This is a genomic window from Mesorhizobium robiniae (assembly GCF_040545535.1).
GTDB classification, from domain to species: Bacteria; Pseudomonadota; Alphaproteobacteria; order Rhizobiales; family Rhizobiaceae; genus Mesorhizobium; species Mesorhizobium robiniae.
In genome coordinates this window covers 513403-569486 of record NZ_JBEPMC010000002.1, presented here as the reverse complement: position 1 = coordinate 569486, position 56084 = coordinate 513403, and the positions used below count along the sequence as shown (strand labels likewise).

The window sequence follows — 56084 nt, the reverse complement described above, 5'->3', positions numbered from 1 at the left end:
TGCATCACCGGTTCGCCGAAGGTTTCCGGCGGCAACTCGGCCCGGAACGGCTCCAGCAGGGCCAATTCCTCGGGCGAGGGCGGCCCCTCGGCCTTGTAGTCCGACCGCTCGAAGTTCGATTGCGAGCGCTCGTAAGCGCCGTAAAATAGAACCCGCTTGGTCCATTCGAAATCGAAGCAATTGGCGATCGCCCGTCTGACCCGCACATCGCGGAATTGCGGGCGACGCTGGTTCAGCGCAACAGCCTGCATGGACGGCGTTTTCTCGCCGGGAAATTCGCGTTTGACGACCTTGCCGTCCTTCAGCGCCGGAAAGTCGTAGCCGGTTGCCCATACCCGGGCGGTGAATTCTTCGCGAAAATGCGTGTCGCCCTTTTTCAGGGCTTCAAACGCTGCCTGACGATCGAGATAAAAGTCGATACGGATGCGATCGAAATTATAGAGGCCGCGGTTCACAGCCAGATCCCTGCCCCAATAGTCGGCGACGCGTTCATATTCGACAGTCTGCCCGGCAACCACGCGCCCTATTTTGTATGGGCCGGAACTGAGCGGCGGTGTCATCGTCGAGGCATCGAATTCGTTGACCGTATAAAAGGCCTTGGACACGATCGGCATTGCGACGATCGCGAGGATATTCTGCGCCGACTGTTTGCCGTTGAAGGTGAGGTCGACGCTAACCGGATCGACCGCGACCGCTTCCGTCATATGCCGGAGCGCTTGGGAAAGGTTGGGATGGCCCTTGTCCTTGTAGAGCGTCAATGCGAAGGCCACGTCCTCGGCGGTTAGCGGTGAGCCGTCATGGAAGCGCGCTTGCGGACGCAGGCTGAAGCGAAAGCCGTTGCGGTCCGGCGTCAAGGTAACGGACTCTGCAAGCAGGCCATAGACCGCATCCGGCTCATCGAGTGCGTTTGTCATCAGCGAATCGAAACAGAGTTCGGTGCGTGGCGGCGAATCCCCCCTCAACACCAGGGAATTCAGCGTGTTGAAGGTCAGGAAACTCTGGTTGAGGGTGGAGTTTGGCGGCGCGAAATTCATCTGGCCGCCCTTGGGGGCGTCCGGATTGACGTAGTCGAAATGCGTGAAGCCTGGGGAATATTTGAGGTCGCCGAAGGCCGACAGGCCGTGCAGCTTTACGCCTGTCGGGATGGCGGCGAAGGCCCGGCCGGGCATCAGTGCTGCCGCCGCGGCAGCAGCGCCCAGTGCCAGAAAGTCGCGGCGGGCCAATGAGTTGCGGCGGGTGAGCGCCGCCATCAATTGCCACTCTTGTATTTTGCCGCCAGCGCCTTTTCCTTGTCCGCATCGATCCACCAGGAATCGATGTCGGCGCCGACATAGGCGGGTTGCTTGTCAGGAATGCCGAACTTATTCCAGTAGGCCAGCCAGACCACCGGTCTATGCCATTGCGGCACGACATAGTAGCTCCACAACAGCACCCGGTCGAGCGCGTGGGTGGCAGCAACCAGATCGTCTCGATCGGTGGCGAAGATAACGCGGTCGACCAGCGCGTCGACGACCGGGTCCTTGATGCCCATCAGATTGCGGGAGCCAGGTGCATCGGCCGCCTTTGAGCTCCAGAAATCGCGCTGCTCATTGCCGGGGGAGTCCGACTGTCCGAACATCCCCGTCACCACGTCGAAGTCGAAGCTGCGGGTGCGGTTCACATATTGGCTAGGGTCGACAATGCGAAGCGCGGCATCAATGCCGATCTTGCGCAAACTGCCGACGTAGGGATTGGCGATCACCTCGTCGCTCGGGTCCCGTCCGAGGATTTCGAGTTTGAACTGTTGGCCGGTCTTGGCGTTGACCATCTTGCCGGCCTTGATGACCCAGCCTGCCTGAGCGAAGAGATCTACCGCAGCCTTCAAATATCTGCGCTCGGCCTGCGGGGAATCGTAAACCGGGAGCTTAAACTCCTTTGTGAACAGCTCCGGCGGCAGCTTGTCTCGATACTGTTCGAGGATTTCCAGCTCCTTGCCCTGTGGCAGGCCGCTCGATGCCAATTCCGTGCCTTGGAAATAGCTTGATGTACGGGTGTTGAGACCGAAGAACAGCGTACGGTTCATGCTTTCGAAATCGAGCACATTGGTCAGCGCCTCGCGTATGCGTCGATCCTGAAACTGCGGGCGCCGCAGATTGAGCACGAAACCCTGCATCGGTTCGGGCGCTTTGGTCTTGAACTCCTTTTTGATGACGTCGCCTGCCTTGATCGCGGGGAAGTCATAGGCCGTCGACCAGCGTCTGGAACTGTTTTCCGCGTTAATGTCCTCGAGCCCACCCTTGGTGAATGCCTGCCAAGCCGCGTTCTCATCGAGGATGTAGGTGAAACGCTGGGTATCGAAATTTTCGCGGCCGATCTTCACCGGCAGCTTGGCGGCCCAGTAGTCGGGCACGCGCTGCCAGACGATTTCCGAACCCGGTTTGAAACTGGCGATCTTATAGGCGGCGGACCCCAGTGGCGGCTCCTGCGTCGGCTTGGTGACGTCGCGCTTCTTGCCCTTGGCGTCAGTGCCTTCCCACCAGTGCTTCGGCAGCACGACGAGGTCGCCAAGGATTTTCGGCAGCTCCCGGTTGCCCTTCTGGTCGAAACGGAATTCGACTTCGCGGTCCGAGGTCGCGACGGCATCGGTGACGTTCTCGAAATAGCGGCTGTACATCGGGCTGTTGGCCTTCAGTACGTTGAACGACCAGATCACGTCGTCGGTGGTGATCGGCTTGCCGTCATGCCACTTGGCCCGCCGGTCGAGACGGTAGGTCACCGAGGAATAGTCGTCTGGATATTTGTACGCGTCGGCGATCAGCGGATGGCTGGTGCTGCCCTCGTCGGTCGCCTGCTCCATCAGCGTGTCGTAGAGCAGCCCGCCGCCAAACGGAACGAAGCCGGCAGCGAACGAACCCTGGACGATATAGGGATTGAAGCTGTCGAACGTGCCGGGCGCCACCGAATTCAGCGTGCCGCCCTTCGGCGCATCCGGATTGACGTAGTCGTAGCGCTGGAAGTTGTTGCCGTATTTGGATTCGCCGATCAGCGACGAGGTGGTGCGCCATTCGTCCGCGAAGGCTGCCTGCAGGCCGCCGGCAAAAGTCGCCACAACCAGCATCGATCTGAGAAACGTTCGGCCAACCGTCATGCCTTCTCCTCTTTGCGATACCTGTCAGCGGACAATCTAGATCATTTGACGCCTATGAAAACCGCGACAAGCCGGCTTTGTCGCCGCACATGCGTTTTTCCTAACAAAAAAGCCGGGCTGAACCCGGCTTTTCTAGGACGTTGCCATGACAATTGCGTTATTGCGCCGGAGCCGGTGCGGGAGCAGCAGGGGCTGGCGCGGGAGCGGCAGGTGCTTCACCTTCCGCGGGCTTGGCCGGTGCTTCACCTTCGGCCGGTTTGGCCTCACCCCCGGCGGGCGCAGCCGCATCGGCTGAAGCGCCAGGCGCAGGCAGCGGCTTCGGGCTGTCCGATAGCGTGCGCAGATAGGCGATGACGTTGGCGCGGTCCTCATCCTTCGGCAGGCCGGCGAAGCCCATCGCCGTGCCCTTCACGAGCTTCTTCGGCGACAGGAGGAAGTGGTTGAGATTGTCGTAGGTCCACTTCTCGGCGCCGTCCTTGGAAAACTCCTTCATGCCGGCCGAATAGGCAAAGCCCTCATGCTCGGCGACGGGACGGTCAATGAGATCCCAGAGATCGGGACCGACCTTGTTCGGCCCGCCCTTTTCGCCGGAGTGGCAGGCCTGGCACTTCTTGAACACGGCGGCCCCTGCCTCGACATTGGCGGTGGCCAGGAGGTCGGCGATCGGCTTGGCTTCTGCCGCAGGGGCTGCCGGGCCGCCTTCGGCAGGTTCCTCGGTCGCCTCGATGGCGAAGCCGGGTTTTTCCGGGGCGGGGGAGGCGAACAGCGCATCGGACACGATGCCGACCGAGAACACGACGAACACGGTTCCGAGCAGCCCGCCGATCAGCTTGTTGATTTCGAAAGAGTCCATACGCCCCAGGCTCCCTTTTCCGGCGGACCGATCCGTCCACTCCGTCCGTCGGTAATCGTGAACCACCCCGCGAGGCGGTCAAATCGGGCGGAAACTAGGTCTTTTGCTCTGGCGTTGCAACACCTATAAGGGCGCTTCCAGTGAGACCTTTTGCCACTTTTCCAATCCTCTTTTTCGAACGCTTCATCACCCGATGTCCACGCTCATCCTCATCCCGGCCCGCATGGCCTCGACCCGCCTGCCGGGCAAGCCGCTGGCCGATATCGCCGGCGCTCCGATGATCGTCCATGTCGCGCGCCGCGCCGCCGAGGCCGGGCTTGGCCGGGTGGTGGTCGCCACCGATACGCAAAGCGTGGCCGAAGCGGTGCGCGCGCATGGTTTCGAGGCTGTCATGACGCGGATGGATCATGAATCGGGCTCCGACCGCATCTTCGAGGCGCTGGCGACGTTGGATCCCCGGCACAAGGTCGAAACGGTCGTCAATGTGCAAGGCGACCTGCCGACCATAGACCCCGAGATTATCAATGCCGCGCTGAAGCCGTTCGAGGATGCCGCGGTCGACATCGCCACGCTCGGCATCGAGATCGTGCGCGACGAGGAAAAGGCCAATCCGAATGTCGTCAAGATCGTCGGCTCGCCGCTGTCGGAGACACGGCTGCGGGCGCTCTATTTCACCCGCGCCACGGCACCCTGGGGTGAGGGGCCGCTCTATCATCACATTGGCCTCTACGCCTATCGCCGCTCAGCACTCGAACGCTTCGTCGCGCTGAAGCCGTCGCCGCTGGAACGGCGCGAGAAGCTCGAGCAATTGCGGGCGCTGGAGGCCGGCATGCGCATCGACGCCGAGATCGTGCAGTCAGCGCCGTTCGGCGTCGATACGCCGGACGACCTCGAACGCGCCAGAACCATCCTTTCAACCCGAGATATTTGATCGACCCCGATATCTGATCAAACGAGACATTTGGCATGCCTGAAAAAACCAACAGAATATCCTTCCAGGGCGAGCCGGGCGCCAATTCGGACACCGCTTGCCGCAACATGTTCCCTGATATGGAGCGGTTGCCGTGCCCGACCTTCGAGGACGCCTTCAATGCGGTCGAGACCGGCAAGGCCGACCTCGCCATGATCCCGATCGAGAACACGATCGCCGGCCGCGTTGCCGACATCCACCATCTCCTGCCGGAATCGAAGCTGCACATCGTCGGCGAATATTTCCTGCCGATCCATTTCCAGCTGATGGTCTTGCCGGGCGTCAGGCGCGACGAGATCAAGACCGTGCACAGCCATATCCATGCGCTCGGCCAGTGCCGCAAATACATCCGCAAGAACGGCTGGAAGCCGGTGGTCGCCGGCGACACGGCGGGTTCGGCCAAGCTGGTCGGCGAGGTGAAGGATCGCACCATGGCGGCGTTGGCGCCGGCGCTGGCCGCGACGCTCTATGGGCTCGACATCATCGAGGAGAATGTCGAGGACACCGACAGCAACGTCACCCGCTTCGTCGTGCTGACCAAGAACAAGCAATGGGCCGAACGTCCTTCCGCCGCCGCCAGGATGATGACGACGTTCATCTTCCGCGTCCGCAACGTGCCGGCCGCGCTCTATAAGGCGATGGGCGGCTTTGCCACCAACGGCATCAACATGACCAAGCTGGAGAGCTACCAGCTCGGCGCCTTCACGGCGACGTTGTTCTACGCCGATATCGAGGGTCATCCCGACGATCCGCTGGTGAAGCTGGCGCTTGACGAGCTGCGCTTCTTCTCGCGCGAAATGCGGATCCTGGGTGTCTATCCCGCCAGCGAATCGCGCGAGCAATGGAAGGTGGCGGATTAGTTCCCTTGTTTGAGCGCTCTATCTCTTGTTTTTGCGCTGCTCATACTGTTCGGGATGCCCTATGTCCTGCGTGCCTTGATCCCTCCCTGCGCCTCAGTATACGTTCCCATCATGATGTTCATGTCCACATTCTTCCCCCTGATCTGAGCGGTCCAAGTGGTTCCGGCGCATCCGCGCCAATCAGATCAAGCGGCTGTGCTGACGCGGCGGCCGCGAACGGAGAATGTGTAATGCCCAAAACCGAGCACATCGGTCTGACCTCGCATCAGGTCCAGAACTTCATCGACGACGGTTTCGTCAAAATCGAAAATGCCTTCAGCACCCACCTTGCAAAGCAATGCAGGGACGAGCTGTGGGCGGATATTGGTCTGTCGCCAGACGAACCCGAAAACTGGATTCAGCCAGTTGTTCGGGTGGGGTTCAAGGCTTCGCCCCCATTTGTTGAAGCCGCCAACACGCCGATCCTGCACAAGGCCTATGATCAACTCGTCGGTGATCGCGGCTGGCTTGCGCCCAAAGGCGTCGGAACCTTTCCGATCCGCTTTCCCTCACCGGAATCTCCTGGTGATGATGGCTGGCACGTGGACATGAGTTTTGGCGACGACAATCCGGATTTCATGGAGTGGCGTGCCAATGTGAAGAGCAGCGGACGGGCATTGCTGATGCTCTTCCTGTTTTCGGATGTTGGCCCTGACGATGCGCCCACGAAGATACGGAAAGGTTCCCATGCCACCATTGCGCGGGAGTTACTGCCCTATGGCGACGCCGGCGCGACGCTCAGGCAGATCTCTGCCAATGGTTATGCTTCGACAGAAGATTGCGAGGTTGGACTGGCAACCGGTGCGGCAGGCACCGTCTATCTGTGCCACCCATTCCTCGTTCATGCCGCGCAACCTCACCGAGGGAAGCAGCCGCGCTTCATGGCACAACCACCGCTGCTGCCGAGAGGTGAGTTCGACCCGCTGTTGGCTCCGTCGCCGGTTCAGGTCGCCATCCGTCGGGCTTGTGGGTTAACGCCATAGTCAGACAACGCCCGGGACCGTCGAACGGTCCCGGGTGCTCCAAAGACCACGGACTCGGAGCCGTCATCCGACGCTTTGGTCGGGTCCTGAACCTATAGCATTCATCGAGAGCTCTGCGGTGCCCTGACCTGGCGCCTTGCCAAGTAGCGAGCGCCAGGCGACATTCCTGCGATGTGGCTCCTGAAACTGGCGCTCGCAGCCGCTGGATTGTATGCGGTCGTTGTCGCTGTCGCGTATGTGCTTCAGTCCCGGCTGATCTTTCCGGCCGGCCTTGCGGGTTTTGGACCCGATCCGCCGGCCGGGGCCCGCCATGTCGAACTGGCGACGCAGGATGGCGAGCGCGTCGTTCTGGTGCGCCTGCCGGCAAGGCAGGCAGTGTCGGAGCCACGCCCGCTCCTGCTGGGATTCGCCGGCAATGCCTGGAACGCCGACGCACTTGCCCTCATGCTGCAGCAGCTATTTCCCGAACATGAGGTCGCTGCGCTGCACTACCGCGGATATGGGCCGAGCAGTGGAAGCCCGTCGGCCGCCGCCCTGTTCGAAGACGCCCGACGCGCCTATGACCACCTGGCCACCGATGCCCAAGCCGGCATCGTCGCCATCGGCCTTAGCATCGGCGCCGTGGTTGCGGTCGATCTGGCGACGGCCCGGCCCTTGCGCGGCATCGTCATGGTGACGCCTTTCGATTCGCTGAAGGAACTTGCCGCTCACCACTATCCCTGGCTGCCGGTGCGCCTCCTGCTGCGGCACCGCATGGAAGCGGCAGAATCTCTGCGCGACCTCGATATGCCCGCGGCCGTCATCATAGCCGAGAACGACACCATCGTTCCTGCGGCACGCTCGGCAGCTCTGCGCGAGGCCGCCCGTGATCTGCGCAGCCACATCGCGATAGCGGCTGGCCATAACGACCTCTATGGGCATCCCGACTTTGCCGAGGCGCTACGCGCCTCCGTTGCCGCAGTCACCCGCGATTGACGAGCAGTTCCCAGATGTCGGAATTCCGGTTCGACATTCGTCCTTTGCTTGCCACAACCGAAAAAGGGACGCGACCAGATGAGGAAACTGATCTCAATCGACGACGTCATGCATGATGGCGTCATGCAATCATCCGGAGCCTGCCGATGACCCCCACCATCACCGCCTTTGAACAGTCGCCCGATCGCGGAAGGGGACTGGCGCGTGACATGCGCGTTCGCTGGGCGCTGGAAGAAGTCGGCCGGCCCTACAAGGTTCGTCCTGTTTCGTTCAAGGCGATGAACGAACCCGCGCATCGAGCACTTCATCCTTTCGGGCAGATTCCGACCTATGAGGAGGGCGATCTCGCCCTGTTCGAGTCTGGGGCGATCGTGTTCCATATCGCTGAGCGCCATGCGGGCCTGTTGCCGGATGATGGGAATGCCCGGGCGCGCGCGATCTCATGGATGTTTGCCGCGCTCAACACGGTGGAGCCGCCGATCCTTGAGCGCCAAACCGCCGTGCTCCTGGAGCGCGACGAGACCTGGCACGAACAGCGCCTGCCTGTTGTCGAGGATCGCGTCCGTGACCGGCTGGGTGAACTTTCCGGTCGTGTCGGCGATGCCGACTGGCTCGACGGTGCGTTCAGCGCGGGCGACCTGATGATGGTGCACGTGCTGCTAAGGTTGAAAACATCGGGTATGCTGGACGAATATCCGAACCTCTCCGCCTATGTCGCCCGCGGCGAAGCCCGACCGGCCTATAAGCGTGCTTTTGCCGCTCAACTGGCGGTTTTCACCGGCAAGTCATCGGCCGGCTGATAAAGGTCCCCAGTGGGGCCGAACTTGCTCGTCCGGAATGTTTGAACTGTGATCCTACCCCAGCGGCTCGTAGTCGATCTCGAGAAACGCCTCGACCTCGGGGATCCAGCGGTCGCGAACGAAGGCGACGTGCTCGGGATAGTCGTTGTAGCGGGAATAGGCGGCCTGGTCGGCGAACTCCATCGAGAAGCCGAAGCGATAGTCGTTTTTCGGGCTGACCTGCCGCAGCTGCTCGAACTTTTCGACGCCCGGTATCGCCACGAGAATTCTTTTCGCATCAGCGAGGAATTTTGCTTCCTCGGCCGAGCTGTCTTTGTGCTTCAACCTGAACACCACAGTGTGACGGATCATTTTTGCTCCCCTATGAATTTTGCGCGCTGTCGGCCCAGGCGCGGATGAGGTTATAGGCGATCGCCCCCTTCGGCGGCGTGACCAGGCCACCCGGATGCTCGCGGGCCAACATCGAGAGCACCTCGTCGCGAAAGAACCAGCGGCAGTCTTCCAGCTCGTTGAGGTCGGCCTGGATGTCGTCGTTGAGCGGCTCGCCGAAGCAGCCGATCATCAGCGAATAGGGAAACGGCCAGGGCTGGCTGGCATGATAGACGACCCGGCCAAGCCTGATGCCGGCCTCCTCCAGCGTTTCGCGGCGCACCGCCGCCTCGATCGTCTCGCCCGGTTCGATGAAGCCGGCAAGTGCTGAATACATGCCCGGCGCGAAATGCCGGCCACGGCCAAGCAGGCATTTTTCGCGCGTCGCCGTCAGCATGATCGCCACCGGATCGGTGCGCGGGAAATGCTCGGTGGCGCAGGCCGGGCAAAGCCGCTTGTAACCGCCGGCCCGCATCTCGGCTTCGCTGCCGCATTTGCTGCAGAAGCGATGGCTCGCATGCCAGGCGAGCAGCGCGGCTCCTTGCGCCATGGCGCCGGCCGCGGCTTCGTCGATCAGCCCCTGCATGTAGACCGAGCGATAATCGATGGCCTTGATCGTCTCCGGCAATTGTTCGGGACCGATGCCGGCCGGTACGGCGAGCACCGGACCGCTGTCGGAAAAACCGAGCAGGACGCCGTGGTAGAGCGACGCCTGGAGCGGCTGGCTTTCCTCGGCGCCGAACCAGGGATCGAAGCCGTCACCGATGGGCTTCAGATAGAGGCGTCCTCCATGCATCAGCAAAAGCCGGGCTGAGGGGTCGGCGAGCGCCTTTTCGACGGAATCGTCGGCGCGGTTTTCGGATTGCCGATCGATCACATTGCCGGCGAAGCCGACGAACTGGCTCGGCTCGCGCAAAGGCGCGTCAAACAGGCGGAAGCTCATGGGAGACTCTGGATTTCAGGATGGACACGGGACAGGCTTATAGCGCCGCCTTTATCTGTTGCGCAAACCGGCGCAGATCCGGGCGCTGGTAGGGCTCGCGCATGCCATGCCCCCACACGGGGCCCGGCCAGCCGGGATCGCCTTCCGAGCGCGCGATGACATGGACATGCAATTGGCGCACGATGTTGCCGAGCGCGCCGGTGTTGATCTTGGTGCAGCCGGTCACCCTTTTCAGTGCCTGCGCCACCATGTTGGTCTCGAAGGTCAGCATCGCCTGGTCGAGTGGCGTCATGTCGTGGATTTCCTCTACGCCCGGCCGCTGCGGCACTAGAAGCAGCCACGGCCAGCGGCGGTCGTTCATCACCCGCAACTCGCATAGGCCGAGCCACATCAACTGTTCGCTGTCCGTCTCCAGACGAGCATCCAGCGTGAATCCGGCCTTGAGGCCCGGCAACATCGGCGTTTCCTTCACTTTTGTTGTATTTTTAGACCAGTGAACGCTAGAGCGGCTGCCGGGGGGCCGCAAGAGGCGGCAAGCGAATCATTGCTTTGTGACGGCAGTTATGCTATTGATTTGCCCATGGTGCTGATTTGCGCCAGCGATCCGCCCAAATCATCCGCCCCAAATCATCCGCGATGACGACCCGCCCCCGAGGCGGGTTTATTATGTCGGCTTTCGGCGCCATCCCGGCTGATTGATCCTGCGCCCTTGCATTTCATCGCCGAATTGCCGATATGGAACGCGGGAGGTTGGTGGTGGACGGTCCACTCGCCAACCGGGTCAGGTCCGGAAGGAAGCAGCCCTAACGAGCCCGGAACGGGTCATTGTTCCAGCCTCCCGCCTTCGCCTTTCTCCCGCGACCCGCCTTTCTCTGGCGACCCCGCCTTTTTTGGCGACCCCGCCTTTTTTCGGCGACATTGACGGCGCCAAGCCCGGCGGGCGAAACTATGCGCAGGAATCGGCCGCCTGCAGGCGCGGCCCTTGGAGCTTTACGGGCGAATGAGCGAAGCCGGAAATTCGGGAACGGAAAAGGCGGTTGCCTATCGTGTTCTGGCGCGCAAATACCGTCCTGCGAATTTCTCCGAATTGATCGGCCAGGAGCCGATGGTTCGCACCCTTACCAACGCCTTCGCCACCGGCCGCATCGCCCAAGCCTGGATGCTGACCGGCGTGCGCGGCGTCGGCAAGACGACGACGGCGCGCATACTGGCGCGGGCCCTGAACTACAAAACATCGACCGTTGACCAGCCTTCGGTCGACCTTGCGGTTCCGGGTGAGCACTGCCAGGCGATCATGGAAGGCCGCCATGTCGACGTCATCGAGATGGACGCCGCCTCCCATACCGGCATCGACGACATCAGAGACATCATCGAGCGCGTGCGTTATGCGCCGGTGTCGGCGCGCTACAAGGTCTACATTATCGACGAAGTGCACATGCTCTCCACCCAAGCCTTCAACGGCCTGCTGAAGACGCTGGAAGAGCCGCCGCCGCACGTCAAATTCATCTTCGCAACCACCGAAATCAGAAAAGTTCCGATCACCGTCTTGTCGCGCTGCCAGCGCTTCGATCTCAGGCGTATCGATGCCGGCGCGCTGGTTGCGCATCTCTCCTCGATCGCCGGCAAAGAAGGCATTGCGGTCGACGACGACGCGCTGGCGATGATCGCCCGCGCGGCCGAAGGCTCAGCGCGCGATTCGCTGTCCATTCTCGACCAGGCGATCGCCCATGGCAGCGGCTCGGTCAGTGCCGAAGCGGTGCGCGCCATGCTCGGGCTGGCCGACCGCGCCCGCATCGTCGACCTGTTCGAACATGTGATGAAGGGCGACGTGGCGGCAGCCCTGGCCGAATTCCGCAACCAATATGATACCGGCGCCGATCCGGCCGCGGTGCTGACCGATCTTGCCGAATTCAACCATCTTGTCACGCGGCTGCGCTTCGTGCCGACGGCCCTCGACGACGCCTCGCTGTCCGAGGACGAGCGCCGGCGCGGCGCCGACTTCGCCAAGGCGCTGTCGGTCAGGGTGCTGTCGCGGACCTGGCAGATGCTGTTGAAAGGCATTCCCGAGGTGCAGTCTTCCAATCGGCCGGTCAGCGCCGCCGAAATGGTGCTGATCCGGCTGGCCCATGCCGCCGACCTGCCGACATTGGACGAGGCATTGAAATCGCTGGAGGGCGCAGCATTGGTGCCGAATGGCGCGCCACGCTCGAATGGTGCGCCCGCAAGCTCTGGCCCGGCAAATGCTGGCCCCGCAAATACTGGCCCCGCAGGTCCGAGCAACGGCGGCGGCGGCGCCAGCGCCGTGGCGCAGACGCGGATGCCGGCGGCCAATGGCGGCACGCAGACCATGCGGCTGGTCGAACCCGAGCCGATGCCTGCAGCCTTCGTTCCGGCGCCGGAGCCGGTTGCGGATGCGCCGCCGGTGCCGGTGAAATCGCTGGCCGACATCGTCGCCCTTGCCGATGCCCAGCGCGACATGGCCTTCAAGGTGCTGGTGAAGCGCTGCGTACGCCTGGTGCGCATCGAGCCGGGCCGCATCGACGTCAGCCTGACCGACGACGCGCCGAAGATGCTGCTCAACGACCTGACCGCCAAATTGCGCGCCTGGACCGGCCGCAACTGGCTGGTGTCGCTGTCGAAGGAAGAGGGCGGCCAGACGCTGGCCGAGATGGAATCGACCAAACGCGAAAACGCCCTCCTCGATGCCAAGAGCGACCCGACCGTCGCCGCTATCCTGGCGCGTTTTCCAGGCGCCAAGATCATCGATGTGCGCATTCCCGACGCGCCGGAAGCCGATGCGGTCGAGGCCGAGGTTCCGGTTGAGCCGGCGGCGGACGACGACGAAACCTGATATTAATTTGTAGAGGACCCCACGATGAAAGATCTTCTCGGCCTGATGGGCAAGGCGAAGGAAATGCAGGCCAAGTTCCAGGCCATGCAGGACGAGATCGCCACGCTGGAAGCCACCGGACAGGCCGGCGGCGGATTGGTCAGCGTGACGCTGACCGGCAAATTCGAGATGAAGGCGCTGAAGATCGATCCGTCGCTGTTCAAAGAGGACGAGGTCGAGATCCTGGAGGATCTGCTTCTCGCCGCCCACAATGATGCCAGGGCCAAGGTCGAGCAGATCATGCAGGAAAAGACCCAGGCGCTGACCGCAGGGCTGCCGATACCGCCGGGAATGAAGCTGCCATTCTAGATCTGAACTTTAGCGTTTCAGCGGCGCCATGAGCAAAGAGCCATCAGCCAGGTTGATAGAGCAGCGCCTCCGAAACCGGATCTATGAGATCCTGGAAATCCTGGCCGACTGCGATGCCGGCGTGAATCTCGTTGGAATCAATGGCTATTTCAATCTCTTCGACGATTTCCTCCATCGCCCGTCCGTCGAACCCTGCATGTCGGTCCTGTCGAAGGACGAACGCGCGATCGTGCTGGAACTGGCCGATTTGCTGGAGGCTGCCTGCGCGGCAATCCCTGACTTCACCAAAGCCGAGTTCATCGAGAGCGGCTGGCCTCAGCAGATTGCGCCCCAGGCACGGGAAGCGCGGACGCTATTCCTGAGGCGCGGCCTGTTCTCAGAGGAATTCGACGAATCCGAACCAGGGCAACCGATCGCCGTTCCGGCCGGCAGGTAGGCCCCGTACCGTCATTGCCGACCAGATTTGGCCGCCAGATGTGCTGATTCGGCCACTCTCGTCGTTTAATAACCCTTTAGCCATCTTTTTGCCTGAAAGTGTCTCATTCTTGCCGCAGCCTGGGCGGGCTGGCAGCAGAAACGAGGGGATATCTGTTGATCTCTACCCGATGGAAGACGCCGTTGTTGCTCGGCGTCATCACCTCTCCGCTGTTTTTGGCCGCCTGTAGTCAGACCACCTCGCACGGCCTGTCCGTCGCCAGTCTGACCGATGCCGTCAGGTCCCGGCCCTACAGTCACACAGCGAAGGACAAGGAGTGCCTCCAGCGCGCGATGTTCTTCGAATCCAACCGGTCTAGCCGTGACGGCATGATTGCCGTCGGCACGGTGGTCATGAACCGGCTGCGCTCCGGCAAGCACGGCAACACCATCTGTCAGGTGGTCGGCGAGCGCGGACAGTTCGCGCCGGGCGTAATGACGCGGCGGATGAATTCGAAGGCGATGCCCGATGTCGAAGAGGCCGCCGAGGCGGTGCTCAAGGGCGAGCGCAAGGCCAAGCTGAAAAACACCATGTTCTTTCACACCGCTGGCCTGCGCTTCCCTTACAAGAACATGCACTACACCATGGTTGCCGGCGGCAACGCCTTCTATGAAAAGCGCGGCCGCAACTGGAAGCCTCTGCCCGACGAGCCCACGGTCGCCGTGGCACAAGCCACGCCGCGGGCGCCGGCGGCCGCAGCCACCGCTCCGGCGACGCTCGTCGCCTCCGCGGCACCGCTACGCGCCACCAAGGCGACAACCGCCAGAGCTGCCACATCCGCCGATGCAACCTATGTGACCGCGGTCGCATCGCAGCCGGCAAAGGCAACTCTGGAGAAGGCGACGCCACAGAAGGCGACCCTTGTCGCGATGCAAGAGCCGATGCAGGAGCCGGATGCGTCCCGTTTCGGCGGCACGGCCGACACCCGGCCTGTCGCCTCGTTTCCAGCCGCCTCGGCCGAGCCGACAATGGCGTTTGAATCGACACCGGAGAACACCGACGCCATCGGCGCGATGATCGCCGGCCAGACCCGGCCGCTGGAAGAAAACTGAGCGAGCAACTTTCGAGGTCGGCGCCGCCCCTCATCTGGCTGCCGCCATCTTCTCCCCGTATAGTGACGGGGAGAAGGGGCCAGCCGCAAACCTCGATACCCCTTCCGCGTCGCTGGAGATTGGCGAAAGCCTTTTGCGAAGGCGCTTTCTCCCCGTCACTACACGGGGAGAAATGCCCGGCAGGGCAATGAGGGGCAGCGCCGACCTGAAGCAATTGCGTGGCAGCAGCAGTCCTGCGTGTCCGAAGACGCTGTTCCAAAGCGGGCGGAAAAATCCTAGATCAATGCGATGTCGAAGCGAATCGCCGGTCCCGAGATCGAACGCCTGATCCAGCTCCTGGCCAAGGTGCCGGGCCTAGGCCCCCGTTCGGCCAGGCGAGCCGCGCTTCACCTCATCAAGAAGAAGGAACAGTTGCTGTCGCCGCTTGCCGCCGCCATGAGCGAGGCGGTCGACAAGGTGCGCATCTGCTCGACCTGCGGCAATGTCGACACGTCCGACCCCTGCATGATCTGCACCGACCCGCGCCGTGACGCCGGCACGCTGATCGTCGTCGAGGACGTGGCCGACCTATGGGCGCTGGAGCGGGCGGCCGCCATGAATGTCCGCTACCATGTGCTCGGCGGCACGCTGTCGCCGCTCGACGGCATCGGCCCCGAGCAGCTCAACATCCGCTCGCTGGTCGACCGTGTCGCCGGCGGCGAGGTCAAGGAGGTGATCCTCGCCGTCAACGCCACGGTCGAGGGCCAGACCACTGCGCATTATCTCACCGACCAGCTATCCAGCTTTGACATCAAGGTGACGCGGCTGGCGCATGGCGTGCCGGTCGGCGGCGAACTCGACTATCTCGATGAAGGCACGCTGGCCGCGGCGCTGCGCTCGCGGACGGCGTTTTGAGGTGGTTGCTGGGAGGGGCACTTGAGATGATTGCATTCCTTCGCGCCCCCCTCTGTCCTGCCGGACATCTCCCCCACAAGGGGGGAGATTGGATGTCACGCCGGCTTTCGCCAACCTCCAGCGCTGGAGAAAGGGCGCCGCCGTCAAAGCTGCCAATCTCCCCCCAAGTGGGGGAGATGTCCGGCAGGACAGAGGGGGGCGCGACAGAACGCCGACTTTGCGGATTGGCGGTCTTTCTTGCTACGCTCGTTGCCCTTCTCCTCGCCACCCCCGCCTCCGCCGCGAAAATCGACGACCAGTTTCACGCCTGGCTGCAAAATGATCTCTGGCCCGAAGCCAGCGCCAAAGGCATCTCCAGAAAAACCTTCGATACCGCCTTCGACGGCGTCAAGCCGAACCTCAAACTGCCCGACCTGGTGATGCCGGGCAAAAAGCCGACGACTCCGCAGAAGCAGCATCAGGCGGAGTTCGGTTCGCCTGGCGCCTATTTCGCCGAAAAGACGGTTCGCGCCGTCACATCAGGCGGGCGGACGCGCAAGGCGGCCAATGCCCGGACGATCGCCGCGATCGAGAAGCGCTACGGCGTGCCGGGCGAGGTGCTGTTGGCGATCTGGGGCCGCGAGAGCGGCTTCGGCGCAGCGAAAATGCCTTACGATGCTTTCGAAGTGCTGGGCACCAAGGCGTTCATGGCGACCAGGAAGGACTTCTTTCGCACCGAGTTGCTGGCAGCACTCGAGATCGTCGAGCGTGGGTTGGCCCCGGTCGGCGCGATGAAATCGTCCTGGGCAGGGGCGCTCGGCCAGCCGCAGTTCATGCCGAGTTCGTTCCTGAACCATGCCGTCGATTTCGACGGCGACGGTCGGACAGACATCTGGAATTCGGTGCCGGACACGCTGGCCTCGATCGCCAACTATCTCGTCCACTATGGTTGGGTGAAGGGCCGCGGCTGGGGTTTCGAAGTGACTGTGCCTGAGGCGGTTTCCTGCTCGCTCGAAGGTCCGGACCAGGGCAAGAGGATTTCTGAATGGGCTGATCTGGGCATCAAGCGCGTCGCGGCAAGGCCGTTTCCGGCGCGCGAGTTGAAGGCCGAAGGCTTTCTTTTGATGCCGGCCGGGCGCAGTGGTCCGGCCTTTATCGTCACGCCCAATTTCTACGTGCTGAAGCAGTACAATACCAGCGATCTCTACGCCCTCTTCATCGGTCACGGGGCCGACCGCATCGCCCATGGCGACAATAATTTTTCCGGCAGTTGGGGCGCGGTCGGCGGGCTCCACAGGTCGGACATCGCCGCCCTGCAGCGGGTGCTGGAAGCCGAGGGCTACGATGTCGGCAGCGCCGACGGCCTGCCCGGTTTCAAGACGCGCCGCTCGATTGGCAATTGGCAGGCAAAGAACGGTCGCGCCGCCACCTGTTTTCCCGATGCCGATCTGGTCACTGCGTTGAAGTAGCGCATCACCCCTGCGTCCCATGGTCGGAGGCAGCCGATACCGGCCCGATCAACCCAGTTGCAAATGCTCGTTGCCGGCTTGGAAACCGCCGGATATGGTAATGGACCAACTGGACAAAAATTGCCGTGACAACGGTCCGGGGCGGCCGTCGTTCGGCCAGGCAAAGAACGCTGCAACCTGAGCCGGGAACTCAGGTCAACAAAAACAGGGAACAATTAAAATGATGATGGAAAAGCTTGCTCTACGCACCCGCTTCCTGCTTACGGGTGCGGCCATGTCCGCGCTGCTTCTGGCCGGTGCTCCTGCCCTTGCGGTCACGCCCGCCGACACGCTGGTCGAGGGTTTCGCCATCGACGACATCATCTCCATGGATCCGGGCGAGGCCTTCGAGCTTTCGACCGCCGAAGTCACCGGCAACACTTACGATCTTCTTGTCCGCCTCGATTTGAGCGATACGTCCAAGGTCAAAGGCGACCTCGCTGAAAGCTGGGCTGTCTCAGATGACGGCCTGGTCTACACCTTCAAGCTAAAGCCCGGCCTGAAGTTCGCTTCGGGCAATCCGATCACCGCAGCCGACGTCGCCTATTCGTTCGAGCGCGTTATCAAGCTCGACAAAAGCCCGGCCTTCATCATCGGGCAGTTCGGCATCAATGGCGACAACGTCACCGAGAAGGCCAAGGCCGTCGATGATACGACGTTCCAATTCACCGTCGACAAGGCCTATGCGCCGAGCTTCGTCCTGAACTGTCTGTCGGCAACGGTCGCCTCGGTCGTCGATGCCAAGCTGGTCAAGGAACATGTCGCCGCGGTCACGCCCAGCGACGACTATAAATACGACAACGACTTCGGCAACGCCTGGCTGAAGACCGGCTATGCCGGCTCCGGCGCCTTCAAGCTGCGCGAATGGCGGGCCAACGAAGTCGTCGTCATGGAGCGCAACGACAATTATCACGGCGAAAAGGCCAAGCTTGCCCGCGTCATCTATCGCAACATGAAGGAAAGCTCGGGCCAGCGCCTGGCACTCGAGGCCGGCGACATCGACGTCGCCCGCAATCTCGAGCCGAACGACCTCGACGCCATTGCCAAGAATGCCGATCTTACCACCACCAGCGCGCCGAAGGGCACGGTCTACTACATCAGCCTCAATCAAAAGAACCCGAACCTCGCCAAGCCAGAGGTTCGCCAGGCCTTCAAATATCTGGTCGACTACGACGCCTTGAGCACGACCATTCTCAAGGGCATCGGCGAGATCCACCAGAGCTTCTTGCCGAAAGGCGTGCTTGGCGAGTTGGACGAGAATCCGTTCAAATTCGACGTCGCCAAGGCCAAGGAACTGCTCGCCAAGGCCGGTCTCGCCGACGGCTTCAGCGTCACCATGGACGTGCGCAACACCCAGCCGGTGACCGGCATGGCGGAATCGTTCCAGCAGACGCTGGGACAGGCCGGCGTCAAGCTGGAGATCATTCCCGGCGACGGCAAGCAGACCTTGACCAAATACCGCGCCCGCAACCACGACATCTATATCGGCCAGTGGGGCCAGGATTATTTCGATCCGAACTCCAATGCGCAGACGTTCGCCAGCAATCCCGACAATTCGGATGAAGGCAAGACCAAGACCCTTGCCTGGCGCAACGCCTGGGACATTCCGGACTTGACCAAGGAGACCGAAGCGGCCCTGCTGGAGAAGGATCCGGCCAAGCGCGCCGCAATGTACCAGGACCTGCAGAAGAAGATCCTCGAGACCAGCCCTTTCATCATCGTTCACCAGCAGCTGGAAGTGGCCGGCCTGCGCAAGAACCTCAAGGGCTTCGCGCTCGGCCCGAGCTTCGACACCAACTTCGTCGGCCAGATCTCCAAGGAATGATGCCGGCGGACGCGCCGCATGAGTACTGTTGAAAGCGAAGTGACGGCAGGGCGCGGTAGCGCCCGTGCCGTCGCTGTCGCATCGTCGATCGCCCGTTTCCTGGTCATCGCGATAACCACCTATCTCGGGCTTCTCGCTGTGACCTTCTTCATCGGCCGGGTGATCCCGATCGACCCTGTGCTGGCAGTGCTCGGCGACCGGGCGCCGGCCAATGTCGTCGAGCGCACACGCCGCGAGATGGGGCTCGACCTGCCGCTGATCGAGCAATTCTACATCTATGTGAAGAATGCCCTGAATGGTGATTTCGGCACATCGGTGCTGACCACCAATCCTGTCATGACCGACATCCGCCGCGCCTTTCCGGCGACGATCGAACTGGCGACGCTGGGCACGCTGATCGGTGCACTCATCGGCGTGCCGCTCGGCGTGCTGGCCGCTGTCAAGCGCGGCAGCATCATCGACCAGGTCGTGCGGATCATCGGCCTGGTTGGTTATTCCGTGCCGATCTTCTGGCTAGGGTTGCTGGCGCTCGTGCTGTTCTATGCCAGGCTGCAATGGGTGGCATTTCCGGGCCGCCTCGATATCGTCTACGAATACACCTTCACACCGATCACCGGCTTTTATCTTCTGGATGCGCTGTGGCAGCGGCAGTGGGATGTGTTTCGCGATGCCTTCCGCCACATCATCCTGCCGGCCTCGCTGCTTGGGTATTTCTCGCTCGCCTATATCAGCCGCATGACGCGGTCGTTCATGCTGAACGAACTTGCGCAGGAATATATCGTCGCGGCGCGCGCCAAGGGCCTGTCGGAAACACGCATCATCTGGGGCCACGCGCTGCGCAACGCGGCGGTGCCGATGGTCACCGTGATTGCGCTTTCCTATGCCGGCCTGCTCGAAGGCTCGGTGCTGACCGAGACCGTGTTTTCGTGGCCGGGCATCGGCCTCTATATCACCAATTCCCTGCAGAACGCCGATATGAACGCCGTGCTCGGCGGCACCATCGTCATCGGCTCGGTCTTCATCGGCATCAACCTCCTGTCCGACCTGCTCTACCGGGTGCTCGATCCAAGGACCAAGGTACGATGAGCGCTGAGACGATCCAGAGCCGTCGCGACTGGCTGCTCAGCGAGCGGCCGGCCTCGCGCATGCAGGCAAGGCTCGGCCGCGCCTATGTGGCGTGGCGGCGCTTTTCTGCCAACCGGCTGGCGTTTCTCGGCCTGCTCATCATCATCGCTTTGCTGGTGGTCGCCGCCCTTGCCAATGTGCTGGCGCCCTATTCGCCGACATTCGGCGACCTCAAGGGCTCGCGCCTGCTGGCGCCGAGTGCCGAGCACTGGTTCGGCACCGATGACCTCGGCCGCGACATCTTTTCGCGCGTCATCTTCGGCTCAAGATGGACGCTCTACGTCGTCATTCTCGTCGCCGTCATTGCCGCCCCTATCGGCCTGCTGGTCGGCACTGTCGCCGGCTATGCCGGCGGCTGGATCGATGCGATCCTGATGCGCATCACCGACATCTTTCTGGCCTTTCCGAAGCTGATTCTGGCGCTGGCCTTCGTCGCCGCACTTGGCCCCGGCATCGAGAATGCGGTGCTCGCCATCGCCATCACCTCATGGCCGCCTTATGCCCGTATTGCGCGTGCCGAGACGCTGACCGTGCGCAATTCGGATTACATCAAGGCGGTGCAATTGATGGGGGCTTCGCCGTTCCGCATCGTGTTGCGCCACATCATGCCGCTCTGCATCTCGTCGCTGATCGTGAGGGTGACGCTCGACATGGCCGGCATCATCCTGACCGCCGCCGGTCTCGGCTTCCTCGGCCTTGGCGCGCAGCCGCCGCTGCCGGAATGGGGCGCGATGATCGCGTCGGGCCGCCGCTTCGTGCTCGACCAGTGGTGGGTGGCGGGTGCACCGGGCTTTGCCATCCTCATCGTCAGCCTCGGCTTCAACCTGCTCGGCGACGGTTTGCGCGACGCGCTCGACCCCCGGAGTGGTGATCAATGAGTAGCGGCCCCATGAGCGGTTATCAATGAGCACACTTCTGGAGGTAGACGATCTGCGCGTCACCTTTCCGACGCGCACCGGCCGGATCGAGGCGGTGCGCGGCGTCTCCTTCTCGCTTGGCCGCGAACGGCTAGGCATCGTTGGTGAATCCGGATCCGGCAAGTCGCAGACCGGCCGCGCCATCATGGGCCTGACCCCGCCGCAGGCCGAGGTCACCGCCAACAAACTTGCCTTCGACGGCATCGATCTGCTCGCGGCCCCGCCTCGCGCTCGCCGGGCGCTGCGCGGCAAGCGCATCGCCATGATCTTGCAGGATCCGAAATACTCGCTCGACCCGGTGATGAGCATCGGCCGCCAGATCGTCGAGACGCTGCGCACGCATGAGAAGGTTGGCCATGCCGAAGCCCGCGATCGCGCGCTCGCCATGCTGGAGGCCGTGCAGATCCGCGATCCCTCGCGTGTCTTCGACCTGCATCCGCACGAGGTTTCGGGCGGCATGGGCCAGCGCGCTATGATCGCCATGATGCTGATCGCCGGGCCGGAAATGATGATCGCCGACGAGCCGACCTCGGCGCTCGACGTCACCGTGCAGCTCGACGTGCTCGGCATTCTCGACCGGCTGGTCAGCGAGCGCGGCATGGGGCTGATCTTCATCTCGCACGATCTGCGCCTGGTTTCCTCCTTCTGCGACCGGGTGATCGTCATGTATGCCGGCAAGGTGGTCGAGCAGCTCAAGGCGTCGGAACTCGGCCACGCCCAGCATCCCTATACGCGCGGGCTGCTCAACTGCATGCCCAAGATCGGTGCCGACCGCCACCCGCTGCCGGTGCTCGACCGCAAGCCGGAGTGGGCGGCATGACTTCAGCACTTTCCATCGACAGGCTGGAGGTGATCTTCGACCGGTTTCGCGCACTGAAGAGCGTCAGCCTCGATGTGCAATCAGGCGAATCCTTCGGGCTGGTCGGCGAATCCGGCTCCGGCAAATCGACGCTGCTCAGGGCAATCGCCGGTCTCGCACCGGCCGCTTCGGGCAGCATCACCGTCAACGGAAAAAGACTCGGCGCGCGCCGTGACAAGGCTTTCTATCGCGAGGTGCAGATGGTCTTCCAGGACCCTTACGGCTCGCTGCATCCGCGCCAGACCGTCGACCGGCTGCTGCAGGAGCCGCTCGCCATCCACGGCTTTGCCGATAGTGAAAAGCGCATCCAGCGGGCGCTCGACGAGGTCGGCCTGGGAACCGGCTTCCGCTTCCGCTATTCGCATCAATTGTCGGGCGGTCAGCGCCAGCGCGTGGCAATCGCGCGTGCCCTGATCCTCGAACCCTCGATCCTGCTGCTCGACGAGCCGACCTCGGCGCTCGATGCTTCGGTGCAGGCGGAAGTGCTCAACCTGCTGGAAGAGGTTCGGCGGCGGCGCAAGCTGACCTTCCTGATGGTCAGCCACGATCTCGCCATCATCACCCATATGTGCGAGCGCCTGATGGTGATGCAGAACGGCGAGGCGGTGGAAAATCTGAGCGCGGACGACCTTGTCAAGCGGCATGTGACAAAAGATTATACGCGTAATCTGTTGCGAGCCAGCGACGGGTTTGTGAGAACTGCTTGAACGTTCTCGTCGTGCATAGGATCAACCGGCTTCAGGAAATTCCCAAAGGAGGAGTGGAAATTTCCAGATCCACCCAATGTGGCGGTGTTTTTGGATAGGGGCATAGTTACCCGCGGCGACTGGATTGCATACGTTTCGCATGACGATGACGACGGCAGTTGGCAATTCCACAACAGCGAAACTGGGCCAGTTGACGAAGTCGACATAATGATCGTCAGCTTGCAGAACGTTTTGCAGCGGGATGAAAGCATCCTGGCGTTGGCCGACTTGCCAGAGGGCTGGCATGCTTGGCGTAGCTCAAAATCATCACCATGGCAGCGTGCCATGTCGCGCCCTGTACCTTCCAATGACAACGAATGATCCGGCAAGTCGCCACTGCCACGACGGAAAAGGGAACCTTTTTGTACGCCGACCGGTCAAGGCGACAGGCCCAATCGCCTGCCGCCAGTGCCAACTTGAGGAAAACGTGAAATAAGGTCAGAACAATTCCCTGCAATAATCCAAACGAGAACCGGCACCGCCCGGTGAGGGACATCATGAAGAATTCAGCCATTTCCGAACGCAAGAACCAGTCGATCTCGCGCGGCGTCGGCATGACCACGCAGATCTATGCCGACCGCGCCGAAAATTCGGAAATCTGGGATGTCGAAGGCCGCCGCTACATCGATTTCTCGTCGGGCATCGCGGTCGTCAACACCGGCCATCGTCACCCGAAGGTGATCGAGGCGGTCAAGGCGCAGCTCGACCGCTTCACCCATACCTGCCATCAGGTGGTGCCCTATGAGAGCTATGTCAGGCTGGCCGAACGGCTGAACGGCATGCTGCCGGGCAAATTCGACAAGAAGACGATCTTCGTCACCACTGGCGCCGAGGCGGTGGAGAATGCCATCAAGATCGCCCGCAACGCCACCGGCCGGCCGGCGGTCATCGCCTTTGCCGGCGGCTTCCATGGCCGCACCTTCATGGGCATGGCCCTGACCGGTAAGGTCGTGCCCTACAAGGTCGGCTTCGGCGCCATGCCGGCGGATGTCTTCCACGCGCCGTTCCCGGTGGCGCTGCACGGGGTCTCGGTCGCCGATTCGCTGGCGGCTCTCGACCGGCTGTTCAAGGCCGATGTCGATCCGGCCCGCGTCGCCGCCATCATCGTCGAGCCGGTGCAGGGCGAGGGCGGCTTCTACGAGGCGCCGCGCGAGTTCATGACGGCGCTACGCAAGATCTGCGACCAGCACGGCATGCTCTTGATCGCCGACGAGGTGCAGACCGGCTTTGCCCGCACCGGCAAGATGTTTGCCATGGATCATCACGAGGTGGCGCCCGACATCACGACCATGGCAAAAAGCCTGGCCGGCGGCTTCCCGCTATCGGCGGTCACCGGCCGCGCCGAGATCATGGATGCGCCGAATCCCGGCGGCCTCGGCGGCACCTATGGCGGCAGCCCGATCGGCGTTGCCGCGGCGCATGCCGTGCTCGATGTGATCGACGAGGAAAATCTCTGCGACCGCGCCAACACGCTGGGCAACCGGCTGAAGCAGCGGCTGCAATCGATCCGCGACGACACGCCGGAGATTGTCGATATCAGAGGCCCCGGCTTCATGAACGCGGTCGAATTCAACGATGTGAAAAAGGGCTTGCCGTCGGCCGAGATCGCCAATGCGGTCCGGCTGAAGGCGCTCGACAAGGGCCTGATCCTGCTCACCTGCGGCGTCTACGGCAATGTCATTCGCTTCCTGGCGCCGATCACCATCCAGGACGGCGTCATGAACGAAGCGCTCGACATCCTGGAAAGCTCGATCCGCGAAGTTCGCGCCGCCTGACCCTCGTCTGCTCCGGGATGTGGTGAGATTCAGGTCAGGCCGAGCCGAGAATGGTGGATTCCGAGAACCGGAACGGAGCGTACTTTTGGGTACGTGAGTACCGGAAGCGCAGGAAACCGCCGTTCGCAGGCTGGCATCACCTGAATATCAACATATCCTATTCGGCGGCGCGGACAGGCTCCTCCAGCTGGAAGGCGGCGAGCGCCGCCTTCAGTCCGTCCGGTCCCGTCGCAACCGTCTGCGGCGTCGGCGAGAAGCCGGCGCCGAGCATCTTGCGGCCAAGCATATGATCGCCGGGCCGGTTGACCGATTCGATGCCGAGCAGACGATTTCCAGCATAGTGATAAATGGAGAATTTGTTCTCGTTGACGTCGCCCAGCACGACATGGTTGTCGCCGCCCGAAATCAGGCCGACCATCTGCAGCTTCATGTCGCCGATGTCAGACCAGAACCATGGCACCGCCGCAAAGGCGTCCGCATGGCCGAGGATCGTGCGCGCGGCAAGACGCGCCTGGTCGGTCGCATTCTGCACCGATTCCAGCCGCACATCGCCGCCGGTGAGCCAGTGCCGATAGGAGGCGGCGTCGCCGATGGCGAGGATTTCGGGCACCGAGGTGCGCATCTGCGGGTCGACGCGGATGCCGTTGGCGATCGTGATGCCTGCTGCCTCGGCCAGTTCGACATTCGGCACGACGCCGATGCCGATGATGACCATCTGCGCCGGCAGCCGCTCGCCGGATGCGGTGATTGCAGCCGAGACACGGCCGTTCTCGCCTTCCAGCCGCGCAATGGTGGTGCCAGTGAGGATGCGGACACCGGTTGCTTCCAGCCGCTGCCGCACATGGCTTGCGATGACCGGCGCCACCGCCCGGCCGAGCAGCCGGTCGACCGCCTCGACCACGGTGACCTTGCGGCCGGCCGCTTTGAGCGTCGCGGCGATCTCCAGCCCGATAAAGCCGCCGCCGAGGATGACGACATCCTCGCTTTGCGCGCTCAATTCGCGGACCAGGCGCGCGTCGGCGAGCGAGCGCAGCGACACAACGCCCGAAAAATCCGAACCCGGCAGCGACAGGATGCGCGGTCGCGAACCGGGCGCCAGGATGAGCCGGTCGAACGGCAGCACTCTGCCATCTGACGTCTCAAGCCTGCGGCCGCCGGCATCGATGCGATCGATGCGAATGCCCGGCCGGTAGTCGACCGCGCTGCCGGTATAAAAGGCCTCGCCGCGCAGCGGCTGCGGTTTGGCCTCTTGATCCTTGATGAAGGTCTTCGACAGCGGCGGCTTGTGGTAGGGCAGCTCGTTCTCGTCGCTGACCAGGGTCATGGGCCCGTCGTAACCGTCCTCGCGCAGGCTGGCGGCCGCTTGCACGCCCGCATGACCCGCACCGACAATGACCACACCGTTTTTCATCGTAGCCCCAATTCCTTGATCCAAGTCTAGGACGTCTCGCCAAGTGGCAATTGTCTGACGCCGCCGCAAGACCGCCTTTGCGGGTCGCAGCCGGAACGGCGCTCCGCCAAGAGTGCTGTTCAATGACGGCACAATATATGCAGCTAAAGTTGACACTTGCAGTTTAGAATAATTCTAAACTGTTGTTTCGATTGGCTTTTCTTTCTGAAATTGATTGACTTCCGGCGCCTTCATCGCTTTATGGAAGCTTGCGTGTCAAGCGCATCCCTTTGATGTCTGGGCCTTGAACCCTTTCGATTGGAGGCATTTCGATGTCTTTCTTCCGCAAACCGCGCCATGCCGCGGCCTGTTTCTCGCCCAATGGCATGGACCTGCCTTGGCGCCGATTGCCTGCTGACGCGCCTTTGGCGCCGGCATTTCACTGAATTCTTGAGGGAGATGACAATCATGAGAGCGATGATCACGGCGCGATATGGCAGCAGGTTTGCAGCGATCGGCGCCACGGCGGCATTGACGGCAGCGATATTCGTGTTGCCGGCCAAAGCGGAGACCGATGCCAAGGCGGTCATCAAGACCTATTCCGACATTGCGCTCGCCAAATATGAGGATTCGCTGACCACGGCGCAGGCGCTCGACAAGGCCGTCGATGCGCTGCTCGCCAAGCCTTCGGTGGAAACGCTGACTGCCGCCCGCGAGGCCTGGAGGGCGTCGCGTGTTCCTTATCAGCAGACCGAAGTCTACCGCTTCGGCAACGCCATTGTCGACGACTGGGAAGGCAAGGTGAATGCCTGGCCGCTGGACGAAGGCCTGATCGATTATGTCGCCGCCGGCTACGGCACCGAGTCGGACGCCAATGCGCTCTACACCGCGAACGTGATCGCCAACAAGTCGATCGAGGTCGACGGCAAGAAGATCGACGCCACCAATCTTACTCCGGAATTCCTCTCCGGCACACTGCAGGAAGCCGGTGGCATCGAGGCCAATGTCGCGACCGGCTATCACGCCATCGAATTCCTGCTGTGGGGCCAGGACCTGCACGGCACCGACCCGGGCGCCGGTGAACGGCCCTATACGGACTATGATCTCGCCAATTGCACCGGTGGCAATTGCGATCGTCGCGCGCAGTACCTGAAGTCGGCGAGCGAGCTTCTGGTTTCCGATCTGCAGGACATGGTCAATGACTGGAAGGAAGGCGGCGCCGCCCGCAAGAACCTCATCGATGGCGAACCGAAGACCGGCATCTCGACCATCCTCACCGGCATGGGCTCGCTGTCCTACGGCGAACTCGCGGGCGAGCGCATGAAGCTCGGCCTGCTGCTGCACGATCCGGAAGAGGAGCATGACTGCTTCTCCGACAACACCTACGATTCCCATCTCTACGATGCCGTCGGCATTCGCGCCGCCTATCGTGGCAGCTACACGCGCCTCGACGGCACCGTCGTCGAAGGCCCCTCGGTATCCGACATGGTCAAGGAGGCCGATGCGGCGATCGACAAGGAACTGTCGGACAAGCTCGATGTCACCGTCGCCAAGATGGAGGCCATCAAGGCGCGCGCGCTTGGCGGCGAGGCCTACGACCAGCAGATCGGCGAAGGCAACACCGAAGGCAACGCCACCGTACAGGCGGCGATCGACGCACTGGTCGACCAGACCAAGTCGATCGAACGCGCCGTCGGCACCCTGAAACTCAATGCCATCGCCTTCGAGGGTTCGGACAGCCTCGACGCGCCCGACAAGGTGTTCCAGTAAGGCGTCAAAAGCCCTGAGCACGATCCCGAACCGGTTTTCGGGGTCGGCTCGGCCAAGAAACAAGCCACACGGCGCCGAGCAAGCGCCGTCAGCCATACAGAGCAAATAATGCTGATCTGCCATTGCAACATCATCACCGAGAAGGAGATTGAGCAGACGATCGTCGGGCTGCTGGACCAGGATCCCTGGCAGCTTATCGTGCCGGCGAAGATCTATCATGCCATGCAGAAGCGTGGTCGCTGTTGCGGCTGCTTCCCAAATGTGGTCGAAACGATCATTCGGGTAACCGAAAATTACCACGCCCGCTCGGAGGCGAGCGGCGTGGATGTCGTTTCACACCTGGATCGCGTCAGAGGCCTGCGCGTCCAATACGGGAGCAGAACCCATGAAAGGCGAACAGCAGATCATAGAGCGGCTTAACGAGGCTCTATTTCTGGAACTTGGAGCGGTCAATCAGTACTGGGTGCATTTCCGGCTGCTGGAAGACTGGGGCTACGCCAAGCTGGCGAAGAAGGAACGCGCAGAGTCGATCGAGGAGATGCACCATGCCGATCGGCTCGTGGCCCGCATCATCTTCCTTGAAGGTCATCCGAACCTGCAGTCGGTAGCGCCGCTGCGCATCGGACAGAATGTCAAGGAAGTGCTCGAATCCGATCTTGCCGGCGAATATGACGCGCGCACTGCTTACAAACGGTCACGCGAGATTTGCAACGAAGCAGGCGACTACGTGACGATGAAGCTGTTCGAGGATCTGCTGTCAGACGAGGAAGGTCACATCGACTTCCTCGAGACGCAACTCGACCTGCTCGCCTCGATCGGCGAGGAAAAATATGGCCAGCTCAACGCCGCATCGGCCGACGAGGCGGAATAGGGACATGCGGGAATGCGGCGCCCCTTAGATTTCTTGCGCCGCTTGCGGCGGGCCGAGGATTGCGGCCTGCCGCCCCAGCAAAACCCGCGATACAGATGGCTTCGCGGGCTTTCGCTTGCCTTAGTGGTTGCGCTGACGGCCTCGGCGCTGGCCGGCGCACCCGACCCGGCCGGCCTCGCCACCAGCCGTACCGATCTGACGCCGAAGGATCTGGCGCGGGTCATTGCCATCACCAGGCCGACCAAGGATTTTTCCAAGCCTGAGCAGTTCGAGCCGATGCAGGGCGGCGCCGGCACATCGCGGAAGGATGTCAACAAGGACGCCTTCTCGCAATCCTCCGCCAATATCACCTTCGAGGAAGAAGGCACCTTCAAGCTCGGCAACGCCATTTTCCGCAAGAACTGGGTGTCGTCGCCCTCTTCGACGCAGGCATCGGACGGGCTTGGGCCGCTGTTCAACGAACGGGCATGTCAGAATTGCCATCTGAAGGACGGCCGCGGCCGCCCGCCAGAGGGCGACCGCGGGACCACCTCCATGTTCCTGCGGCTGGCGCGGCAGGCGAGCACCGAGGAGGAGAAAGCAGCGCTCGCCGCCCGCAAGGTGCTCAACTTCCCCGATCCGGTCTATGGCTCGCAATTGCAGGATCTGGCCGTTCCGGGTCTTCGCGGCGAAGGCAGGATGCGTGTCGACTATCAGGAGCAGAAGGTCACGCTGCCGGACGGAACCGTGGTTTCGCTGCGCAAGCCGAGCTATTCGGTCGATGATCTTGCCAACGGGCCGCTCGATCCGCATACCACGCTTTCGCCGCGCTTGACGCCGCCGATGATCGGCTTGGGCCTGGTCGAGCAGATCGCCCCGGCGGACATTCTCGCCAATGCCGATCCCGAAGATCGTGACGGCGACAGCATTTCCGGCAAGCCCAACATCGTGCGCGACAGCCAGAGCGGCGAGCCGACCCTCGGCCGCTTCGGCTGGAAGGGGCAGACCCCATCGATCCGCCAGCAAGCGGCGGACGCATTCGCCGGCGACATCGGCATTTCGACCCCGGAAGTGCCGAACCACTGGGGCGATTGCAGCGCGGCCGAAAAGGCATGTTTTGCCATGCCAAACGGCGTGCAGGAGCGCCTCGGCCCGGTCGAGGCGCCGCCGCCGGTCATGGACCTCGTCACCTTCTATTCGCAAAACCTCGCTGTGCCGGCTCGGCGCGATCTCGACAAGCCCGAAGTGCTGGCCGGCAAGAAGCTGTTTTACGACATGGGCTGCATTTCCTGCCATACGCCGAAATTCGTTACCCGTCGCGGCACCCCCAACAAGGCGCAGGCCTTCCAGTTGATCTGGCCCTATTCCGACTTTATGCTGCATGACATGGGGCCCGGGCTCGCCGACGGGCAGGCGGTGGGCGAGGCTACCGGCAGCGAATGGCGCACGCCGCCGCTGTGGGGCATCGGTCTTACCGAGACCGTCAACGGCAACAACTTCTTCCTGCATGACGGGCGCGCGCGCACCCTGGCCGAGGCGATCCTGTGGCATGGCGGCGAGGGGCAGAAGGCGCGCGACCGCTTTGCCGCCGCCGATGCGGCCGATCGCGACGCACTGGTCAAATTCCTGGAGTCGTTGTGATGTCGCGTCTTGCGCTTGCTCTGGTTCTCCCGCTGGTCCTCGCTGGCGCATTGCCTACGTCCGCAGCAGTCAAGGCCTCCGACGTGATCCAGCGGGCGATCGACGGCTTTGTCCGCCCGGCCTATGCACGCCTGCATGACCATGCTGACAGCCTGACCAAGGCAATGCGCACGCTTTGCGATGCGCCCTCGCAAGACCATCTCGATGCGGCGCGCGCCGAATTCTCCGGCACCGTGGATGCCTGGTCGGTCGTGGAGATCATCCGCATCGGGCCGATCACGCAGGACAACCGGCTGGAGCGCATGCTGTTCTGGCCGGACCGCAAGAGCATCGGCCTGAGGCAGGTGCAGGCGGCGCTGGCCAATAAAGATCAGACCGCTGCCGATCCGGCCCAGCTGGCAACAAAGAGCGTCGCCATGCAAGGGCTCGGCGCGCTGGAATTCGTGCTTTACGGCGATGGTGCGGAGCAGCTGGCCGACAAGGACGATCCCTATCGCTGCGCTTACGGCGCCGCCGTCGCCGGCAACATCGAGACGATTGCCGCCGACGTCAGCGACGCCTGGAACAAGCCCGACGGTTTTGCAGCGCTTTGGGCCAATCCGGGGCCGCAAAACGCGCTCTACCGCGATGGCACCGAAGCGGTAACCGAACTGGTCGGCGTCTTCATCAACGAGTTGGAAATGGTCCGCGACGTGCGCCTGAAGAGCTTTCTGGGCAGCAATCCGCAAGCCGACAAGCCGAAACAGGCGATCTACTGGCGCTCGCAAAACACCGCGCGTTCGCTGACCGGCAATCTTTCGGGCATGGACGCGCTGTTCCAGGCCTCACAGCTTGGCGATGCGCTGTCGCCTGACGCGCGCTGGATGGCGGAATCGATCCACATCCAGCTCGTTAACGGAGCCGCCGACGCCACGGCCATCAGAGGTCCGATCGACAAGGCGCTCGCCGACCCGGCGCTGCGCCAGAAGCTCGATCACTTCTCGCTGGTGACATCCAGCCTGACGACCCTGATCGGCACCAGGCTGACCGCCGAATTCGGCCTGACCGCCGGCTTCTCGTCGCTCGACGGCGACTGAGCATGCGCACGCCGCTGATCGATCGCCGTGATTTCCTCAGGGCCGCAGGCATTGGCTTCGTTGCCGCGATGGCACCGTCGGCATGGGCGAAGACGCTTAGCACGGACGCCGTCTTCGCCACGGCTTTCGTCAAGCGCGACGGCAGCCATGGCGCGGCCATCCTGTCCGAGGCCGGCAAGGTCCTGCACGCCATCGACCTGCCCGCCCGTGGTCACGACGTCACCTTCGATCCGGTGTCGAAGCGCTCCGTGGTCTTTGCCAGGCAACCCGGCACCTTCGCCGTGGTCTTCGACCACACAGGCCGCGATGAGCCGCTGACCATTGCCAGCGTCAGCGGCCGGCATTTTTTCGGTCACGGCGTGTTTTCGACCGACGGTGCGCTGCTTTACGCCACCGAGAACGATTTCGACAATGCCGCTGGCGTGGTCGGCGTCTACGACGCGCGCGCGAAATTCAAGCGCATCGGTGAATTCCCGACCTACGGCATGGGCTCGCACGAGCTTCTGCTGCTGGGCGACGGCAGGACGATTGCCGTCGCCAATGGCGGCATCGAAACCCATCCGGACTATGGCCGCGCCGAACTCAACATCGCGACGATGAAGCCTTCTTATGTGCTGGTCGACCGCCTCACCGGCGACCTCATCGAAAAGCACGAACTGCCGCCGGAGCTGCACCAGCTTTCGATCCGTCACATGGATGCCGATAAATCCGGCACGATCTGGTTCGGCTGCCAGTATAGGGGGCCGCGGACCGATCGTCCGCTGCTGGTCGGCCGCGCCGCGCGCGGCAAGGATCTGCAACTGCTCGACATGCCGCAGGACGTGCTTTCCGGCTTCAGGAACTACATCGGCTCGGTCGCCGCCAACCCCGCCGCCGGCACCGTTGCAGTGTCCTCGCCGGAAGGCAACTCGCTTGCGGTGATCGATACGGCCAGCGGCCGGATCGTCGCCACCAGCGCATTGGCCGAGGTCTGCGGCGTGGCGCCTGACAAGACGAGCTTCATGGCGACGACGGGCACCGGCGAAATCGTCGAAGCCGGTGGCGCAATACGGTCCGAGCCGGACTACGTCTGGGACAATCACATGCTGCGCATCGAGCGGGTCGGATAACTCCCGGCACCGGTTTCCTGACGGTTACGTTCGCCAAAAATTACGCTTTCAGGCGGGGTCGAAGCGAAGCCGCCAAACGATTTTATGCATTATTCCCTTGCGGGGATGAGCCATGGCGGGCACAGGGAAATTGTTTTTCGAACCCCTGCGCCCAAGCGGGTGCTCCAACTGGCCGTCTCATGAAGTTGCTTGCCATCGACTGTGCCGCCAATCTTTGCGCCGCTTGCGTCTATGACGCGGCAGCCGGCAAAGAGCTCGGCCGTTCGGTGCTCGATCTCGGCAAGGGCCATGCCGAGCATCTGATGGGCGTGATCGAAAAGGCGTTGAAGACCGGCGGGACCGATTATGCCGGCCTCGGCGTCATCGCCGTCTCCACCGGGCCGGGCTCCTTCACCGGACTGCGGGTCGGGGTCTCGGCGGCGCGGGGCCTGGCGCTGGCGTTGAAAATCCCGGCGATCGGGGTGACGACGCTGGAAGCGCTGGCGGCGCAAGCGAAAGAGACCTTTCCCGGCCGCGCGGTGCTGGCCGCCCTCGACGCCGGCCGTGAGGAGATCCACGCCGCGCTTTACGACGAAGTGTCGGTCCTGCGCTATGGTCCGGCCGTGACGAGGCTCTCGCACGCCGCCACTATTGCGGCGGACAGCTTTCCGGTTCTGGCCGGGACGGCTGCCACGCAAATCGCTGTCTCGGCCGGGGGCGCCTTCGACATCGGCCCGACTAGTGCCACGGCCGACATCGCCGTCTATGCCCGGCTGGCCGCCACCCAAATTGCCGGTGGGAAGCGCGACGGCGAAAAGCCAAAGCCGCTTTATTTGCGCGGCGCCGACGCCAAGCCGCAGGCGGGCTTTACGCTGGCGAGGAAGAAAAACTGATGCGCATTCCTTTCTTCCAGCCGCGCCGCAGGGACTATGCGCTCGAGCCGCTGACGATTGCCGACAGCCCGGCCGTTTCGGTGCTGCATCGCGAGGATTTCGTCCGGCCTTGGACCGACGGCGAATTCGCCGCACTACTCGAGCAGGACACGGTTTTCGGCTATGCCGCGCGCGAAACCGGACAGGGTGCCAAGCCGCCGGTCGGCTTCGTACTGGCACGCCTGGCTGCCGGCGAAGGCGAGATTCTGACCGTCGCTGTGGCGCGCTCCCATCGCCGCCAGGGGCTCGGCTGGCAATTGATGGACGCCGTGCTGCGCGAACTGCATGCGCAACGCGCCGAGGCGCTTTTCCTAGAGGTCGACGAGACCAATGTCGCCGCGATCGCGCTCTACCGGCGGCTGGGATTCCGCGAGGTCGGCAAACGTGCCAACTATTACAGGTCCCCCGAGCATGGCCCGACCGGAGCGCTTGTCATGCGCCGCGATCTTCGCTAGCGCAGGCCCGAAAGTGGACGCACGTCGTTCTAGAGCAATTCCAGGAAAAATGTGGAGCGGTTTTCCTGGTGTTGCGCAAAAACAATCTAGAAACCGGGGCAGGGCCAAGACCGCATGATCGGAAAAATCAGGACTTTCCTGGCGATGGGCCTCGTCATCGCCGGCTCGTTGATCCTCGTGCCGTTGCAGATCCTGTCGATGAAGACCGGTTGGTGGCCGGAAACGTTCATCCTCAAGATCTGGCACCGGCTCATCATCCGGGCGCTGGGCATGCGCATCCATGTCAAGGGTACGTTGTCCAACCAGCGCCCGCTATTGGTTGCGTCCAACCACATCTCCTGGACCGACATCATGGTGCTTGGCTCCATGGTCGATGTGAAGTTCATCGCCAGGGCTGACATGGAAGGGTGGCCGCTGATCGGCATGCTGTCGAAGCTGCAGCGCACCGTCTTCATCGAGCGCGAGCGCAAACGTTCGTCGGGTGACCAGGCGAGCGAAATCGCCAACCGCATGGCCAAGGGCGACGCCATGGTGCTGTTCGCCGAAGGGTCGACCGGCGACGGCAACATGGTCCTGCCGTTCAAGAGCACGCTGTTCGGCGCCGCTTCGATGGCGATCTCCGAGGGCGCGGCGGAACAGGTCTTCATTCAGCCGGTGGCGATCGTCTACACGCGCCTGCACGGCGTGCCGCTCGGCCGCAGGCATCGGCCGATTGCCGCCTGGATCGGTGACGAGGATCTGATGCCGCATCTCAAGGTGCTGATGGCGGAAGGCGGGCTCGACGTCGAAGTGCATTTCGGCGAGCCGGTCGCCTTTTCAAAGGGCTCCAATCGCAAGGAAACGGCAAGGCTGATGGAAAGCCAGGTGCGTAACATGATGCGGGCGGCGCTCGCCGATCCACGCCCGAGCCGGTAAGCCGGAACAGTGGACTCAAAATCAGAGTGCTACAGCGGCCTTTGCGCGTCCAAGACGACGCGCGGCGCTGTAGGGCAGAATCGTCTGTTTTTTGTCACCAAAAGGCGTTAGAAGCCGCCGGATGGACTTGAACACGATCACGATTGAGCTGGACGACATCGGTACTGCGGCCGAGGCCGCACCATCTGCCGCGACCAGAAAAGTCTTCCTCAAGACCTATGGCTGCCAGATGAACGTCTACGATTCGCAGCGTATGACCGACGCATTGGCCGCTGATGGCTATACGGCGACGGATGCCATCGGCGAGGCCGATCTGGTGCTGCTCAACACCTGCCATATCCGCGAGAAAGCCGCCGAAAAGGTCTATTCCGAACTCGGCCGCATTCGTGAGATGAAGGCCGAACGGGCGCGGGCCGGCCGCGAGATGCTGGTCGGTGTCGCCGGCTGCGTGGCGCAGGCAGAGGGGGCAGAGATCATCCGCCGTTCGCCGGCCGTCGATCTCGTCATTGGCCCGCAGACCTATCACCGGCTGCCTGACGTGCTGGCACGGGTGCGAGGCGGCGAAAAGATCGTCGAGACCGACTACGCCATCGAGGACAAGTTCGAGCACCTGCCGCAGCCGAAGCGCGCCGAGATCATCAAGCGCGGCGTTACCGCATTCCTGACCGTGCAGGAAGGCTGCGACAAGTTCTGCACCTTCTGCGTCGTGCCCTATACCAGAGGCTCGGAAGTGTCGCGGCCGGTGGCGCAGATCGTCACTGAGGCCGAGCGGCTGGCGCAAGCCGGCGTGCGCGAGGTGACGCTGCTTGGCCAGAACGTCAATGCCTGGCATGGCGAGGGCGAAAACGCCGAGGAATGGGGTCTTGGCCGCCTGCTGTTCCGGCTGGCCGAGATTCCCGGGCTGGCGCGCTTGCGCTACACCACCAGCCACCCGCGCGACATGGACGACGAATTGATCGCCGCTCACCGTGACTTGCCGGCGCTGATGCCCTATCTGCACTTACCTGTGCAATCAGGCTCCGACCGCATCCTGAAGGCGATGAACCGCAGGCATACGGCAAAGGACTATCTGACGCTGCTCGACCGGATCCGCGCCGCGCGGAGCGATATCGCGCTTTCGGGCGATTTCATCGTCGGCTTTCCCGGCGAGACCGAAGCGGATTTCGAGGCGACGATGGAGCTGGTGCGCCAGGTGAACTATGCCTCGGCCTTCTCGTTCAAATATTCACCCCGCCCTGGCACGCCGGGCGCAGAAATGGCCGATCACGTGCCGGAAGCCATCAAGGACGAGCGCCTGCAGCGGCTGCAGGCGCTGCTGTTGAAGCAGCAGCAGGATTTCGGCGCGAGCCTGGTCGGCAGCACCATCGACACGCTGATCGAGAAGCCGGGCCGCCAGGCCGGCCAGAAGGTCGGCCGCTCGCCGTGGCTGCAGCCGGTTATTGTTGATGAAAACTCCGGCGAAATCGGTGAGATTATCAAGGTACGAATCACGAAAACGGGTTACAACAGCCTGTTCGCCGAATTGGCCTGAGGGTCTCGGCAGATGAGGAGAGACGGTTGAGCGCTGCGGAAGTGAAGAACCTGCCCCAAAACCTACCATCGGGGGCTTCGGATATGGCGCACATCGTTCTGACTTTCGACAACAACAAGCTTGCCAGCGCCCTTTATGGCCAGTTCGACGAGAATCTGGCCAGGCTCGAGCAAAAGCTTGGCGTCGATATCCGTTCGCGAGGCAACCAGCTGACCATCAAGGGCTCCGCCTCGGCCGCCGAACAGGCGCGCCGCGCCCTGGATAATCTCTACGGTATTCTCCAGAAAGGCGCTGACATCGGCCAGTCGGACGTCGACGGTGCCGTGCGCATGGCGATCGCTGCCGACGACCAGTTGACGCTGCCAACGCTGGAGCGCAAGGGCAAGGTGTCCGCCGCCCAGATATCGACGCGCAAGAAGACGATCTACGCCCGTTCGCTCAACCAGGACGCCTATATGCGCGCGCTGGAGCGGTCCGAACTCGTCTTCGGCATCGGCCCGGCTGGTACGGGAAAAACCTTCCTGGCGGTGGCGCATGCGGCGATGCTGCTCGAACGCGGCATGGTTGAGCGCATCGTGCTGTCGCGGCCGGCCGTCGAGGCCGGCGAGCGGCTCGGCTTCCTGCCCGGCGACATGAAGGAGAAGGTCGATCCTTATCTCAGGCCACTTTACGACGCGCTTTACGAGATGATGCCGGCCGACAAGGTCGAGCGGGCGATTGCTGCCGAGGTGATCGAGATCGCGCCCCTGGCTTTCATGCGCGGCCGCACGCTGGCCCACTCCGCCGTCATCCTCGACGAGGCGCAGAACACCACGCCGATGCAGATGAAGATGTTCCTGACGCGTCTCGGTGAGAATTCGCGCATGATCGTCACCGGCGATCCGACCCAGATCGACCTGCCGCAAAACACCAAATCCGGTCTGGTCGAGGCGCTCAGGATCCTCGACGGCGTAACCGGCATGGTGACGGTGCGCTTCAACGAAGGCGACGTCGTCAGGCATCCGTTGGTCGCCGAGATCGTCAAGGCCTACGACCGCGACGGCAAGCTGGCCCGGGGCTTGGGCACCGAAGGCTGAGGCCTTATGGCTGAGGACAAAACGTTTGTAGGCGGGGATCTTCCGGTTCCCGTCGACATCGATATAGCAGTCGAAGCGGGCAACTGGCCCGATGAGGCCGCGCTGACGCGGCTGGTCGATCGCGCTGTTACCGCTGCGTTTGCCCAAACCGGCGCTGCCGGGCGTTCCGAGCTCAGCATCGTCTTTTCTGACGATGCCCATATCCGCAACCTCAACGCCGGCTGGCGCGGCAAGGACAAACCGACCAACGTCCTGTCTTTCCCGGCTTTTCCGCTCGCGAAGGGCGGACCGCTACCGCCCATGCTGGGCGACATCGTGCTGGCCGCCGAGACCGTCGCGCGGGAGGCCGCACTGGAAGACAAGCCTCTCGACAACCATATCACCCATCTCGTCATTCACGGCCTGCTGCATTTGCTGGGCCACGATCACGAGACCGACGCCGAGGCCGAGGAAATGGAAGCCGTTGAACGCGCAGCACTTGCGAGGCTTGCCATTCCCGATCCCTACGCGTAACTAAAAAGATCAAATGACCGGACGACGATGAACGACAAACCAGAGACTGCCGCCCGCCCAGACGCCGGCAGTGCGACCAAGCCATCCGAACAGACGGAAGAGGGCTCTAGTCCGAGTACCACGACCGGCAGCTTCGCCAGCGAGCCATCGCCTGCCGGTCCTTCCCTGTTCGATCGCGTGCTCGGCCTGTTCAGGCAACGCAACGGCACCAGCCTGCGTGAGGAAATAGCCGACGCGCTTGCCGAAACGGCGAGCGATGCCGGCGCCTTTTCGCCCGGCGAACGGGCCATGCTCAACAACATCCTGCGCCTGCGCGAGGTGCGCGTCGAGGACGTCATGGTGCCGCGCGCGGACATCGAGGCGGTCGAGATCACGACCAACCTCGGCGATCTTCTTGGACTGTTCGAGCAGTCCGGCCATTCCCGCATGCCGGTCTATTCGGAGACGCTCGACGACCCGCGCGGCATGGTCCACATCCGCGACGTGCTCGCTCACATCACCAAGATCGCCCGTGTCAAAAGGGGCAGGACGACCAGGAAAGCCGCCGCCACCACGCTTCTCGATCTTGCCAAGGTCGATCTCGCGCGCACCATCGGCGACTTGAATCTCATCCGCCCAGTGCTTTTCGTGCCGCCGTCGATGCTTGCCTCCGATCTCATGGGACGGATGCAGGCGATGCGCACCCAGATGGCGCTGGTCATCGACGAGTATGGTGGCACCGATGGGCTGGTCTCGCTCGAAGATATCGTCGAGATGGTCGTCGGCGACATCGAGGACGAGCATGACGAGGACGAGCCGATGATCACCCAGACCGGCGAGGGCGTGTTCGTCGTCGACGGCAAGGCCGAGATCGAGGATGTTACCAAGATGATCGGCGAGGATTTCGCCGCCGGGGAGCATGGCGAATATGTCGACACGATCGGTGGCATGATCTTCAACACGCTTGGCCGTGTTCCGGCCCGCGGCGAAGTGGTGCAGGCCATACCCGGTTTCGAATTCCTTGTGCTTGACGCCGACCCGCGCCGCGTCAAGCGGGTGCGCATCGTCGAGACCCAGAAGAGCGAGCGCCGCCGGCGCGCGGCCCGCGCCGAGCAGGTTTGAAAGACGCCGCTCGCCCGATGATGGTCCTTTGCGAGCATGCGCGGGCGGCGGCAGCCGAGATCGTCCAGGAGCCGGCCTGATCAGTTCTACGGTGAACGGCAGTACAGGGCGCGCGATCCTGAAGGCACGTCCGGACCTTTTCCCAGCCGACGCTCCGTTCCACGCGAGGAGGCCGAGCTGCTGGGCAATCTGCAGATCGAAGGCTGGCACCGGTAGCGTCTCGGTCTGAACTTCAGCGATGGGTGGGACGGTCTCGAACTAGCTTTTTGTTGAGCATCGGGTTTCCCAAAAACCCGTTTTCCCTTTTGGGGCCGGTGCTCTAGGAGAATGTCCGATGTCGTGGAAACTCGATGAGACCGTCGAAACATCCGCGGGTGCCGTGGCAGCGGGTCAATTTGGCAGTGGCCCCGCGCTCGTGCTGGCCCACGGCTGGCCGTGGTCTTCATTCTCATGGCATCGGATCATTCCAGACCTTGCAAGGCGGTATCGTGTCCATTGGTACGATATGCCCGGATATGGGCGATCCGACAAAGGCGCGGAGCAGCGCACCTCACTCGATGTGCAAGGAAAAGTATTCGCCGAGATGCTTGCGCATTGGGACCTTGAGCAGCCTATGGTCGTTGCCCACGATTTCGGCGGAGCGACGACACTACGGGCGCATCTGTTGCACGGCTGCGAGTTCGAGCGGTACGTTCTGATGAATGTCGTCGCCATGCGCCCTTGGGGATCGGAGTTCTTCGATCATGTCGGTCGCCATGTGGATGCCTTTCTGGGCCTGCCGCCGCATATCCACAGAGCGGTCGTGGAGGCCTATATCAAAGGAGCGATCGTAAACGGCATCGATTCCGGAGATTTCGAGAAGCTTGTCGAGCCCTGGCTTGCCGAGGAGGGACGACGAAGCTTCTATCGGCAATTCGCGCAAGCCGACGAAAAATATACCGCCGAGATCGAGCCGGCGTTCGGGGATATCAGGTGTCCGGTAAAGATAATCTGGGGCAAGGACGATCCGTGGATCCCGCTGGAGCGAGGCAAAGCGCTTCATGCGCTGATCCCGCAGGCATCGTTCGAAACATTGCCTGGCGTCGGTCACTTACCCCAACTCGAAGCCCCGAATATTGTTCTGGAGCGGCTGAACGCATTTCTATCGTGCGACGGCGAAAACTGATGGATCCAATGTGGAAGCAAAGAATTTTCCGTCGCCTTTTCGATATTGCAACGCGCGAGCAGCCTAGCTCAAGTCACGTCGATCCGTGGCTTCCCGCCAAAAACCGCGATAACTTGACGGCGCTTCGCAGGCAGACGTCCTTTTTCGCGGAAACGTCTTCGCTTGGGGCTCTGATGATGGAGACGACGTGCAGATCGTGTTGATTACCGGGCCAGCCGGCGTCGGCAAGTCGACGCTCTGCTGGGAAATGAGCGCTCAACTCGCCGCGGCGCAAGTCGCCCACGCCGTCATCGAGACGGATGAACTTGATAGGGTGTTTCCGCGCCCCAGTGCCGAGGATCTTGAGAGGATCTGGCCCGGAACCACTGACGTAAGCAGCATCAACCTTGCCGCTATCTGGTCGACATACCGCGCCCTGGGGCATTCGCGCCTGATTATGTCGGGCGTAATGTTACACCTTGATTTCGACCGACGGTGGATTCTTGCTGCCATACCTGATGCACGGATCACGGTGGTTCGTTTGGTCGCCAGGGAGCCTACGATATTGGCGCGTCTGGCGCAGCGTGAGATTGGGTCAGGGGCGCAAGAGCAGGTGCAGCGCTCGCTTCGGCAGGCCAGGCGCATGGCGAGCGAAGATGCCGGAGGTGCGTTGGTTGTCCCCACGGACGGCAAGGCGCCTCAGGAACTTGCCGAAACTATTCTGCGGAAAGTTGGCTGGTTGAAGGCATAGGGGGCACTGGAATGGGTCGTGACCCGAAATTCATCCGTCACGCCGGCTGAGGCGGTGGGCCGTTTGGAGCGTGGACGCGGCCTGATGAATCTTCTGCCGCGACTCTCACGACTCGGAAGCCAGGACTCGCGGCGTCGGCACACTGGTTGATCGACGCTGCAGCACGAGCTTCCCGCCTCCCAATCTGGCGATTACTTTGCGCGAGACCTCAGTTGGCTCCAGAGATCGTAGCCCGCAAGGAGGATGCCGATGCCGATCGCAACGCCCAGATCGGGATGCGGGACGAACCGGATCACGACGCCGAAAAACGCCAGGAAAACAACAAATGCCAGGACGGCCAGGATACGGCTCAAGGTCATCTCTCGTCCTCCACTCGCCGCGGCATCCCCGTCTCAGCCCCCGTAGATCAGGTTGGGCAGCCCGTACACGATCTGCGGGAAGATGTAGATGATGACCATGCATAGGATAACGATCAGCATATAGGGCATCATTCCGCGGAAAATGTCCGAAAGCTGGACATGCGGCGGCGAAATGCCCTTGAGGTAGTAGGCCGACATCGCCATGGGCGGCGACAGAAAGGCCGTCTGAAGGTTGACCGCGACGAGCACGCCGAAAAACAGCGGATCGATCTGGAAATGCGCCAATAGCGGCAGGAAGATCGGAACGAAGATCACGATAATCTCCGTCCATTCCAGCGGCCAGCCCAGGATGAAGATGATGATCTGGGCGACGATCAGAAACATCAGCGGCGACATGTCGAGGCCGGTGACGAAATCGCTGATCAGTTGCTGGCCTCCCAGATAGGCAAAGACCGACGCGAAGGTCGCGGAGCCGACGAACAGCCAGCACACCATCGCAGTCGTGCGCGCCGTCAAATAGACGGACTCCTTCAGGCGTTGCCAGGTCAGGGCCCGATAGGCGGCCGCCAGCACGACGCCACCTAGCGCGCCGATGGCGGCAGCTTCTGAAGGCGTGGCGAAGCCGAAGAGAATAGCACCGAGCACCGCGAGGATCAGCACCGCCAAAGGCACGAAGGACGTCAGCAGCATCCAGCTGATTTGCAGGACCGAATAGTGCCCTACCTCGTCTTGGGTCGGCTTCGGCGCCACTTGTGGCTGCAGCACCGCCTTCGCCACCACATAGATCAGATAGAGGCCTGCAAGCAGCAGTCCTGGAAACAGGGCTGCCGCATACATACGGACCACCGACACACCCGCGGTCGCGCCATAGACGATGAGCAGGATGGACGGCGGAATGAGGATGCCGAGGGTTCCACCCGCGCAGATCACTCCCGAGGCATATCTGACGTCATAACGCGCCTTCAGCATGGCGGGAAACGCCAGCAAGCCCATGAGTGTCACGACCGCGCCGACAATGCCTGTGGCCGTTGCAAAAAGGGTGCAGGTAATGAGGGCAGCGACCGCCATGGAGCCAGGAACGCGCCGGGTGGCGATATAGAGGGTACTGAAAAGGCGCTCGATGATATTTGACCGCTCGACGATGTAGCCCATGAACAGAAACAGCGGGATAGCGGTCAGCACGTCGTTCGAGATCACTGAATAGGTTTGATTCACGAACAGATCGAAAATGCGGTTGTTGAAGAAGCCGCCGATCCAATGCTCCGTGAGCGTCCAGGCGTCGGCACCATCCTCAACCGCCCGTTGGTAGGCGCGCCACATCCGCCCCGGATCGAAATAAGCATAGTAGCCAAACGCGACCCCGAGCGCCATCAAAGTGAACGCAACCGGGAAGCCAAGGAAGATCGCCAGAAGCAGAATGAGCAGCATCGCGACGGCGACCTGAGGATCGCTCATCTGTCTTCTCCGTCGCGGCGGGTTTGATTGTCGGGGTGGAGGAATGGAAGGTCGACTGCTTCCGAACCGTGATGCAGAACATCGAGCGTCTTGGCTTCCATCAGCACCTTCTCGGTCTCTTCCACGTCTTCAGCCGCGCGCGGCCATGTTCCGGTCCGTAGGCAGACGACGCAGCGGAACACCTGGGCAATCCCCTGCACAAAGAGCAGGATGCCTGCCGCCACGATGACGGCCTTGAACTGGAAGATCGGAATGCCGGCCGGACTGTTCGAGCTTACCTCGAGATAGCGGAAGCTGCGTGCGGCATACTTCGATCCGGCCAGAACCAGCGCCGTCACGCCTGGGAAGAAGAAGATGATATAGAGGACAAGTTCGACCGCCGCTTGCGTACGCGGCCTCCACAGACGGTAGATGAAGTCGCCGCGCACGTGCCCGTCTCGCGACAGGGTGTAGGCGCCGGCCATCATGAACATGGTGCCGTAGAGCATATAGCTGAGGTCGAATGCCCAGGCGGTCGGCGCGCTGAACAGGTATCGCACGACAACTTCATAGCTCACGCCCAGCGTCATGATGACGACGCTCCAAGCGAACACCTTTCCAAACCATGCCGAAAGTTCATCGGCGAATGCAATGTAACGGAGCATGTGCAGGGTTCCGTCAGGTACAATCCGGCGGTCGGGAAGACCGCCGGATTTGCCGAAGCGGAGGCGCGAATTAGAGCTTCAGCTTGCCGGGGAAATGATGTTCATATGCCAGTGTCAGGTCGGCTGAATTCATGAGCTCGTAATAGACAACGCGTTCGACCCATTGGCGCTGGCTGTCGAGCACCCGCTTCATGAACTCATCCGCCTCCAGCGTCGGGATGATCTTGTCCCAAGCCTGGAGTTGTGCGTCGAGAATCTCCTTGGAGGTGCGGTGCACGGTGACACCGTGCTCGGACTGCAGTTTCTGCAGGTCGGCCGAATAGTTGTCGAGGGCGACTGCGGTGGTCGCGGTGCTGGCCGCCTCCACGCCATATTCGAGAATGGCCTTCAAATCGTCGTCGAGGTCGTCGAATACGTCCTTGTTGAACAGGAATTCGAATGACTCGCTCGCCTGATGATATGACGACAAGATATAGTTCTTGGCGACGTCCTGCGAACCGAAGCGAAGGTCGGATGACGGATTGTTGAATTCGAAGGCGTCGATAACTCCGCGCTCCATGGCGGGCACGATTTCACCGCCGGGCAGCTGCGCCACGCTGAGGCCGAGGTTTTGCATGAGATCGGCGGCAAGACCCACCGTCCGGTACTTGAATCCCTGCAATTCCGAGGTGGTCGTGACAGGATTCTTGAACCAGCCGAACGGCTGCGCAGGCATCGGGAAGCCATAGAAGCCGACCACGTTGAGACCCATGATGTCCTGCGTCAGCTCGCGGTAGAGGTCCTTGCCGCCGCCCTGGTGGAACCAGGCGAGCATGGTGGTGGCGCTGCCGCCAAACACAGGGCCAGTTCCGAATAGCGACGCGGCCTTGTGCTTGCCGTACCAGTAGACGGGGACGGTATGCGCGGCATCGATGACCCCGTCATTGACGCCATCCAGCACTTGGAACGCGCCGACGACCGCACCCGCGGGCAGGAGCTCGAACTTCAGCCGGCCGCCCGACATTTTTTCGACGCGCTCTATGTATAGCCGCGCGAAATCCATCCAGATGTCCGAAGCAGGCCAGGAGGTCTGCATCTTAATGGTGACCGGCGCCTGCGCCAGCACGGCCGGGGCCGAGAGCGTCGTCGCTGCGGCCGCACCGGCCGTGATGGCGGTGGACTTTTCCAGGAACCTACGACGCGAGAGTTTGTTGTCGGACATTTATTCCTCCCATAGTTGCAAAATCTTCTCCCACAAGCAGAATATGCGAACTCGCCCCTTGCGCAACCAGTTTCGCTGCAAACGGGCTTCCGTTCGGGATCGTGCGCCGAAATTCAATCCGGCACGCCGGCTGAATCGCTGGCAGTTTGGAGCGCGGACTGCGGCCTGATAAATCTTGCGCCGTGATTCGCACGACTCGGAAGCATCGATGAAGCGCCTGGCCGGCCGGATAATTCTGCTGTGGGGCTGGCGCCGTGCGCTTGTGGCGTTTCTTGCCGGGGCGTTGGCGGTTCTTGCCCAGGCGCCTTACGATTTCTTCGCCGTCTGTTTCGTTTCGTTCCCGCTGCTGGTCTGGCTCCTCGACGGCGCGACCGGCGAAGCCTCCGACGGCTGGTTCCGGCGTCTGCGGCCGGCCTTCGCCATCGGCTGGTGGTTCGGCTTCGGTTATTTTCTCGCCGGCCTGTGGTGGATCGGCTCGGCGCTTCTGGTCGAGGCCGACAGTTTCGCCTGGGCACTTCCCTTCGCCGTCGTCGGAATTCCGCTGGCGCTCGCCTTTTTCTACGGCTTCGCGACCGCGGTTGCCCGGCTGCTGTGGAGCAACGACATAGGCCGCATCGCTGCCCTTGCCTTCGGCTTTGGCCTGGCGGAATGGCTGCGCGACTTTCTGTTCACCGGCTTTCCCTGGAATGCCGTCGGCTACGCGGCGATGCCGGTGCCTTTGCTCATGCAGAGCGTGTCGGTGACCGGCATGATCGGGATGAACGCGCTGGCGGTCTTCGTCTTTGCATTGCCGGCTCTTCTTGCGGCGCGCCGGCATGTCCGCCTGGGGGCAGCGCTGCTTATCGCTCTCGTCGCCGTCCATGTCGGCTTCGGCCTTATCAGGCTTGCTGCCAAGGTCGAGCCCGCAACGGGCGCAATCGACGTCCGCATCGTGCAGCCGGCCGTCGATCTCAGCGAGAAATGGGACGCTTCGGTGCCCGACCGGATCTTCGCCACGCTGATGGGGCTTTCGGCCAAGTCGCCTGAGGCTGGCCATGACAAGCCGCAATTGATCCTGTGGCCGGAAACTTCAGTGCCGTTTTTTTTCGCCCAACGTCCCGATGCGCTGGCCGCGCTGGGAGAAATGCTTGGCGACGGCCAAATGCTGATCGCCGGCGTTGTCCGGGAAGAGGGCGGCTCGGCGGCGAACGCCGACAGGCGGTACTACAATTCGGTGGTGGCGATCGACGACAAGGGTGAAATCACAGACGCCGTCGACAAGGTCCATCTGGTGCCCTTTGGCGAATATCTGCCTTTTGCCGACCTGCTTGGCCGCCTCGGGCTCAAACAGCTCGTCGCCGGGCCGATGACTTACGCTGCGGGCAATGAGCGGCACCCCATCGCGCTGCCCGGCGGCATCCGCGCGCTTCCATTCATTTGCTACGAAGTCATCTTTCCCGATCTGGTAGCGGTTGACGCTACGTCAGCTGAGCTTATTGTGAATGTCACGAACGACGCGTGGTTCGGTGACACGCCGGGTCCATACCAGCATTTCAGGCAGGCGCAGATTCGTGCGGTGGAGAACGGGGTGCCCTTGTTGCGCGCAGCCAATAACGGCATCTCCGCTGTAGTTGATCCGCGCGGGCAGATCCTTGATGCGCTGGCGATCGACGCACGCGGAGCCATCGATGTCGATGTGCCGATTTCCAATCAAGCCGTCGTTTCTTCCAGCCAAAGACGCATTAACGGACTGCTGATCATGTTGCTGTTTGCCTTGGCTGCCTTCACCTCGAATGTAAGGCAAAGGCTACGGGTGAATTGACAGTCGACACATTAGAAACTCATACTGTAACGGCCTAAAATTTCTCGAAGTCGGTACGTCGTTGTGTTGGGGCACTGGCCGCCGGCTTTGTTTGGGCAGAAAAAAACACAAAGCCGGAAAAATTCGGCGAGGAAAAAATGACAGAAGAGAACAAGAAGAAGCCGAATCCTATCGACATCCATGTTGGGAGTCGCATCAGACTTCGCCGCAACATGTTGGGAATGAGTCAGGAGAAGCTGGGCGAGAACCTCGGCATAACGTTTCAGCAGATACAGAAATACGAGAAGGGGACCAATCGCGTAGGCGCTAGCCGTTTGCAGGCAATCGCCTCGATACTCGGCGTGCCTGTCGCTTTCTTTTTCGAGGATGCGCCGGGCCAGGAAGCGGTGGGCAACCGCGGATTTGCCGAAGACACGTCAATGGCTTTTGCCGTCGAATTCTGCGGCAGTCCTGAAGGTCTCCAACTCAACCGGGCCTTCGTCAAAATCGCCGACGTGAAGATACGCCGCAAGATCATTGAGCTTGTGAAGGCCCTTTCCGCCGACGAAGTCGATTGACAGGGCAGGTTGATCTGAGCCGATCGATTTGGCGGGTCGTTTAAAGCCGGAAAATGGTGAACCCGTCTTCGCGGGCTCGCAAAATTTCTCGCGATCTCGCATGTCAAGGAATTTTAGATCCGGCAGGCAGGCCGCAGATGGAATCGATTTTGCTCGACACCCCACACTCAAAGTTCCTTTTCATCGACGTGCTGGAACTAAGCTCGTTGGCGGCATCCCGCCGCCGGTTACAGCGGGACAAGATAATAGCGCGATTTTGATGCCAGAATGGTCGCGCCGCTTGACGAGCGCCGCCCGGCACAGCTAACACGTGGCGCGCCAATCGGCAGCGTGCCGATATTTTTTCAAGAGGGGACACCCGTGACGCGGCAAAATTATCTATTCACCTCGGAATCCGTTGCCGAGGGTCATCCCGACAAAGTCTGTGATCGTATCTCCGACGAGATCGTCGATCTGGTCTATCGCGAGGCAAGAAAGACCGGCATGGATCCCTGGAAGGTTCGCGTCGCCTGCGAAACGCTGGCGACCACGAATCGCGTCGTCATCGCCGGCGAGGTGCGCGTCCCCGAGACGCTGCTCAAGAAGGACAAAGCCGGCAACATCCTGATGGATGCGGCCGGTCATCCGCTCGTCAACCCGGCGAAGTTCAAGTCGGCCGCTCGCAAGGCAATCCGCGAGATCGGCTATGAACAGGCCGGTTTCCACTGGAAGACGGCAAAGATCGAGGTTCTGCTGCACGGCCAGTCGCCGGATATCGGTCAGGGCGTCGACAATGCCTCCGACCGGCAAGGCGAAGAAGGGGCCGGCGACCAGGGCATCATGTTCGGCTATGCCTGCCGCGAGACACCAGATCTGATGCCGGCGCCGATCTACTACAGCCACAAGATCCTCGAACTGCTGGCCGCCGCGCGCCATGAGGGCAATGGCGATGCCGGCCGGCTCGGGCCGGACGCCAAGAGCCAGGTCACCGTCCGCTATGTCGACGGCAAGGCGGCGGAAGTGACGCAAATCGTGCTGTCCACCCAGCATCTCGAAGCCAGCTGGGATTCGAAGAAGGTCCGCAACGTCGTCGAACCCTATATCCGCGAGGCGCTGGGCGAACTGAAGATCGCCGACAGCTGCAATTGGTACATCAACCCGACGGGCAAGTTCGTCATCGGCGGACCCGACGGCGACGCCGGGCTGACCGGCCGCAAGATCATCGTCGACACTTACGGCGGTGCTGCGCCCCATGGCGGCGGTGCTTTTTCCGGCAAGGACACCACCAAGGTCGATCGTTCCGCAGCCTATGCGGCGCGCTATCTCGCCAAGAACGTGGTGGCGGCGAAGCTCGCCGATCGCTGCACCATCCAGCTTTCCTACGCCATTGGCGTCGCTCAGCCGCTGTCGGTCTATGTCGACCTGCACGGCACCGGCAAGGTCGATGAGGCAAAGCTCGAGCAAGCGCTGCGCACCGTGATGGACCTGTCGCCGTCCGGCATTCGCCGTCACCTTGATCTCAACAAGCCGATTTATGCCAAGACGTCGTCTTATGGCCATTTCGGCCGCAAGGCCGGCCGCGACGGGTCCTTCTCCTGGGAAAAGACCGATCTCGCCAAGGCGCTCAAGGACGCACTCGCCGAAGCGCCCACCGAAGCAGTCGCGGCCTAGCCGCGGCGTCCATAGATCCGGAAGACATGGATCGGAAAGACCGGCCAAGCCGTGCGACCGAAGCATTTTTCGGTCGCCGGCGCGGCAAGACCATCCGTCCGCAGCAGGCGGCGGCGCTGGAAAACGGCTTCGGCACCTACCGGCTCGATCTGACGGCCGGACCGCCGGCCGAACTGCGCAGCCTGTTCGAAGCCGATGTCTGCGCCATTCATCTCGAAATTGGTTTCGGTGGCGGCGAGCACCTGCTGCATCGGGCGACGACAGCTCCTGAGACCGGTTTTGTCGGCGTCGAGCCTTTCGTCAATGGCATGGCCAAGATGATGATGGCGGTCAGCGAACGGCCGCTTGCCAATCTTCGGGTCTATGACGACGATGCCACGCGCCTGCTCGACTGGCTCCCGCAAGCCTCGCTCGATGGCATCGACCTGCTCTATCCCGATCCCTGGCCGAAGAAGAAACACTGGAAGCGCCGTTTCGTCAGTCCGGTCAATCTCGACCGTTTCGCGCGCGTCCTGAAGTCAGGCGGAAAATTCCGCTTTGCGTCCGATATCGATAGCTATGTGAACTGGACGTTGCGGCACTGTCGGGCACATGGTGCCTTTGCGTGGCAGGCCGAAGAGGCAGCCGATTGGCATCGGCCCTATGAGGGCTGGCCGGGCACGCGCTACGAGGCGAAGGCCATTCGCCAAGGCCGGCGGCCGGCCTATCTCACCTTCGTTCGAAGATAGGGATGTTGCGCTAGTCAGCGCGCATTGCGCGCTTCGCCGTCAACGAGGACCAGGATGTCCTCGCCCCGCGTCACTGGTCTTAGAAGCGGCCGATCTTGTCGAAGGCAGCCGGATCAACGCCGAGATTGCGCAGATCGTGCGCGCGCGGCTTGCGGCCGGCTTCGACGGCGTGCGAAGCGGCGACGGCGCTGCCGAACACAGTGAAGAAATCGCCGATGGCCGAGAAAACCTTGCGGTTGGTCATGATATGCCCTTTCGCCTGCTGCAATGCGTGATTGAATTTGTGCAGCGCAACATAGATAAGCGCGTATTGCCTGATGTCACAGGGGCGTTGCCGCATGGCCGCCATGCGTCCTGTGCAAGGCTGTCGCCTCCGGCACTTTCGTCCTGCCCTGCATGCGGACTTGAAACGACCGCAGCGATCGTCTATATCAGCTTCAAATTCTTGGTCGGTATGGCGAAGAGTGGGTCCACCCGGTCCCGCTCTTTTTTATTACCTTCCGACCACCAATGACACGACAGGAATCGAATGACTGCAACGGAAACCGACAGCGACGACCGCATCATCCGCGAAAGCGGCATCGATGCGCGCATCGCGCTGATCGTGCAGCCGGTGCTGCGTGCCATCGGCTTCCGCCTCGTCAGGGTACATCTGACGGGCCAGAACGGGCTGACGCTGCAGATCATGGCCGAACGCGAGGACGGCACCATGACCGTCGAGGATTGCGAAGAGGTCAGCCGGGCAGTGTCGCCGGCGCTCGATGTCGATGATCCGATCGAAAAGGCGTATCATCTTGAAGTGTCGTCGCCGGGTATCGACCGGCCGCTGGTTCGCAAATCGGATTTTGCAACCTGGACGGGCCATCTGGTGAAGATGGAAACCTCGGTCCTTGTCGCCGACCGCAAGCGCTTCAAGGGCAAGATCGCCGAGAGCGACGCAGACGGCGTGCTGATCGAGCGCGACAAGGCGGCCTATGGCGAGGAGCCGACGGTGCGCGTGCCCTATGATGCGATTGCAGAAGCGCGGCTGATCCTGACCGACGACCTTATTCGCGATGCACTGTCGAAGGACAACAGGGCCCGCAAGGAAGCCAAGAAGCGCCGCGGCGAACCCGAAGACACGCCAGAGGGCGGGGAAGCGGGCGCGGAAGATGAAACCGAACAGGAAATGTGATTGGGCTGCCGGGGCGCTAAGGGCTCGGCAACAAGCTCGGGAGAAAAAAGATGGTTGTAAGCGCCAACAGGCTTGAACTGCTGCAGATCGCCGACGCGGTCGCGCGTGAAAAGTCGATCGACAAGTCGATCGTCATCGCCGCCATGGCCGATGCGATCCAAAAGGCTGCGCGCTCGCGCTATGGCCAGGAAACCAATATCCGTGCCGACATCAATCCGAACACCGGCGAGATGAAGCTGCAACGGCTGATGGAAGTGGTCGAGAAGGTCGACGACTACGCGACGCAGATCGCCATTTCCTCGGCGCGCGAGCGCAATCCCGACGCGCAGCTCGGCGACTTCATTGCCGAACAGCTGCCGCCCATGGATTTCGGCCGCATCGCTGCCCAGTCGGCCAAGCAGGTCATCGTGCAGAAGGTGCGCGAGGCCGAGCGTGACCGCCAGTATGACGAGTACAAGGACCGCATCGGCGAGATCGTCAACGGCACCGTCAAGCGCGTCGAATATGGCAACGTCATCGTTGATCTCGGCCGCGGCGAGGCGATCATCCGCCGCGACGAGCTGATCCCGCGCGAGAACTACAAATATGGCGATCGCGTCCGCGCCTATGTCTATGACGTGCGCCGCGAGCAGCGCGGCCCGCAGATATTCCTGTCGCGCACCCATCCGCAGTTCATGGCGAAGCTGTTCACCATGGAAGTGCCGGAAATCTACGACGGCATCATCGAGATCAAGTCGGTCGCCCGCGATCCGGGTTCGCGCGCCAAGATCGCCGTCATCTCGCGTGACAGTTCCATCGATCCGGTCGGCGCCTGCGTCGGCATGCGCGGCAGCCGCGTTCAGGCGGTGGTCGGCGAATTGCAGGGCGAGAAGATCGACATCATTCCGTGGTCGCCTTCGGCCGCTTCCTTCATCGTCAATGCGCTGCAGCCGGCGGAAGTCGCCAAGGTCGTGCTCGACGAGGACGCCGAACGCATCGAGGTCGTGGTGCCGGACGACCAGCTGTCGCTGGCTATCGGCCGCCGCGGCCAGAACGTCCGGCTTGCCTCGCAGCTCACCGGCTGGGATATCGACATCCTGACCGAGCAGGAAGAGAGCGAGCGCCGCCAGAAGGAGTTCGTCGAGCGCTCGGCGCTGTTCATGGATGCGCTCAACGTCGACGAGATGGTCGGCCAGGTGCTCGCCTCCGAGGGCTTCACCAGCGTCGAGGAAGTCGCCTATGTCGATGCCGACGAGATCGCGTCGATCGACGGCTTCGACGAGGACACCGCCTCGGAAATCCAGGCCCGCGCCCGCGAGTACCTGGAGAAGATCGAAGCCGAGCATGACGAGAAGCGCAAGGCGCTGGGCGTCGAGGACGAGCTGCGTGAGATTCCCGGCGTGACCACCGCCATGATGGTGACGCTCGGCGAGGACGGCGTGAAGACGATCGAGGATTTCGCCGGTTATGCGGCTGACGACCTGACCGGCTGGAAGGAACGCAAGGACGGCGAGACGAAGGTGTTTCCCGGTGTGCTCGCCAGCCACGGTGTGTCGCGCGCCGATGCCGAGCAGATGGTTCTGGCCGCCCGCCTCAAGGCCGGCTGGATCACCGAAGACGAGCTAGCAGCCGAAGACGTGCCGGCTGACGAAGCCGTTGGTGCGTGAGGTGAAACCGCATCGCACACAACCCGCCCTTGGACGAGATGAACGATCGCACTTGCATCGTTACGCGCAGGCAGGCCGAACCGGATGAACTGATCCGTTTCGTCGTCGGCCCCGATTCGGCCGTCGTTCCGGATATCAAGAAAAACCTGCCCGGCCGCGGTTGCTGGGTGACTGCCGACCGCCTACATATCGACAAGGCGGCAGCGAAAAACCTGTTCGCCCGCGCCTTCAAGGCGCAGGTGACCGTACCGACCGATCTCGGCGGCATGGTCGACGGGCTGCTTTCCAGATCCGCTCTGGGCATGCTCGGTCTTGCCCGCAAGGCAGGCGCGATCGCGCTCGGCGCCACCAAGGTCGAGAGCGCGGTGCGTGGTGGGCTGGCGCTTTTCGTGTTGCATGCGACCGAGGCGTCAGATGACGGCGTCCGCAAGATCAGCCAGGCGCGACGGGCAACCGTCCACCTTGGTGGCCCCGCCATCCTTGCCTACAAACTTTTCTCCGAGGCCGAGTTGAGCTTGGCATTGGGGGGTACAAATGTGATACATGCTGCCGTTCTCGCGGGAGACGCGGGCAGGGCGGTCCAGAAGCGCATGGTTGCGCTCGACCGGTATCGGGGCGGTTCCCCGGACGATCTGGCAATGCTTGCGGCCGTTGCTGACGAAGATGATGCCGCAGAGGATATGGAATGAGCGATACGAAATCGGGCGACGACAAGACGTTGAGTGTGACGCCGAAGAAGACCTTGACGCTGAAGCGCCCCGGTATGGAACAGGGCACCGTGCGCCAGAGCTTCTCGCATGGCCGTACCAAGGCGGTCGTGGTCGAGACCAAGAAGCGCAAGTTCTCGCTGCCCGGCGACAAGCCGGAGCCGGCCGCTGCCCCTGTGTCCGTCTTCACGCCGAAGCCGCCGGTTGCGGCAGCGCCTGTCGTGCAGGAAGCGCCCAAGGCGCCGCCGCCTCCGCCGCCTGTCGAACGCGGCGGCATGGTGCTGAACGAATTGTCGCGCAATGAAATGGAGGCGCGCCGCAGGGCCCTGGAGGGTTCGAAGGTGCGCGACGTTGAGGATCGCCAGCGCGCCATCGACGAGGCCAAGCGCCGCGCTGAGGATGAAGAGCGCCGCCGTCGCGAGCGCGAGGAATCCGCGCGCCGCCAAGCCGAGGAAGAAGCCCGGCTGCAGGCCGAAGCCGAGTCCCGCCGGCGGGCCGAAGAAGAGGCGCGCCGCCGCGCGCCGCTGGCCGCCGAACTGGCGACAGCCGACGACGAGGACATCAAGCCGAAGCGGACCGGCGCCGGTGCCCCGGTGCGCCGTCCGGTCACGCCCGAAGTGGCGCGGCCGGCCAAGCCGACCAAGGGCGAAGAAGATCGCCGCCGCGGCAAGCTGACGCTGAATGCCGCACTTTCCGATGAGGATGCGCGTGCACGTTCGCTGTCGTCGATGCGTCGGCGCCAGGAGAAATTCAAGCGCGCGCTGCATAACGAACCGCGCGAGAAAGTCATGCGCGAAGTGATACTGCCCGAAACCATCACCATCCAGGAACTGGCGCAGCGCATGTCCGAGCGCGCCGTCGATGTGGTCAAGTTCTTTATGAAACAGGGCCAAATCCTCAAGCCGGGCGACGTCATCGACGCCGATACGGCCGAGCTGGTCGCCACCGAATTCGGCCACACGGTTCGCCGCGTCGCCGAGTCCGACATCGAGGAAGGCCTGTTCAACATCGCCGATCGTCCCGAAGATCTCGAGCCGCGTCCGCCGGTGGTGACCATCATGGGCCATGTCGACCACGGCAAGACGTCGCTGCTCGATGCCATCCGCAATGCCAATGTCGTGTCCGGCGAGGCCGGCGGCATCACCCAGCATATCGGCGCCTACCAGGTCGAGAAGAATGGTCACAAGATCACCTTCATCGACACGCCCGGCCACGCCGCCTTCACGGCGATGCGCGCCCGCGGCGCCCAGGCGACGGACATCGCCATCCTCGTGGTGGCGGCTGACGACAGCGTGATGCCGCAGACGATCGAATCGATCAGCCACGCCAAGGCGGCCGGCGTTCCGATCATCGTGGCGATCAACAAGATCGACAAGCATGACGCCGACCCGCAGAAGGTGCGCTCGGAACTGCTGCGCCACGAAGTCTTCGTCGAATCGATGGGCGGCGAGGTGCTGGACGTCGAAGTGTCGGCGACCAAGGGCACCAATCTCGACAAGCTGCTCGAAGCGATCCTGCTGCAGGCCGAAATCCTCGACCTGAAGGCAAATCCGGACCGCACCGCCGAGGGCGTCGTCATCGAAGCCCAACTCGACAAGGGCCGCGGTCCGGTCGCCACGGTGCTGGTCCAGACCGGCACACTGATGCCCGGCGACATCCTAGTTGCCGGCAACGAATGGGGCCGGGTGCGTGCGCTGGTCAACGACCGTGGCGCTCAGATCAAGGAAGCGCCGCCGGCGATGCCGGTGGAAGTGCTCGGTCTGCAGGGAACCCCGCAGGCTGGCGACCGCTTCGCCGTGGTCAACAACGAGGCCCGCGCCCGCGAGATCACCGAATACCGCCAGCGTCTGGCGCGCGAGAAGGCGGTGGCCAAGCATGCTGGCCAGCGTGGCTCGCTCGAACAGATGATGTCGCAACTGCAGACGAGCGGGCTGAAGGAATTCCCGCTGGTCATCAAGGGCGACGTGCAGGGCTCGATCGAGGCGATCAACGCGGCGCTGGACAAGCTCGGCACCGATGAGGTTCGTGCGCGTATCGTCCATGCGGGTGCTGGCGGCATCACCGAAAGCGATGTGTCGTTGGCGGAAACCTCGGGTGCCGCAATCATCGGCTTCAACGTTCGCGCCAATGTGCAGGCGCGCGCGGCTGCCGCGGCGGCTGGCATCGAGATCCGTTACTACTCGATCATCTACAACCTCGTGGATGACGTGAAGGCTGCGCTCTCCGGCCTGCTTTCGCCGGAGCGTCGCGAGACCTTCATCGGTAATGCCGAGATCCTCGAGATCTTCGATATCACCAAGGTCGGCAAGATCGCCGGCTGCCGTGTCACCGAAGGCAAGGTCGAGCGCGGCGCGGGCGTTCGCCTGATCCGCGACAACGTCGTCATCCACGAAGGCACGCTGAAGACCCTGAAGCGCTTCAAGGACGAAGTTGCGGAAGTTCCGGGCGGCCAGGAATGCGGCATGGCCTTCCAGAACTACGAAGACATGCGCGTCGGCGACGTCATCGAGTGCTTCCGCGTCGAGATGGTGACCAGGACGCTCTGAGTTCGAGCATCTTGAGTTCGAACATCTACTGAGACCGGGCGGTGGTCGAAAGACCGCCGCCCAAACCATATGAGACATGCGGCGCGGTCCCATCCCGCGCTTCACGATTTCAGGATAGAGAAAAATGCCCCGTTCAACCACGTCAGGCCCATCCCAGCGCATGCTGCGCGTCGGCGAGCAGGTGCGCCATGCACTGTCGGAAACCTTGCAGCGCGGCGAGATCATTGATCCGCTGATCGAGAACGCCGTGGTTTCGGTCTCCGAAGTGCGCATGTCGCCCGATCTGAAGATCGCCACCGCCTTTGTCTCGCCGCTCGGCGCAAGTGATCCCGATGCGGTGGTCGAGGCGCTCAACAAGCATGCGAAATTCGTGCGCGGCCGCGTCTCCGGCGCGCTTCGGCAGATGAAGTACATGCCGGAATTCCGCTTCCGGCTCGACACCAGCTACGACAATTTCCAGAAGATCAACGAATTGCTGCACTCGCCAGAAGTGGCGCGTGATCTCGGCCCAGATGCCCAGATTGACGACCAGAATAAAGACAACGACAAGGACGAAAAATAGTGGCGCGTCGCAGCAAGAAGAAGGGCCGGCCGATCTCCGGCTGGCTGGTGCTGGACAAGCCCGTCGGCATGGGTTCGACCGAAGCCGTCTCCAAGATCAAATGGCTGTTCCAGGCGGAAAAGGCCGGTCATGCCGGCACGCTCGATCCGCTCGCTTCCGGCATGTTGCCGATCGCGCTCGGCGAAGCGACCAAGACCGTGCCCTATGTCCAGGATGGCGCCAAGGTCTACCGCTTCACGGTCGCCTGGGGTGAGGAGCGTTCGACCGATGACCTCGAAGGGCCGGTGACGAAAAGCTCCGACCAGCGTCCGGCAGAAGCCGATGTGCTTTTGCTGATGCCGAAATATACCGGCGTCATCATGCAGACGCCGCCGCAGTTTTCCGCCATCAAGATCGCAGGCGAGCGTGCCTATGACCTTGCCCGCGACGGCGCGACGGTCGACATCCCGGCGCGGGAAGTCGAGATTGGCCGTCTCGACCTAATAGAGCACAATGCCGATCGCACCATTTTCGAGGTCGAATGCGGCAAGGGCACCTATGTGCGCTCG

56 protein-coding genes and 1 other RNA gene (2 of these 57 only partly in view) are annotated in these 56084 nt (G+C 62.5%); 43 read left to right on the top strand and 14 right to left on the bottom strand.

Features of this window, described 5'->3' with window-relative positions; all coding sequences use genetic code 11:
- The 3 genes from ABID19_RS07105 to ABID19_RS07095 all read right to left on the bottom strand — a co-directional run.
- Positions 1-1250, bottom strand: partial view of an extracellular solute-binding protein gene (locus ABID19_RS07105; RefSeq protein WP_354489132.1) — the 5' portion only. 637 nt of this gene lie to the left of the window's left edge; only the first 1250 of its 1887 coding nucleotides appear in the window; its start codon is at positions 1248-1250; its stop codon lies beyond the left edge, outside the window.
- Positions 1250-3127 carry an extracellular solute-binding protein gene (locus tag ABID19_RS07100; protein ID WP_354489130.1) on the bottom strand — a complete coding sequence of 626 codons (1878 nt, stop codon included), beginning with the start codon at positions 3125-3127 and terminating at the stop codon, positions 1250-1252. The genes ABID19_RS07105 and ABID19_RS07100 overlap by 1 nt, the downstream gene beginning before the upstream one ends.
- A 157-nt stretch (positions 3128-3284) precedes the next feature.
- Complete coding sequence (locus tag ABID19_RS07095; RefSeq protein WP_354489128.1) at positions 3285-3980, bottom strand: c-type cytochrome; 696 nt, start codon at positions 3978-3980, stop codon at positions 3285-3287.
- A gap of 193 nt (positions 3981-4173) precedes the next feature.
- Here ABID19_RS07095 and ABID19_RS07090 point away from each other — a divergent pair, with 193 nt between their 5' ends.
- From ABID19_RS07090 to ABID19_RS07070, 5 genes are all read left to right on the top strand, one after another.
- Positions 4174-4911, top strand: coding sequence for a 3-deoxy-manno-octulosonate cytidylyltransferase (locus tag ABID19_RS07090; protein WP_352934150.1), 738 nt, complete (start codon positions 4174-4176; stop codon positions 4909-4911).
- A 35-nt stretch (positions 4912-4946) separates the two neighbouring features.
- The gene (locus tag ABID19_RS07085; protein WP_352934148.1) at positions 4947-5810 is read left to right on the top strand and encodes a prephenate dehydratase; all 864 of its coding nucleotides are present in this window, start codon (positions 4947-4949) and stop codon (positions 5808-5810) included.
- Positions 5811-6040: 230 nt separating this feature from the next.
- Positions 6041-6832 carry a phytanoyl-CoA dioxygenase family protein gene (locus ABID19_RS07080; protein ID WP_354489126.1) on the top strand — a complete coding sequence of 264 codons (792 nt, stop codon included), beginning with the start codon at positions 6041-6043 and terminating at the stop codon, positions 6830-6832.
- Between the two features lie 171 nt (positions 6833-7003).
- Positions 7004-7807 (top strand): alpha/beta hydrolase, encoded by an 804-nt coding sequence (locus ABID19_RS07075; protein ID WP_354489124.1) that lies wholly within the window; start codon positions 7004-7006, stop codon positions 7805-7807.
- A gap of 146 nt (positions 7808-7953) precedes the next feature.
- Positions 7954-8607: a glutathione S-transferase family protein gene (locus ABID19_RS07070; protein WP_354489123.1), complete on the top strand. Its 654-nt coding sequence runs from the start codon at positions 7954-7956 to the stop codon at positions 8605-8607.
- 54 nt (positions 8608-8661) lie between these two features.
- Here the strand turns inward: ABID19_RS07070 and ABID19_RS07065 are convergent, their stop codons facing one another.
- The 3 genes from ABID19_RS07065 to ABID19_RS07055 are packed head-to-tail and all read right to left on the bottom strand — an operon-like array spanning position 8662 to position 10376.
- Positions 8662-8958: a Dabb family protein gene (locus tag ABID19_RS07065; protein WP_354489122.1), complete on the bottom strand. Its 297-nt coding sequence runs from the start codon at positions 8956-8958 to the stop codon at positions 8662-8664.
- Between the two features lie 10 nt (positions 8959-8968).
- A complete protein-coding gene (nudC, locus tag ABID19_RS07060; RefSeq protein WP_354489120.1) occupies positions 8969-9919 on the bottom strand; it encodes an NAD(+) diphosphatase in 951 nt (316 codons plus the stop codon).
- Between the two features lie 37 nt (positions 9920-9956).
- Positions 9957-10376, bottom strand: a complete 420-nt coding sequence (locus ABID19_RS07055) for an HIT family protein (protein ID WP_354489118.1) — start codon at positions 10374-10376, stop codon at positions 9957-9959.
- Between the two features lie 288 nt (positions 10377-10664).
- Here ABID19_RS07055 and ffs point away from each other — a divergent pair.
- From ffs to ABID19_RS07040, 3 genes are all read left to right on the top strand, one after another.
- An RNA gene (gene ffs / locus ABID19_RS07050) (signal recognition particle sRNA small type) lies at positions 10665-10761 on the top strand.
- Positions 10762-10919: 158 nt separating this feature from the next.
- Entirely contained in the window at positions 10920-12770 is a 1851-nt protein-coding gene (locus tag ABID19_RS07045) for a DNA polymerase III subunit gamma/tau (RefSeq protein ID WP_354489116.1), read from the top strand.
- A 24-nt stretch (positions 12771-12794) separates the two neighbouring features.
- Positions 12795-13118: a YbaB/EbfC family nucleoid-associated protein gene (locus ABID19_RS07040; RefSeq protein ID WP_352934129.1), complete on the top strand. Its 324-nt coding sequence runs from the start codon at positions 12795-12797 to the stop codon at positions 13116-13118.
- Between the two features lie 43 nt (positions 13119-13161).
- Here the strand turns inward: ABID19_RS07040 and ABID19_RS07035 are convergent, their stop codons facing one another.
- The gene (locus tag ABID19_RS07035; protein ID WP_354489114.1) at positions 13162-13293 is read right to left on the bottom strand and encodes a hypothetical protein; all 132 of its coding nucleotides are present in this window, start codon (positions 13291-13293) and stop codon (positions 13162-13164) included.
- A 21-nt stretch (positions 13294-13314) separates the two neighbouring features.
- On the opposite strand from ABID19_RS07035, the gene ABID19_RS07030 reads away from it, so the two are divergent.
- The 9 genes from ABID19_RS07030 (at position 13315) to ABID19_RS06990 (ending at position 22459) form a co-directional block, all read left to right on the top strand.
- Complete coding sequence (locus tag ABID19_RS07030; RefSeq protein WP_354489112.1) at positions 13315-13554, top strand: hypothetical protein; 240 nt, start codon at positions 13315-13317, stop codon at positions 13552-13554.
- Positions 13555-13709: 155 nt separating this feature from the next.
- Positions 13710-14645, top strand: coding sequence for a cell wall hydrolase (locus ABID19_RS07025; RefSeq protein ID WP_354489111.1), 936 nt, complete (start codon positions 13710-13712; stop codon positions 14643-14645).
- Between the two features lie 288 nt (positions 14646-14933).
- The gene (recR, locus tag ABID19_RS07020) at positions 14934-15539 is read left to right on the top strand and encodes a recombination mediator RecR (RefSeq protein WP_354489109.1); all 606 of its coding nucleotides are present in this window, start codon (positions 14934-14936) and stop codon (positions 15537-15539) included.
- Positions 15540-15715: 176 nt separating this feature from the next.
- On the top strand, positions 15716-16987 hold the full coding sequence (locus ABID19_RS07015) for a lytic murein transglycosylase (RefSeq protein ID WP_354489108.1): 1272 nt from the start codon (positions 15716-15718) through the stop codon (positions 16985-16987).
- Between the two features lie 223 nt (positions 16988-17210).
- Positions 17211-18851, top strand: coding sequence for an ABC transporter substrate-binding protein (locus tag ABID19_RS07010; protein ID WP_354489494.1), 1641 nt, complete (start codon positions 17211-17213; stop codon positions 18849-18851).
- An 18-nt stretch (positions 18852-18869) separates the two neighbouring features.
- Positions 18870-19937: an ABC transporter permease gene (locus tag ABID19_RS07005; protein WP_354489106.1), complete on the top strand. Its 1068-nt coding sequence runs from the start codon at positions 18870-18872 to the stop codon at positions 19935-19937.
- Positions 19934-20854, top strand: coding sequence for a nickel transporter permease (gene nikC / locus ABID19_RS07000; RefSeq protein WP_352934111.1), 921 nt, complete (start codon positions 19934-19936; stop codon positions 20852-20854). The genes ABID19_RS07005 and nikC overlap by 4 nt, the downstream gene beginning before the upstream one ends.
- A gap of 25 nt (positions 20855-20879) precedes the next feature.
- Positions 20880-21713, top strand: coding sequence for an ABC transporter ATP-binding protein (locus tag ABID19_RS06995; protein ID WP_354489104.1), 834 nt, complete (start codon positions 20880-20882; stop codon positions 21711-21713).
- Positions 21710-22459: an ABC transporter ATP-binding protein gene (locus ABID19_RS06990; RefSeq protein WP_354489102.1), complete on the top strand. Its 750-nt coding sequence runs from the start codon at positions 21710-21712 to the stop codon at positions 22457-22459. Before ABID19_RS06995 ends, ABID19_RS06990 begins: the two co-directional genes overlap by 4 nt.
- A 21-nt stretch (positions 22460-22480) precedes the next feature.
- Here the strand turns inward: ABID19_RS06990 and ABID19_RS06985 are convergent, their stop codons facing one another.
- Complete coding sequence (locus tag ABID19_RS06985) at positions 22481-22744, bottom strand: hypothetical protein (protein WP_354489100.1); 264 nt, start codon at positions 22742-22744, stop codon at positions 22481-22483.
- A gap of 251 nt (positions 22745-22995) precedes the next feature.
- Between ABID19_RS06985 and ABID19_RS06980 the strand changes: the two genes are divergently transcribed.
- Positions 22996-24273, top strand: a complete 1278-nt coding sequence (locus tag ABID19_RS06980) for a 4-aminobutyrate--2-oxoglutarate transaminase (RefSeq protein WP_352934099.1) — start codon at positions 22996-22998, stop codon at positions 24271-24273.
- Between the two features lie 157 nt (positions 24274-24430).
- Here ABID19_RS06980 and ABID19_RS06975 read toward each other — a convergent pair whose 3' ends face one another.
- Positions 24431-25684 (bottom strand): NAD(P)/FAD-dependent oxidoreductase, encoded by a 1254-nt coding sequence (locus ABID19_RS06975; protein WP_354489098.1) that lies wholly within the window; start codon positions 25682-25684, stop codon positions 24431-24433.
- Between the two features lie 456 nt (positions 25685-26140).
- Between ABID19_RS06975 and ABID19_RS06970 the strand changes: the two genes are divergently transcribed.
- The 15 genes from ABID19_RS06970 (at position 26141) to ABID19_RS06900 (ending at position 40506) form a co-directional block, all read left to right on the top strand.
- Positions 26141-27433, top strand: a complete 1293-nt coding sequence (locus ABID19_RS06970; RefSeq protein WP_354489492.1) for an imelysin family protein — start codon at positions 26141-26143, stop codon at positions 27431-27433.
- A 108-nt stretch (positions 27434-27541) separates the two neighbouring features.
- The gene (locus tag ABID19_RS06965) at positions 27542-27853 is read left to right on the top strand and encodes a (2Fe-2S)-binding protein (protein ID WP_065005901.1); all 312 of its coding nucleotides are present in this window, start codon (positions 27542-27544) and stop codon (positions 27851-27853) included.
- On the top strand, positions 27819-28304 hold the full coding sequence (bfr, locus tag ABID19_RS06960) for a bacterioferritin (protein ID WP_292189673.1): 486 nt from the start codon (positions 27819-27821) through the stop codon (positions 28302-28304). Before ABID19_RS06965 ends, bfr begins: the two co-directional genes overlap by 35 nt.
- A 12-nt stretch (positions 28305-28316) precedes the next feature.
- A complete protein-coding gene (locus tag ABID19_RS06955; RefSeq protein ID WP_354489096.1) occupies positions 28317-29924 on the top strand; it encodes a di-heme oxidoreductase family protein in 1608 nt (535 codons plus the stop codon).
- Positions 29924-31000, top strand: a complete 1077-nt coding sequence (locus ABID19_RS06950) for an imelysin family protein (RefSeq protein WP_435528697.1) — start codon at positions 29924-29926, stop codon at positions 30998-31000. The genes ABID19_RS06955 and ABID19_RS06950 overlap by 1 nt, the downstream gene beginning before the upstream one ends.
- A gap of 2 nt (positions 31001-31002) precedes the next feature.
- Positions 31003-32109, top strand: coding sequence for a DUF1513 domain-containing protein (locus ABID19_RS06945; protein ID WP_354489092.1), 1107 nt, complete (start codon positions 31003-31005; stop codon positions 32107-32109).
- A 179-nt stretch (positions 32110-32288) separates the two neighbouring features.
- Positions 32289-32981, top strand: a complete 693-nt coding sequence (tsaB, locus tag ABID19_RS06940) for a tRNA (adenosine(37)-N6)-threonylcarbamoyltransferase complex dimerization subunit type 1 TsaB (protein ID WP_354489090.1) — start codon at positions 32289-32291, stop codon at positions 32979-32981.
- Positions 32981-33475 (top strand): ribosomal protein S18-alanine N-acetyltransferase, encoded by a 495-nt coding sequence (gene rimI / locus ABID19_RS06935; protein WP_352934077.1) that lies wholly within the window; start codon positions 32981-32983, stop codon positions 33473-33475. Before tsaB ends, rimI begins: the two co-directional genes overlap by 1 nt.
- Positions 33476-33589: 114 nt before the next feature.
- Positions 33590-34390: a lyso-ornithine lipid O-acyltransferase gene (olsA, locus tag ABID19_RS06930; RefSeq protein WP_354489088.1), complete on the top strand. Its 801-nt coding sequence runs from the start codon at positions 33590-33592 to the stop codon at positions 34388-34390.
- A 121-nt stretch (positions 34391-34511) separates the two neighbouring features.
- Complete coding sequence (gene miaB / locus ABID19_RS06925) at positions 34512-35921, top strand: tRNA (N6-isopentenyl adenosine(37)-C2)-methylthiotransferase MiaB (RefSeq protein WP_354489086.1); 1410 nt, start codon at positions 34512-34514, stop codon at positions 35919-35921.
- A gap of 83 nt (positions 35922-36004) precedes the next feature.
- Entirely contained in the window at positions 36005-36997 is a 993-nt protein-coding gene (locus tag ABID19_RS06920; RefSeq protein ID WP_352934071.1) for a PhoH family protein, read from the top strand.
- Positions 36998-37003: 6 nt separating this feature from the next.
- Positions 37004-37510, top strand: coding sequence for an rRNA maturation RNase YbeY (gene ybeY / locus ABID19_RS06915; protein WP_354489082.1), 507 nt, complete (start codon positions 37004-37006; stop codon positions 37508-37510).
- A 27-nt stretch (positions 37511-37537) separates the two neighbouring features.
- A complete protein-coding gene (locus ABID19_RS06910; protein ID WP_352934066.1) occupies positions 37538-38611 on the top strand; it encodes a hemolysin family protein in 1074 nt (357 codons plus the stop codon).
- Positions 38612-38945: 334 nt separating this feature from the next.
- Positions 38946-39776 carry an alpha/beta fold hydrolase gene (locus ABID19_RS06905; RefSeq protein ID WP_354489080.1) on the top strand — a complete coding sequence of 277 codons (831 nt, stop codon included), beginning with the start codon at positions 38946-38948 and terminating at the stop codon, positions 39774-39776.
- A gap of 187 nt (positions 39777-39963) precedes the next feature.
- Positions 39964-40506 (top strand): AAA family ATPase, encoded by a 543-nt coding sequence (locus ABID19_RS06900; protein ID WP_354489078.1) that lies wholly within the window; start codon positions 39964-39966, stop codon positions 40504-40506.
- 191 nt (positions 40507-40697) lie between these two features.
- Here ABID19_RS06900 and ABID19_RS06895 read toward each other — a convergent pair whose 3' ends face one another.
- From ABID19_RS06895 to ABID19_RS06880, 4 genes are all read right to left on the bottom strand, one after another.
- A complete protein-coding gene (locus ABID19_RS06895) occupies positions 40698-40865 on the bottom strand; it encodes a hypothetical protein (RefSeq protein ID WP_354489076.1) in 168 nt (55 codons plus the stop codon).
- Between the two features lie 33 nt (positions 40866-40898).
- Complete coding sequence (locus tag ABID19_RS06890; RefSeq protein WP_354489074.1) at positions 40899-42320, bottom strand: TRAP transporter large permease; 1422 nt, start codon at positions 42318-42320, stop codon at positions 40899-40901.
- Positions 42317-42964, bottom strand: coding sequence for a TRAP transporter small permease subunit (locus ABID19_RS06885; protein ID WP_354489072.1), 648 nt, complete (start codon positions 42962-42964; stop codon positions 42317-42319). The genes ABID19_RS06890 and ABID19_RS06885 overlap by 4 nt, the downstream gene beginning before the upstream one ends.
- A gap of 70 nt (positions 42965-43034) precedes the next feature.
- Positions 43035-44165 carry a TRAP transporter substrate-binding protein gene (locus ABID19_RS06880; protein ID WP_354489070.1) on the bottom strand — a complete coding sequence of 377 codons (1131 nt, stop codon included), beginning with the start codon at positions 44163-44165 and terminating at the stop codon, positions 43035-43037.
- Positions 44166-44373: 208 nt separating this feature from the next.
- On the opposite strand from ABID19_RS06880, the gene lnt reads away from it, so the two are divergent.
- The 4 genes from lnt (at position 44374) to trmB (ending at position 48901) form a co-directional block, all read left to right on the top strand.
- Positions 44374-45966 carry an apolipoprotein N-acyltransferase gene (lnt, locus tag ABID19_RS06875; protein ID WP_354489068.1) on the top strand — a complete coding sequence of 531 codons (1593 nt, stop codon included), beginning with the start codon at positions 44374-44376 and terminating at the stop codon, positions 45964-45966.
- A 137-nt stretch (positions 45967-46103) separates the two neighbouring features.
- Positions 46104-46523, top strand: a complete 420-nt coding sequence (locus ABID19_RS06870) for a helix-turn-helix domain-containing protein (RefSeq protein WP_352934465.1) — start codon at positions 46104-46106, stop codon at positions 46521-46523.
- A gap of 360 nt (positions 46524-46883) precedes the next feature.
- The gene (metK, locus tag ABID19_RS06865) at positions 46884-48173 is read left to right on the top strand and encodes a methionine adenosyltransferase (RefSeq protein ID WP_354489066.1); all 1290 of its coding nucleotides are present in this window, start codon (positions 46884-46886) and stop codon (positions 48171-48173) included.
- A 26-nt stretch (positions 48174-48199) separates the two neighbouring features.
- Positions 48200-48901, top strand: a complete 702-nt coding sequence (gene trmB, locus ABID19_RS06860) for a tRNA (guanine(46)-N(7))-methyltransferase TrmB (protein ID WP_354489064.1) — start codon at positions 48200-48202, stop codon at positions 48899-48901.
- 79 nt (positions 48902-48980) lie between these two features.
- On the opposite strand, the gene ABID19_RS06855 is transcribed toward trmB, so the two are convergent.
- Positions 48981-49241: a hypothetical protein gene (locus ABID19_RS06855; RefSeq protein WP_354489516.1), complete on the bottom strand. Its 261-nt coding sequence runs from the start codon at positions 49239-49241 to the stop codon at positions 48981-48983.
- Between the two features lie 189 nt (positions 49242-49430).
- Here ABID19_RS06855 and rimP point away from each other — a divergent pair, with 189 nt between their 5' ends.
- The 6 genes from rimP to truB form a co-directional block, all read left to right on the top strand.
- Positions 49431-50075, top strand: coding sequence for a ribosome maturation factor RimP (gene rimP / locus ABID19_RS06850; protein ID WP_354489062.1), 645 nt, complete (start codon positions 49431-49433; stop codon positions 50073-50075).
- Between the two features lie 50 nt (positions 50076-50125).
- Positions 50126-51721 carry a transcription termination factor NusA gene (nusA, locus tag ABID19_RS06845; protein WP_128243336.1) on the top strand — a complete coding sequence of 532 codons (1596 nt, stop codon included), beginning with the start codon at positions 50126-50128 and terminating at the stop codon, positions 51719-51721.
- 38 nt (positions 51722-51759) lie between these two features.
- Positions 51760-52410 (top strand): RNA-binding protein, encoded by a 651-nt coding sequence (locus ABID19_RS06840; protein WP_354489061.1) that lies wholly within the window; start codon positions 51760-51762, stop codon positions 52408-52410.
- Positions 52407-54974, top strand: coding sequence for a translation initiation factor IF-2 (gene infB, locus ABID19_RS06835; protein WP_354489059.1), 2568 nt, complete (start codon positions 52407-52409; stop codon positions 54972-54974). Before ABID19_RS06840 ends, infB begins: the two co-directional genes overlap by 4 nt.
- Before the next feature lie 124 nt (positions 54975-55098).
- Positions 55099-55536 carry a 30S ribosome-binding factor RbfA gene (rbfA, locus tag ABID19_RS06830; RefSeq protein ID WP_354489057.1) on the top strand — a complete coding sequence of 146 codons (438 nt, stop codon included), beginning with the start codon at positions 55099-55101 and terminating at the stop codon, positions 55534-55536.
- Positions 55536-56084: the 5' portion of a tRNA pseudouridine(55) synthase TruB gene (gene truB, locus ABID19_RS06825; protein ID WP_354489055.1), read on the top strand. 432 nt of this gene lie beyond the right edge of the window; the window shows 549 of its 981 coding nt (coding positions 1-549); it begins with the start codon at positions 55536-55538; the stop codon falls past the right edge of the window. The genes rbfA and truB overlap by 1 nt, the downstream gene beginning before the upstream one ends.

Excerpts from the sequence above, each read along its gene's own strand:
- tsaB (WP_354489090.1), top strand. The coding sequence starts at position 32,289 with ATGAAGTTGCTTGCCATCGACTGTGCCGCCAATCTTTGCGCCGCTTGC.
- ABID19_RS06950 (WP_435528697.1), top strand. The coding sequence starts at position 29,924 with ATGTCGCGTCTTGCGCTTGCTCTGGTTCTCCCGCTGGTCCTCGCTGGC.
- ABID19_RS07010 (WP_354489494.1), top strand. The coding sequence starts at position 17,211 with ATGATGGAAAAGCTTGCTCTACGCACCCGCTTCCTGCTTACGGGTGCG.
- ybeY (WP_354489082.1), top strand. The coding sequence starts at position 37,004 with ATGGCTGAGGACAAAACGTTTGTAGGCGGGGATCTTCCGGTTCCCGTC.
- recR (WP_354489109.1), top strand. The coding sequence starts at position 14,934 with ATGTCGAAGCGAATCGCCGGTCCCGAGATCGAACGCCTGATCCAGCTC.
- nikC (WP_352934111.1), top strand. The coding sequence starts at position 19,934 with ATGAGCGCTGAGACGATCCAGAGCCGTCGCGACTGGCTGCTCAGCGAG.
- ABID19_RS06995 (WP_354489104.1), top strand. The coding sequence starts at position 20,880 with ATGAGCACACTTCTGGAGGTAGACGATCTGCGCGTCACCTTTCCGACG.
- ABID19_RS06990 (WP_354489102.1), top strand. The coding sequence starts at position 21,710 with ATGACTTCAGCACTTTCCATCGACAGGCTGGAGGTGATCTTCGACCGG.
- infB (WP_354489059.1), top strand. The coding sequence starts at position 52,407 with ATGAGCGATACGAAATCGGGCGACGACAAGACGTTGAGTGTGACGCCG.
- nusA (WP_128243336.1), top strand. The coding sequence starts at position 50,126 with ATGGTTGTAAGCGCCAACAGGCTTGAACTGCTGCAGATCGCCGACGCG.
- olsA (WP_354489088.1), top strand. The coding sequence starts at position 33,590 with ATGATCGGAAAAATCAGGACTTTCCTGGCGATGGGCCTCGTCATCGCC.
- ABID19_RS06855 (WP_354489516.1), bottom strand. The coding sequence starts at position 49,241 with ATGCGGCAACGCCCCTGTGACATCAGGCAATACGCGCTTATCTATGTT.
- ABID19_RS06965 (WP_065005901.1), top strand. The coding sequence starts at position 27,542 with ATGCTGATCTGCCATTGCAACATCATCACCGAGAAGGAGATTGAGCAG.
- ABID19_RS06945 (WP_354489092.1), top strand. The coding sequence starts at position 31,003 with ATGCGCACGCCGCTGATCGATCGCCGTGATTTCCTCAGGGCCGCAGGC.
- ABID19_RS07055 (WP_354489118.1), bottom strand. The coding sequence starts at position 10,376 with ATGTTGCCGGGCCTCAAGGCCGGATTCACGCTGGATGCTCGTCTGGAG.
- ABID19_RS07090 (WP_352934150.1), top strand. The coding sequence starts at position 4,174 with ATGTCCACGCTCATCCTCATCCCGGCCCGCATGGCCTCGACCCGCCTG.
- ABID19_RS06985 (WP_354489100.1), bottom strand. The coding sequence starts at position 22,744 with ATGCCAGCCCTCTGGCAAGTCGGCCAACGCCAGGATGCTTTCATCCCG.
- ABID19_RS07070 (WP_354489123.1), top strand. The coding sequence starts at position 7,954 with ATGACCCCCACCATCACCGCCTTTGAACAGTCGCCCGATCGCGGAAGG.
- ABID19_RS06980 (WP_352934099.1), top strand. The coding sequence starts at position 22,996 with ATGAAGAATTCAGCCATTTCCGAACGCAAGAACCAGTCGATCTCGCGC.
- ABID19_RS07035 (WP_354489114.1), bottom strand. The coding sequence starts at position 13,293 with ATGGAGGAAATCGTCGAAGAGATTGAAATAGCCATTGATTCCAACGAG.
- miaB (WP_354489086.1), top strand. The coding sequence starts at position 34,512 with ATGGACTTGAACACGATCACGATTGAGCTGGACGACATCGGTACTGCG.
- ABID19_RS07045 (WP_354489116.1), top strand. The coding sequence starts at position 10,920 with ATGAGCGAAGCCGGAAATTCGGGAACGGAAAAGGCGGTTGCCTATCGT.
- bfr (WP_292189673.1), top strand. The coding sequence starts at position 27,819 with ATGAAAGGCGAACAGCAGATCATAGAGCGGCTTAACGAGGCTCTATTT.
- trmB (WP_354489064.1), top strand. The coding sequence starts at position 48,200 with ATGGATCGGAAAGACCGGCCAAGCCGTGCGACCGAAGCATTTTTCGGT.
- ABID19_RS07095 (WP_354489128.1), bottom strand. The coding sequence starts at position 3,980 with ATGGACTCTTTCGAAATCAACAAGCTGATCGGCGGGCTGCTCGGAACC.
- rimP (WP_354489062.1), top strand. The coding sequence starts at position 49,431 with ATGACTGCAACGGAAACCGACAGCGACGACCGCATCATCCGCGAAAGC.
- ABID19_RS06905 (WP_354489080.1), top strand. The coding sequence starts at position 38,946 with ATGTCGTGGAAACTCGATGAGACCGTCGAAACATCCGCGGGTGCCGTG.
- ABID19_RS07100 (WP_354489130.1), bottom strand. The coding sequence starts at position 3,127 with ATGACGGTTGGCCGAACGTTTCTCAGATCGATGCTGGTTGTGGCGACT.
- ABID19_RS06890 (WP_354489074.1), bottom strand. The coding sequence starts at position 42,320 with ATGAGCGATCCTCAGGTCGCCGTCGCGATGCTGCTCATTCTGCTTCTG.
- nudC (WP_354489120.1), bottom strand. The coding sequence starts at position 9,919 with ATGAGCTTCCGCCTGTTTGACGCGCCTTTGCGCGAGCCGAGCCAGTTC.
- ABID19_RS06970 (WP_354489492.1), top strand. The coding sequence starts at position 26,141 with ATGATCACGGCGCGATATGGCAGCAGGTTTGCAGCGATCGGCGCCACG.
- ABID19_RS07085 (WP_352934148.1), top strand. The coding sequence starts at position 4,947 with ATGCCTGAAAAAACCAACAGAATATCCTTCCAGGGCGAGCCGGGCGCC.
- ABID19_RS06885 (WP_354489072.1), bottom strand. The coding sequence starts at position 42,964 with ATGCTCCGTTACATTGCATTCGCCGATGAACTTTCGGCATGGTTTGGA.
- ABID19_RS07005 (WP_354489106.1), top strand. The coding sequence starts at position 18,870 with ATGAGTACTGTTGAAAGCGAAGTGACGGCAGGGCGCGGTAGCGCCCGT.
- ABID19_RS07015 (WP_354489108.1), top strand. The coding sequence starts at position 15,716 with ATGTCCGGCAGGACAGAGGGGGGCGCGACAGAACGCCGACTTTGCGGA.
- ABID19_RS06880 (WP_354489070.1), bottom strand. The coding sequence starts at position 44,165 with ATGTCCGACAACAAACTCTCGCGTCGTAGGTTCCTGGAAAAGTCCACC.
- rimI (WP_352934077.1), top strand. The coding sequence starts at position 32,981 with ATGCGCATTCCTTTCTTCCAGCCGCGCCGCAGGGACTATGCGCTCGAG.
- ABID19_RS06955 (WP_354489096.1), top strand. The coding sequence starts at position 28,317 with ATGCGGCGCCCCTTAGATTTCTTGCGCCGCTTGCGGCGGGCCGAGGAT.
- lnt (WP_354489068.1), top strand. The coding sequence starts at position 44,374 with ATGAAGCGCCTGGCCGGCCGGATAATTCTGCTGTGGGGCTGGCGCCGT.
- ABID19_RS07080 (WP_354489126.1), top strand. The coding sequence starts at position 6,041 with ATGCCCAAAACCGAGCACATCGGTCTGACCTCGCATCAGGTCCAGAAC.
- ABID19_RS07065 (WP_354489122.1), bottom strand. The coding sequence starts at position 8,958 with ATGATCCGTCACACTGTGGTGTTCAGGTTGAAGCACAAAGACAGCTCG.
- ABID19_RS06840 (WP_354489061.1), top strand. The coding sequence starts at position 51,760 with ATGAACGATCGCACTTGCATCGTTACGCGCAGGCAGGCCGAACCGGAT.
- ABID19_RS07030 (WP_354489112.1), top strand. The coding sequence starts at position 13,315 with ATGTCGGTCCTGTCGAAGGACGAACGCGCGATCGTGCTGGAACTGGCC.
- ABID19_RS06910 (WP_352934066.1), top strand. The coding sequence starts at position 37,538 with ATGAACGACAAACCAGAGACTGCCGCCCGCCCAGACGCCGGCAGTGCG.
- ABID19_RS06920 (WP_352934071.1), top strand. The coding sequence starts at position 36,005 with ATGGCGCACATCGTTCTGACTTTCGACAACAACAAGCTTGCCAGCGCC.
- ABID19_RS06975 (WP_354489098.1), bottom strand. The coding sequence starts at position 25,684 with ATGAAAAACGGTGTGGTCATTGTCGGTGCGGGTCATGCGGGCGTGCAA.
- ABID19_RS06895 (WP_354489076.1), bottom strand. The coding sequence starts at position 40,865 with ATGACCTTGAGCCGTATCCTGGCCGTCCTGGCATTTGTTGTTTTCCTG.
- ABID19_RS06870 (WP_352934465.1), top strand. The coding sequence starts at position 46,104 with ATGACAGAAGAGAACAAGAAGAAGCCGAATCCTATCGACATCCATGTT.
- rbfA (WP_354489057.1), top strand. The coding sequence starts at position 55,099 with ATGCCCCGTTCAACCACGTCAGGCCCATCCCAGCGCATGCTGCGCGTC.
- ABID19_RS07040 (WP_352934129.1), top strand. The coding sequence starts at position 12,795 with ATGAAAGATCTTCTCGGCCTGATGGGCAAGGCGAAGGAAATGCAGGCC.
- ABID19_RS07075 (WP_354489124.1), top strand. The coding sequence starts at position 7,004 with ATGTGGCTCCTGAAACTGGCGCTCGCAGCCGCTGGATTGTATGCGGTC.